The 57671-nt window shown below is 41.7% G+C and carries 57 protein-coding genes and 1 tRNA gene (1 of these 58 only partly in view); 27 read left to right on the forward strand and 31 right to left on the reverse strand.

From position 1 onward, the window contains the following. The 4 genes in view from HQK88_03955 to HQK88_03970 are tightly spaced (at most 43 nt apart) and all read right to left on the reverse strand, a layout consistent with a single transcriptional unit that may run on beyond the window. Positions 1-924 carry the 5' portion of a leucine-rich repeat domain-containing protein gene (locus tag HQK88_03955; GenBank protein MBF0615957.1) on the reverse strand. Its footprint begins 54 nt before the window's first position, so only the first 924 of its 978 coding nucleotides appear in the window; the start codon lies at positions 922-924; its stop codon lies beyond the left edge, outside the window. Between the two features lie 43 nt (positions 925-967). Further along, positions 968-1501, reverse strand: coding sequence for a CinA family protein (locus HQK88_03960; protein ID MBF0615958.1), 534 nt, complete (start codon positions 1499-1501; stop codon positions 968-970). Further along, positions 1498-3120 (reverse strand): tetratricopeptide repeat protein, encoded by a 1623-nt coding sequence (locus HQK88_03965; protein ID MBF0615959.1) that lies wholly within the window; start codon positions 3118-3120, stop codon positions 1498-1500. The genes HQK88_03960 and HQK88_03965 overlap by 4 nt, the downstream gene beginning before the upstream one ends. After that, complete coding sequence (locus HQK88_03970) at positions 3107-4726, reverse strand: glycosyltransferase family 39 protein (protein MBF0615960.1); 1620 nt, start codon at positions 4724-4726, stop codon at positions 3107-3109. The genes HQK88_03965 and HQK88_03970 overlap by 14 nt, the downstream gene beginning before the upstream one ends. 216 nt (positions 4727-4942) lie before the next feature. On the opposite strand from HQK88_03970, the gene napA reads away from it, so the two are divergent. From napA to HQK88_04010, 8 genes are all read left to right on the forward strand, one after another. After that, entirely contained in the window at positions 4943-7714 is a 2772-nt protein-coding gene (gene napA / locus HQK88_03975; GenBank protein ID MBF0615961.1) for a nitrate reductase catalytic subunit NapA, read from the forward strand. A gap of 24 nt (positions 7715-7738) precedes the next feature. Then, a complete protein-coding gene (napG, locus tag HQK88_03980; protein MBF0615962.1) occupies positions 7739-8488 on the forward strand; it encodes a ferredoxin-type protein NapG in 750 nt (249 codons plus the stop codon). A gap of 7 nt (positions 8489-8495) precedes the next feature. After that, positions 8496-9284 (forward strand): quinol dehydrogenase ferredoxin subunit NapH, encoded by a 789-nt coding sequence (gene napH / locus HQK88_03985; GenBank protein MBF0615963.1) that lies wholly within the window; start codon positions 8496-8498, stop codon positions 9282-9284. 12 nt (positions 9285-9296) lie between these two features. Further along, positions 9297-9824: a nitrate reductase cytochrome c-type subunit gene (locus HQK88_03990; protein ID MBF0615964.1), complete on the forward strand. Its 528-nt coding sequence runs from the start codon at positions 9297-9299 to the stop codon at positions 9822-9824. A gap of 1 nt (position 9825) precedes the next feature. After that, on the forward strand, positions 9826-10062 hold the full coding sequence (locus tag HQK88_03995) for a chaperone NapD (protein MBF0615965.1): 237 nt from the start codon (positions 9826-9828) through the stop codon (positions 10060-10062). A gap of 80 nt (positions 10063-10142) precedes the next feature. Further along, positions 10143-11453 carry a protein kinase gene (locus HQK88_04000; protein MBF0615966.1) on the forward strand — a complete coding sequence of 437 codons (1311 nt, stop codon included), beginning with the start codon at positions 10143-10145 and terminating at the stop codon, positions 11451-11453. A gap of 80 nt (positions 11454-11533) precedes the next feature. Next, positions 11534-11740: a hypothetical protein gene (locus tag HQK88_04005; GenBank protein ID MBF0615967.1), complete on the forward strand. Its 207-nt coding sequence runs from the start codon at positions 11534-11536 to the stop codon at positions 11738-11740. Then, positions 11727-12548, forward strand: coding sequence for a nucleotidyl transferase AbiEii/AbiGii toxin family protein (locus HQK88_04010; GenBank protein ID MBF0615968.1), 822 nt, complete (start codon positions 11727-11729; stop codon positions 12546-12548). The genes HQK88_04005 and HQK88_04010 overlap by 14 nt, the downstream gene beginning before the upstream one ends. A gap of 24 nt (positions 12549-12572) precedes the next feature. On the opposite strand, the gene HQK88_04015 is transcribed toward HQK88_04010, so the two are convergent. The 4 genes from HQK88_04015 to HQK88_04030 all read right to left on the reverse strand — a co-directional run bounded on the left by HQK88_04015 (position 12573) and on the right by HQK88_04030 (position 16346). Then, positions 12573-13469 (reverse strand): TraB/GumN family protein, encoded by an 897-nt coding sequence (locus tag HQK88_04015; GenBank protein MBF0615969.1) that lies wholly within the window; start codon positions 13467-13469, stop codon positions 12573-12575. A 19-nt stretch (positions 13470-13488) separates the two neighbouring features. Beyond that, positions 13489-14469, reverse strand: a complete 981-nt coding sequence (gene selD, locus HQK88_04020) for a selenide, water dikinase SelD (protein ID MBF0615970.1) — start codon at positions 14467-14469, stop codon at positions 13489-13491. 91 nt (positions 14470-14560) lie between these two features. After that, a complete protein-coding gene (locus HQK88_04025) occupies positions 14561-14944 on the reverse strand; it encodes a DsrE family protein (protein ID MBF0615971.1) in 384 nt (127 codons plus the stop codon). Between the two features lie 106 nt (positions 14945-15050). Beyond that, positions 15051-16346, reverse strand: coding sequence for a DUF3391 domain-containing protein (locus HQK88_04030; GenBank protein MBF0615972.1), 1296 nt, complete (start codon positions 16344-16346; stop codon positions 15051-15053). Between the two features lie 404 nt (positions 16347-16750). Between HQK88_04030 and HQK88_04035 the strand changes: the two genes are divergently transcribed. The 7 genes from HQK88_04035 to HQK88_04065 all read left to right on the forward strand — a co-directional run bounded on the left by HQK88_04035 (position 16751) and on the right by HQK88_04065 (position 21633). Next, complete coding sequence (locus HQK88_04035) at positions 16751-17206, forward strand: flavin reductase (protein ID MBF0615973.1); 456 nt, start codon at positions 16751-16753, stop codon at positions 17204-17206. A 30-nt stretch (positions 17207-17236) separates the two neighbouring features. Then, complete coding sequence (gene msrP / locus HQK88_04040; protein ID MBF0615974.1) at positions 17237-18184, forward strand: protein-methionine-sulfoxide reductase catalytic subunit MsrP; 948 nt, start codon at positions 17237-17239, stop codon at positions 18182-18184. A gap of 74 nt (positions 18185-18258) precedes the next feature. Continuing rightward, positions 18259-18783 carry a sulfoxide reductase heme-binding subunit YedZ gene (locus tag HQK88_04045; protein MBF0615975.1) on the forward strand — a complete coding sequence of 175 codons (525 nt, stop codon included), beginning with the start codon at positions 18259-18261 and terminating at the stop codon, positions 18781-18783. Beyond that, on the forward strand, positions 18780-19295 hold the full coding sequence (locus tag HQK88_04050; protein ID MBF0615976.1) for a methylated-DNA--[protein]-cysteine S-methyltransferase: 516 nt from the start codon (positions 18780-18782) through the stop codon (positions 19293-19295). Before HQK88_04045 ends, HQK88_04050 begins: the two co-directional genes overlap by 4 nt. Positions 19296-19417: 122 nt before the next feature. After that, complete coding sequence (locus HQK88_04055; protein MBF0615977.1) at positions 19418-20368, forward strand: NmrA family NAD(P)-binding protein; 951 nt, start codon at positions 19418-19420, stop codon at positions 20366-20368. 1 nt (position 20369) lies between these two features. Further along, positions 20370-21200 (forward strand): sugar phosphate isomerase/epimerase, encoded by an 831-nt coding sequence (locus HQK88_04060; protein ID MBF0615978.1) that lies wholly within the window; start codon positions 20370-20372, stop codon positions 21198-21200. Then, entirely contained in the window at positions 21187-21633 is a 447-nt protein-coding gene (locus HQK88_04065) for a Mov34/MPN/PAD-1 family protein (GenBank protein ID MBF0615979.1), read from the forward strand. The genes HQK88_04060 and HQK88_04065 overlap by 14 nt, the downstream gene beginning before the upstream one ends. 79 nt (positions 21634-21712) lie before the next feature. On the opposite strand, the gene HQK88_04070 is transcribed toward HQK88_04065, so the two are convergent. Beyond that, positions 21713-21919: a cold-shock protein gene (locus HQK88_04070; GenBank protein ID MBF0615980.1), complete on the reverse strand. Its 207-nt coding sequence runs from the start codon at positions 21917-21919 to the stop codon at positions 21713-21715. A gap of 139 nt (positions 21920-22058) precedes the next feature. After that, entirely contained in the window at positions 22059-22259 is a 201-nt protein-coding gene (locus HQK88_04075; GenBank protein MBF0615981.1) for a hypothetical protein, read from the reverse strand. Between the two features lie 163 nt (positions 22260-22422). Here HQK88_04075 and HQK88_04080 point away from each other — a divergent pair, with 163 nt between their 5' ends. Then, positions 22423-22869 (forward strand): hypothetical protein, encoded by a 447-nt coding sequence (locus tag HQK88_04080; GenBank protein ID MBF0615982.1) that lies wholly within the window; start codon positions 22423-22425, stop codon positions 22867-22869. Between the two features lie 89 nt (positions 22870-22958). On the opposite strand, the gene HQK88_04085 is transcribed toward HQK88_04080, so the two are convergent. From HQK88_04085 to HQK88_04095, 3 genes are read right to left on the reverse strand one after another with little or no spacing between them, the layout of a single operon-like run. Next, entirely contained in the window at positions 22959-23336 is a 378-nt protein-coding gene (locus HQK88_04085; protein ID MBF0615983.1) for a response regulator, read from the reverse strand. A 32-nt stretch (positions 23337-23368) separates the two neighbouring features. Beyond that, positions 23369-24193: a cytidylate kinase family protein gene (locus HQK88_04090; GenBank protein MBF0615984.1), complete on the reverse strand. Its 825-nt coding sequence runs from the start codon at positions 24191-24193 to the stop codon at positions 23369-23371. 34 nt (positions 24194-24227) lie between these two features. After that, the gene (locus HQK88_04095; protein ID MBF0615985.1) at positions 24228-26087 is read right to left on the reverse strand and encodes a SulP family inorganic anion transporter; all 1860 of its coding nucleotides are present in this window, start codon (positions 26085-26087) and stop codon (positions 24228-24230) included. A 247-nt stretch (positions 26088-26334) separates the two neighbouring features. Here HQK88_04095 and HQK88_04100 point away from each other — a divergent pair, with 247 nt between their 5' ends. Next, complete coding sequence (locus HQK88_04100) at positions 26335-27897, forward strand: sensor histidine kinase (GenBank protein ID MBF0615986.1); 1563 nt, start codon at positions 26335-26337, stop codon at positions 27895-27897. Positions 27898-27907: 10 nt separating this feature from the next. Beyond that, complete coding sequence (locus HQK88_04105) at positions 27908-28546, forward strand: response regulator transcription factor (GenBank protein MBF0615987.1); 639 nt, start codon at positions 27908-27910, stop codon at positions 28544-28546. A 327-nt stretch (positions 28547-28873) separates the two neighbouring features. On the opposite strand, the gene nifS is transcribed toward HQK88_04105, so the two are convergent. From nifS to HQK88_04135, 6 genes are all read right to left on the reverse strand, one after another. Continuing rightward, a complete protein-coding gene (gene nifS / locus HQK88_04110; protein ID MBF0615988.1) occupies positions 28874-30022 on the reverse strand; it encodes a cysteine desulfurase NifS in 1149 nt (382 codons plus the stop codon). Positions 30023-30032: 10 nt separating this feature from the next. Further along, positions 30033-30800, reverse strand: a complete 768-nt coding sequence (locus tag HQK88_04115) for a YeeE/YedE family protein (protein MBF0615989.1) — start codon at positions 30798-30800, stop codon at positions 30033-30035. A gap of 1 nt (position 30801) precedes the next feature. Further along, positions 30802-31563 carry a YeeE/YedE family protein gene (locus HQK88_04120; GenBank protein MBF0615990.1) on the reverse strand — a complete coding sequence of 254 codons (762 nt, stop codon included), beginning with the start codon at positions 31561-31563 and terminating at the stop codon, positions 30802-30804. 125 nt (positions 31564-31688) lie between these two features. Next, on the reverse strand, positions 31689-31925 hold the full coding sequence (locus HQK88_04125) for a TM2 domain-containing protein (GenBank protein ID MBF0615991.1): 237 nt from the start codon (positions 31923-31925) through the stop codon (positions 31689-31691). A gap of 55 nt (positions 31926-31980) precedes the next feature. Continuing rightward, positions 31981-32301 (reverse strand): hypothetical protein, encoded by a 321-nt coding sequence (locus tag HQK88_04130; GenBank protein ID MBF0615992.1) that lies wholly within the window; start codon positions 32299-32301, stop codon positions 31981-31983. Between the two features lie 230 nt (positions 32302-32531). Next, positions 32532-33281 (reverse strand): glycosyltransferase family 2 protein, encoded by a 750-nt coding sequence (locus HQK88_04135; protein ID MBF0615993.1) that lies wholly within the window; start codon positions 33279-33281, stop codon positions 32532-32534. 251 nt (positions 33282-33532) lie between these two features. Between HQK88_04135 and HQK88_04140 the strand changes: the two genes are divergently transcribed. From HQK88_04140 to HQK88_04150, 3 genes are read left to right on the forward strand one after another with little or no spacing between them, the layout of a single operon-like run. Next, positions 33533-34444, forward strand: a complete 912-nt coding sequence (locus tag HQK88_04140; protein ID MBF0615994.1) for a hypothetical protein — start codon at positions 33533-33535, stop codon at positions 34442-34444. 30 nt (positions 34445-34474) lie between these two features. Continuing rightward, the gene (locus HQK88_04145; protein ID MBF0615995.1) at positions 34475-36499 is read left to right on the forward strand and encodes a response regulator; all 2025 of its coding nucleotides are present in this window, start codon (positions 34475-34477) and stop codon (positions 36497-36499) included. Beyond that, the gene (locus HQK88_04150; protein ID MBF0615996.1) at positions 36486-37859 is read left to right on the forward strand and encodes a sigma-54-dependent Fis family transcriptional regulator; all 1374 of its coding nucleotides are present in this window, start codon (positions 36486-36488) and stop codon (positions 37857-37859) included. The genes HQK88_04145 and HQK88_04150 overlap by 14 nt, the downstream gene beginning before the upstream one ends. 211 nt (positions 37860-38070) lie before the next feature. Here the strand turns inward: HQK88_04150 and HQK88_04155 are convergent, their stop codons facing one another. The 7 genes from HQK88_04155 to HQK88_04185 form a co-directional block, all read right to left on the reverse strand. After that, positions 38071-38613, reverse strand: a complete 543-nt coding sequence (locus HQK88_04155) for a hypothetical protein (protein ID MBF0615997.1) — start codon at positions 38611-38613, stop codon at positions 38071-38073. Beyond that, positions 38606-39940: an HD domain-containing protein gene (locus HQK88_04160; GenBank protein ID MBF0615998.1), complete on the reverse strand. Its 1335-nt coding sequence runs from the start codon at positions 39938-39940 to the stop codon at positions 38606-38608. Before HQK88_04160 ends, HQK88_04155 begins: the two co-directional genes overlap by 8 nt. A 213-nt stretch (positions 39941-40153) precedes the next feature. Continuing rightward, positions 40154-41299 (reverse strand): M20/M25/M40 family metallo-hydrolase, encoded by a 1146-nt coding sequence (locus tag HQK88_04165; GenBank protein MBF0615999.1) that lies wholly within the window; start codon positions 41297-41299, stop codon positions 40154-40156. Between the two features lie 3 nt (positions 41300-41302). After that, the gene (locus tag HQK88_04170) at positions 41303-42010 is read right to left on the reverse strand and encodes a YggS family pyridoxal phosphate-dependent enzyme (protein MBF0616000.1); all 708 of its coding nucleotides are present in this window, start codon (positions 42008-42010) and stop codon (positions 41303-41305) included. Beyond that, complete coding sequence (locus HQK88_04175; protein MBF0616001.1) at positions 42007-43338, reverse strand: sensor histidine kinase; 1332 nt, start codon at positions 43336-43338, stop codon at positions 42007-42009. Before HQK88_04175 ends, HQK88_04170 begins: the two co-directional genes overlap by 4 nt. A 137-nt stretch (positions 43339-43475) precedes the next feature. Continuing rightward, on the reverse strand, positions 43476-44138 hold the full coding sequence (locus HQK88_04180) for a hypothetical protein (GenBank protein MBF0616002.1): 663 nt from the start codon (positions 44136-44138) through the stop codon (positions 43476-43478). A gap of 476 nt (positions 44139-44614) precedes the next feature. Continuing rightward, complete coding sequence (locus HQK88_04185) at positions 44615-46003, reverse strand: hypothetical protein (GenBank protein MBF0616003.1); 1389 nt, start codon at positions 46001-46003, stop codon at positions 44615-44617. Between the two features lie 263 nt (positions 46004-46266). On the opposite strand from HQK88_04185, the gene HQK88_04190 reads away from it, so the two are divergent. From HQK88_04190 to HQK88_04215, 6 genes are all read left to right on the forward strand, one after another. Continuing rightward, positions 46267-46343, forward strand: a tRNA-Met gene (locus HQK88_04190). A gap of 124 nt (positions 46344-46467) precedes the next feature. Next, on the forward strand, positions 46468-46665 hold the full coding sequence (locus HQK88_04195; protein MBF0616004.1) for a DUF1858 domain-containing protein: 198 nt from the start codon (positions 46468-46470) through the stop codon (positions 46663-46665). A gap of 284 nt (positions 46666-46949) precedes the next feature. Then, a complete protein-coding gene (locus tag HQK88_04200) occupies positions 46950-47876 on the forward strand; it encodes a cysteine synthase family protein (GenBank protein MBF0616005.1) in 927 nt (308 codons plus the stop codon). A gap of 9 nt (positions 47877-47885) precedes the next feature. Next, a complete protein-coding gene (locus HQK88_04205; GenBank protein MBF0616006.1) occupies positions 47886-49415 on the forward strand; it encodes an N-acetylneuraminate synthase family protein in 1530 nt (509 codons plus the stop codon). A gap of 15 nt (positions 49416-49430) precedes the next feature. Further along, on the forward strand, positions 49431-49991 hold the full coding sequence (locus HQK88_04210) for a hypothetical protein (GenBank protein ID MBF0616007.1): 561 nt from the start codon (positions 49431-49433) through the stop codon (positions 49989-49991). 20 nt (positions 49992-50011) lie between these two features. Further along, positions 50012-51814: a thiamine pyrophosphate-binding protein gene (locus HQK88_04215; protein ID MBF0616008.1), complete on the forward strand. Its 1803-nt coding sequence runs from the start codon at positions 50012-50014 to the stop codon at positions 51812-51814. Between the two features lie 113 nt (positions 51815-51927). On the opposite strand, the gene HQK88_04220 is transcribed toward HQK88_04215, so the two are convergent. The 5 genes from HQK88_04220 to HQK88_04240 form a co-directional block, all read right to left on the reverse strand. Further along, positions 51928-53127 (reverse strand): class I SAM-dependent methyltransferase, encoded by a 1200-nt coding sequence (locus HQK88_04220; protein MBF0616009.1) that lies wholly within the window; start codon positions 53125-53127, stop codon positions 51928-51930. A 154-nt stretch (positions 53128-53281) separates the two neighbouring features. After that, positions 53282-54250, reverse strand: a complete 969-nt coding sequence (locus HQK88_04225; GenBank protein ID MBF0616010.1) for an SPASM domain-containing protein — start codon at positions 54248-54250, stop codon at positions 53282-53284. Positions 54251-54343: 93 nt separating this feature from the next. Beyond that, positions 54344-55363, reverse strand: a complete 1020-nt coding sequence (locus HQK88_04230) for an SPASM domain-containing protein (protein MBF0616011.1) — start codon at positions 55361-55363, stop codon at positions 54344-54346. A 37-nt stretch (positions 55364-55400) separates the two neighbouring features. Further along, entirely contained in the window at positions 55401-56447 is a 1047-nt protein-coding gene (locus HQK88_04235) for an NAD-dependent epimerase/dehydratase family protein (GenBank protein ID MBF0616012.1), read from the reverse strand. 69 nt (positions 56448-56516) lie between these two features. Continuing rightward, on the reverse strand, positions 56517-57665 hold the full coding sequence (locus tag HQK88_04240; protein MBF0616013.1) for an FkbM family methyltransferase: 1149 nt from the start codon (positions 57663-57665) through the stop codon (positions 56517-56519). Between the last annotated feature and the right edge of the window lie 6 nt (positions 57666-57671).

Consider the following 57671-nt stretch of genomic DNA (forward strand, 5'->3'; position numbering starts at 1 on the left):
GGGCGGGGTTATAAGAGGGTTATCTTTGACGTTAAAATGTTTAAGGTTTTTAAGATTTCCAATCTCGGGGGGAAGCTGCGTTAGTTGGTTTCTACCAATATTAAGAATTTGCAAGTTAGTGAGGTTTCCAATTTCTGGAAAGAGCTGTCTTAGTTGGTTACTAGAAATAGAAAGCGTTTGCAAGTTAGTGAGGTTTCCAATTTCTGGAGAGAGTTGCCTTAGCTGGTTATTCTCTATCCAAAGTATTTTTAAGTTATTAAGATTTCCAATCTCGGTGGGCAGCTCATTTAGTTGGTTGTTATGAATATCAAGGTGTTGCAAGTTAGCGAGGTTTCCAATCTCAGGGGGAAGCTGCCTTAGTTGATTGTTATAAATATAAAGAAATTGCAAGTTAGTGAGGTTTCCAATTTCTGGAGAGAGTTGCCTTAGCTGGTTATTCTCTATCCAAAGTATTTTTAAGTTATTAAGATTTCCAATTTCGGGGGGCAGCTCATTTAGTTGGTTGTTATCAATATCAAGGTGTTGCAAGTTAGCGAGGTTTCCAATCTCAGGGGGAAGCTCATTTAGTTGGTTGTCAGAAATAGAAAGTGTTTGTAAGTTATTAAGATTTCCAATCTCAGGGGGAAGCTCATTTAGTTGGTTGTCAGATATAACAAGTGTTTGTAAGTTATTAAGATTTCCAAGCTCAGGGGAGAGCTGCGTTAGTTGGTTCTTAGATATAACAAGTGCTCGTAAGTTAATGAGTTTTCCTATCTCTAAGGGAAGCTGCTTTAGTCGGTTCTTAGAAATATCAAGAAATTGCAAGTTAATGAGTTTTCCTATCTCTGGTGGAAGGCTTGCGATTTCTTTATCTGATAAGTCTAACTCAGTTGCATTGTCTTCATATGCTTTATTGATTACTTCTAATAGTTCGTTTTCATTCATTTTTCCCAAGCCCCCTTAAATATAGTACTGTTATACCACGTTATTACGATCCAGACGTTGAGATGGTCTTTGACAGAATGCTCCTAAGCAGAAGTAGCGCTTTCTTTGCCGATTCAAATCGTACTCTTTCCCTGTCTCCCGGAAACTGGCAAGTCAGAACCTCCTCCTGTCCATTAGAACTTTTAACAGCAAAACATACCTGTCCGACCGGTTTTTCATTGCTGCCTCCGCCTGGACCGGCTACTCCAGTTACTGATACACTCAGGGATGCTCCCGTAAGCTCCATTACCCCTCTTACCATCTCAAGAGCGGTCTCAGAGCTTACTGCCCCGTGGTTTTTTAAAGTTTCGGATGAAACACCAAGCACCTTCTGCTTTAAGGCATTACTATAGGCAACAACTCCTCCCAAAAAAACCTGAGAGCTGCCGGATATGGCCGTTAAAAACCCTGCTATCATTCCTCCTGTGCATGACTCGGCTGTTGATATGGTGATTCCCTTTTTAAGCGCATCACTTATAATGTCGCTACAGAGCGCAATTACATTTTCTACCTCTTCTTTAGGTATGCCTGAAATCATTGTTTACCTCCAGATATTCTTCTCAGATTATTCATAGCTGATATATAATAAGGATCTATGGAAAGGGCTTTCTTAAAGTAAATCTCGGCACCTTTTATGTCTCCCTTTGACATAAGGATAACACCCAGTCCGTTATAAACGTAAGGGGAGTTGGGGCGCAAATTATCTGCAATGGTATAATTAAATATAGCTTCATCGAATTTTCCCATACGGACATACACATTGGCCAAATTTACGTATGCAGGAGGATAATTCCTCTCTATCAGGATTGATTTTGACAGCACTATTTCAGCCTCATCATACATTTTCCTTGTCATATAGGCTGCGCCAAGGTTACTGAGAGCTATGTAGTTATTGTGCGTCACCTCGATTGCGTGCTCAAAGAGCTTTATGTCAGTTTTCCAGAAACTAACCTGTTTGTGCGCTGTGAAGGTAAGAAATATGGTGATTCCTGCAAATACTGCTGCAACTATAATCTTTCGTACTTTGTCTGAAAATACAGGAACTGCCATAGCTGCCGCTAAAAAAAGTCCAACTGACGGGATATATGTGTATCTGTCAGCCATAGATTGCGATCCCACCTGCACAAGACCTATTACCGGCACAAGAGTACCTGCAAACCAAAACCAGCCTGTAAAAAATGCCGGCGCTTTTTTAGCATAAATTATAACTAATGCTGTCATAGTTACAAAAAATGAGATTGCTATTAAAGTCTTAACTATTGGCGCCGGACGCTCTATCGTGTATATGGCTGCCATGTTTGTTGGATACACCAGCTTTACGAAATATGACAAATACGCAATAAAGGCATTTTTTAGGCGATCATCAATCGGCAGGTATTCAAGCTTTGCCATAACTTCACCGGTGTTTTGAGCATAAAACGTCACAACGGAGAAAATGGCAGAAAGGACAAACATCGGAATTTTCTCGGTAACTAACGGTAAAAGCTGTTTAAACCCACGCTCAGATTGAAATCTCCGAAGAGGCCAATAATCAAGCAGCAACAGCGCAAATGGCAGCGTTACGGCCATAGGTTTTGACATCAGGGCAAACGCATACAGAGCCGTTGTAAGAACCAGAAACGCCCTCTTACGGCTCTGTGCATAATGGCTATAGGAAAGCATTGTCAGTATCCAGAAAAATCCGCAAAGCACGTCCTTTCGTTCAGCCACCCAGGCTACCGACTCAACGTGCATTGGGGTAACGGCAAACATCACAGAGACAAACGCTGCTCTCCACTGTGAAGCAAGGAGTTTGCTGAATAATATAAACAACAAAACGGCATTAAACAAGTGCAAGATCAGATTTGTGAAATGATGTCCTCCGGGTTTAAGTCCATACAGTTGCACATCAATCATATGCGTAATAAGGGTCAGCGGGAGCCAATTGTTGTCAACTATTGTGGTAAATGCCCACTTTATGTTTTCAACACTTAAGCCTTTCATTACATGGATATTCTGCGCCACGTACTTTGGGTCGTCATAGTTTATGAAATCAAAATCTTTTACCTGAATGTATATAAAAAGCGTAAGAGCAATTGTGGTTAGGACGATTATATCAGATACTTCAAGCGGAAACCACCTGTGTTTTGTTATTTGTACAGTTTCAGTGTTTTGCATTTTTGTTTCCCATTTCTTTTATTTTACTTTGTGCAGCCTCTAAATTTTCACGGGCTATGCTGAAATACGGATTTAAGTTAAGAGCCATTATAAAACTCCTCTTAGCATCCACTGCTTTTCCCTCTGCCATATAGGCCATACCCATCCCGTTTAACGCCGTATAAAGCAGCGGGTTTTTCTTTATCGCCTCGTTATAATAATAAATAGCGTCCGTAATATGGTTTTCGTTTAACAGTACGAATGCAAGGTTTATGTGAGATTGCACATAATCAGGGTTTATTCTTATAGCCTCACTGAGGTACTGTTTAGAAAGTGAAAAATTCCCCCTTAAAGCATAAGCTGTGCCAATGTTGTACAGTGCCACATAGTTACCCTGAGTAACCTGTGCAGCGTGTCCAAACAGTGTGAAATCATCTTTCCAGTAATGTACCTGTTTTTTAGAAACCACGCTAAAAATTATTACAACAAGGGTTATAGCTAAAAACAGCATAGCTGTTTGCCTGCTGGTTTTTGGTTTAGGGAGTGACATAGAGAGCATAATGAAAAGCCCAATGTACGGGATATAAGTGTATCTGTCTGCCATTGAATGAAGCCCTATCTGAACAACTCCTGCTACCGGAAACAGTGTGCCAAGATAAAATAACCAACCTGTCAAAAGCCACGGGGATTTTTTCACATTCTTTAGTGAAACTATAGTTACAATGGCTAATACTGCTACCGATAAAAGAACATGGCTGAGGGGAATGGCTTTTTGAAGCGGATACAGAGGTGAAAGGCCATGTGGGTAAAACATTATATAAACATATTTTACATACGTTACAATAGCATTTTTAAGCCTTAGGACAAGAGGGATCGCCTCAAAGGGTTCATCTGAGCCAATCTGAATCCTGTAGGTAATAAAACTCGATACAGCCGAGAAAATAAAAAATGGAATTTTCTCTGCAATAAGCCAAAATAACGATCTACCTTCATTAGCGGTGCTTGTGAAATTAAAGCGCCTGAGCGGCCAGAAATCAAACAGTAGAAGCACAAAAGGAAATGTGACAGCCATAGGTTTTGACATCAGTGACAGTACAAAAAAACACAGAGCACAAAGATATCTTTTAGTGTGGGGCTTTTTAGCATACAAAACATATGAAAGCAGGGCAAGCATCCAGAAAAGCGTACTCAGCACGTCCTTTCTTTCGGAAATCCATGCGACAGATTCCACATGCGCCGGGTGAACGGCAAACAGGGCTGCAGTAAAAGCGCTCGCAATTAAATTACCGGTCATTAGCTGCACAATTACAAAGAGAAGTATTGAGCTTGCTGTGTGGAGTATTATGTTTGTTATATGATGTCCGCCAATGTTGCTGCCATAGAGGGACACATCTGTCATGTGTGATATAAGAGTAAGCGGAAGCCAGTTGCTGTCAACAATTGCCGTAGCTACCCACATTAACGAATGGCGGTTCAAACCCGACAGAACAATACGGTTTTGGCTTACATAGAGGTTATCGTCATAGTCAACAAATCCAAAGTGCGTAGCCTCGGAATATATAATTAATATTGCCGTAATCAGAAAAAAGCAAACTGCTGTCTTAGTATAAACTGAGCGTTCCATCACTTATATTATCACTTTTCTAAGATCTATTAATTATACCAATTATTGGATACTTTCTTTTTTCGAAACCCTGACATTTTTAGATTAGCACTACAATAATAATAAAAAATTTTTAGATATTTTTTTTAGCTCAATTTATGATATTGTTTTTATGCAGGGGTTAGTAACTTAAGTCACGATGAAACGCCACAAAAAACAGCTATTGAAGGAGGTACAATAATGGCATTTTCAAGGAGAGAGTTTATAAAAAGAGCTGCTGCCGTGTTTGCTGCAACAACATGTGGTATAGCAGTGCCGGCTGAGCTTCTTGCTGAGGCAAAAAGCACGGAGGCTAAGTGGAAATGGGATAAAGCCGTGTGCCGCTTCTGTGGTACCGGATGCGGCATAATGGTAGCTGTAAGTAACGACAAGGTGGTAGCCGTCAAAGGTGATATCAATGCACCTGTTAACAAGGGATTAAACTGTATAAAGGGATACTTTAACGCAAAAATTATGTACGGAGCAGACAGGTTGTCGGAACCCCTTATGAGGATTAATGAAAAAGGACAGTTCGATAAAAAAGCCAATTTCAAACCGGTTACTTGGAAACGTGCCTTTGACGAAATGGAAACACAGTTTAAGAAGCACTACAACACGCTGGGGCCTGATGGTATCGCTATTTTTGGCTCCGGACAGTACACAATTATGGAGGGTGTGGCTGCGGTAAAACTGATTAAAGCAGGTTTCAGGAGTAATAACATAGACCCCAATGCACGCCACTGTATGGCATCAGCCGTGGTCGGCTTCATGCAGTCATTTGGAATTGACGAACCTGCCGGTAACTACGACGACATGCACCACGCTGATTCCATAGTCCTGTGGGGGGCAAACATGGCAGAAATGCACCCAATTTTATGGTCTAAAATAACCGATAGAAAATTAAGTGACAGAAAGAATATAAAGATTGTCAATCTCTCCACATATACAAACCGATGCTCAAATATTGCCGATCTGGAGATTATATTTAAGCCAAATACTGACCTTGCAATCTTAAACTATATAGCCAGAGAAATAGTGTACAACCACCCAGAGGCCATAGACCAGGAGTTTGTGAGTAATAACTGTGCTTTTGTAACCGGCCCGGTAGATATTGGCTATGGCATGAGAAACAACCCAAAGCATCCGTCGTTTGACCCTAAAGAGCAGGATACGGTTGCCAAAGAGGTATCCAAAGTAATTTCCGAAAATGAGGCGACAGCGCTTTCTGCTCTTGGTATAAAAGCAGGGGACACGATGGAGATGAAAAACACAAACAACGCTATGAAGCACTGGGTAATAAGTTTTGAGGATTTCAAAAAAGGCCTTGAACCATACACTCTCGACTATACGGCAAAACTTGCCAAGGGCAGGTCAGACGAATCACTGGAGGATTTTAAGAAAAAACTACAGGCATTGGTAAATATATATACGGAAAAAGGGGGAAAGGTCACAAGCTACTGGACGATGGGCTTTAACCAGCACATAAGGGGTTCATGGGTTAACGAGCAGATCTATACCGTACACCTGCTTTTAGGAAAGCAAGCGGCACCTGGTAACGGGGCATTTAGCCTTACCGGACAACCTAGCGCCTGCGGCACAGCCCGTGAGGTAGGCGTGTTCTGCCACAGGCTCCCTGCGGATATGGTTGTTGATAACCCAAAGCACAGGGAAAGAAGCGAAAAGCTTTGGAACATTCCCGATGGTACGCTTAATCCGGTAGTTGGATCACACTATACAAAAATAATGAGAGACCTCGAAGACGGTAAAATCAAATGGGCATGGGTTCAGGTAAATAACCCATGGCAAAATACCGCCAACGCAAACCACTGGATAAAGGCAGCCAGGGAGATGGATAACTTTATAGTGGTATCTGAGGCATATCCGGGCATATCGGCAAAGGTTGCCGACCTGATACTGCCCAGTGCCATGATTTTTGAAAAGTGGGGAGCCTATGGAAATGCAGAAAGAAGAACTCAGCATTGGAAGCAGCAGGTAACCCCTTACGGCAAATCCATGTCCGACACGTGGCAGTTAGTTGAGTTTTCAAAGAGGTTTAAGCTTGAAGATGTATGGAAAGAGCATAAGATAAATAAAGATGTGACACTTCCCGACGTTCTCTCAAAGGCCGCTGAGATGGGTTACAAAAAAACCGCCACTCTGTATGATGTGTTGTTTGCAAATAAGAAAGCCAGGCAGTTTAAGTGGCCTGACCCAGTAGGGAGAAACACTCTAAACTCCGAGGCTGCCGGAGATAAGAGAAACGTGGAAAACTTCAAAGGTTACGGGTTTTTCCTGCAGAAATACCTCTGGGAGGAGTACAGGTCCTTTGGCATAGGAGAGGGGCATGATCTGGCGGATTTCGACACATACCACAGGGTAAGAGGGCTTAAGTGGCCTGTTGTGGATGGAAAGGAAACGCAATGGAGATTTAATTCCGAGTATGATCCGTATGCCAAAAAGGCAAACAAGGGTAAGTTTGTATTTTACGGTAAAGCCTTTAAAAGCCTGCCATCGGGAGACCTTAAAGATGTTACATCGAAAGAGATGGTGGATTTAACAAATAAGGCTAAAATCTTCTTACGGTACTATATGGAGCCTCCGGAGATGCCCACTAAGGATTATCCTTTCTGGATGACCACAGGCAGAGTGCTTGAGCACTGGCACAGTGGAACCATGACCATGAGAGTACCAGAGCTGTATCGCGCTGTGCCGGAGGCCCTTTGCTTTATACATCAAAATGATGCAAAAAAAGTTGGTGTAAAAGACGGGGAGCTTCTGTGGATTGAATCCAGACGGGGCAAGGTTAAGGCACGGGTTGAAACCAGAGGCAGAAATAGTATGCCGGAGGGTATTGTGTTTGTGCCATGGTTTGACGAAAACGTGTTTATAAATAAGGTAACACTGGATGCCACATGCCCGCTTTCTAAGCAAACCGATTTTAAAAAGTGTGCGGTTAAACTATATAAAGCGTAAACGGTTAAAAAAGGAAATGTGGGAATGACAGGAAGACGTAAGTTTCTCGAAAGGGTTGGAATTATGGCCTCGGCAGGGTTTCTTTGGATAAACCACCTGTTTGAAGCCAAAGCGGAGAGTCTTATATTAAGGCCTCCGGGAGCACGTCCTGAGCATGAGTTTATGTCTCTGTGTATAAAGTGCGGCCAGTGTGTGGAGGCTTGCCCGTTTCACACTCTAGCGCTTGCCGATTTTGGTTCCGGTAAGCCCACAGGGACCCCATACTTCATCCCGCGTCAGATACCCTGTAAAATGTGTAAAGACATCCCCTGTGTTCCGGCCTGTCCTACAGGAGCGTTAAACGCAAAAACTGTAAGTACCCCTGATGGTAAATTAAGCATTAATCTAGCACGGATGGGACTTGCCGTTGTTGACCGCAACACGTGTGTTGCCTTCTGGGGGCTTCAGTGCGATGCCTGCTACAGGGTCTGCCCACTTATTGACAAGGCCATAACGCTTGATCTGCACAGAAATGAACGAACCGGTAAGCACGCATTTATTGCCCCTATTGTTCAAAGCGAGCACTGTACCGGCTGTGGAATGTGTGAGCGGGCATGTATTAACGAGAAAGCCTCTGTTTACGTCCTGCCGCGCCACATTGCATTGGGTAAGCCTAACAACAGATATTTAAGAGATTGGAAAGAGTCCGGGGAGGAGCCTCAGGCTTTACCAACGCCTGATGCAAGCCAAAGGAAAGCCAAAGATGCACTGGATTATTTAAACAGAGGGTTTTAGTATTACTATGCTCAGACAATACAGATACACGATATTAAGAAGACTCTCTCAACTGACCATACTGAGTTTTTTTATTATGGGCAGCATATATGGGCTAAAGGTGCTCAGAGGGAATTATTCCTCAGCCAGGGTGTTTGATGTTTTAACGCTGTCTGATCCTTTTGCAGTGCTTCAAAGCCTTGTAACCGGAAATATTGTCGGCAAGCTTGCCCTGACTGGAGCACTCATTGTTGCATTATTTTATGCAATAATCGGGGGCAGGGCCTTTTGCGGCTGGGTATGTCCTATGAGCCTCATCACGGGAATTGGGAATTCGATTCGGAGGGCGTTTGACATAACTTTTTCTTATAATGCTGACAACAATACCCGGTACTTGTTTCTTATTCTTGCTCTTATTGTGTCGGCAATAGCAAAGGTGGCGGCATTTGAGTGGATAAGTCCCATAGGGGTACTTCACCGCGGGGTTATATTCGGAATGAGTTACGGATGGATGTTGATAGCGTCTGTTTTGGTTTTTGATGTGTTATTGGTACGTAACGGGTTTTGCGGCCATTTGTGTCCTCTTGGCGCATTTTATGCGCTCATTGGCCGGGGCAATTTGATAAAACCGTACTACAATCTCAGCAAATGCACTTTGTGCATGAAATGCCTGAAAGCATGTCCGGAAAAGCAGGTGCTTAACATGGTTAGCCACAAAAGCTCTTTGGTAAAATCAGGCGAGTGCATACAGTGCGGACGATGTATAGAGGTTTGTGATGACAATGCAATAACGTTTAAAAGCAGATTTTCAAAATAATAAGGAGGAAATATGAAACCAAAAAACACACGGGCTTTTGTAAAGTTGATAGTGGGCTTTGTTATAGTGCTTATGGCATTACCGGTTTGTGCTGGACAAAACTCTGTCTCAGAAGACGAAATGGGTTTAAGAAAACATTCTCTATTTGATGAAAACAATGTTCAGAGTATAGAAGATAAGACGGTAAAACCTCCTCCCGGACAAAGCACAAGGTATGACCGTTCATTTGAAAACAGTCCTCCCCTTATACCTCACAACATAGAGGGATTGAATGTTATTACAACTGAACAAAATTTGTGCATGGGCTGCCATATGCCTGAAAACGCAAAAGCCGTTAACGCAACCCCTCTTCCAAAAACACACCTTCTTACCTCTGACAGCACCAAACTGGACGGTAATACTTATAACTGTGTCCAGTGCCACGTACCTCAATCCGATGCCAAACCTCTTATTGATAATGAATTCACACGGACTTTCAGAAACAAGAAATCCCGCACCAGTTCAAATCTCTCGGAAATCCGTAAAGAGGGGATAAATTAGAGTGGAAATTTCCAGTTTGGTAGTAAAGACTGCTCCTGAGCATCTCAATGAGGTGCTCAGGACACTGGAATCCTTTGGAGGGTGCGACATACATTTTAATGACGAAAGCGGAAAAATTGTAATCACTATCGAATCATCTTCAAATGATGAAATGATAAAGAAAATGCAAGAAATCATTGATATTAAACACGTTGTAACTGCGGACCTTGCTTATACTTATTCCGATGAGAATCAATAAACTTATAAGGAAAACTTCAAAACTTGTCAAACCAACGTAACTTTTGCTATCTTTAAAGCAGACCAAAAGGAGTAGTTGAGTTGGCAGATACGAAAATAGAAAAGCTGGGCAAGTATGAAGTAAAAGAGGAGATAGGGCGCGGCAGCATGGGCGTTGTCTATAGGGGGTTTGACCCGTTTTTAGACAGAGAGGTAGCCTTAAAAGTGGCTCTCTCTGATATGATGCAAGATAAGCACTTCTCACAAAGATACAGCAGGATGTTTTTTAACGAGGCCAGAGTTGCCGGTATGCTTGACCACCCTAACATAGTACACGTTTATGATGCCGGAATGGAGGGCAGTTACAGCTACCTTGTCATGGAGTATATAAAGAGTGGGAAAACCCTGCGGGATTTTTCCAGAGCGTCTAATCTTCTGCCTCAGGAAAAGGTACTTGCCATAATATTTAAGTGCTGTAAGGCTCTTGACTACGCACACACGCTCGGTGTTATTCACAGAGACATAAAGCCAGGAAACATCATGCTTACAATGGACATGGAGGTTAAACTAGGGGATTTCAGCGTGGCTCAGATAGTTAAAGGCGATGAGACCCAGGTGGCAGGCTTTCTCGGCTCTCCGCTTTACATGTCCCCGGAGCAGGTTAAAGAAGAGGAGCTAACAAACCGCACGGATTTATATTCGCTCGGAGTGGTCATGTTTGAGCTTTTAACCGGAACCCCTCCGTTTAGTGGCGAAAATGTATCGAGCCTCATTTATAAAATAATAACCGAGTCCCCTGTTAATATCAGACAGATTAAACCCGACATACCAGAAACAATTGAAAATATAATTAAAAAAGCGCTAAGCAGAAACCCTGACGACCGCTACCAAAGAGGACTTGACTTTGCCGCCGATATAAGCCATGCCTATAGAACCCTGAAACACTCCGGACAGGGAATCAAGGAGCAGGAGAAATTTGAAAAACTAAAGAAACTCGATTTCTTCAGGGATTTTTATAACTCCGAGCTGTGGGAGGTTATAAAGGCCTCCGACTGGGTGGAGTTTGACGAGGAGCAGCGGATAATAACCGAGGGGGAGATAGACGAATCTTTTTACATCTTAGTCACAGGCGAGGTGTATGTAAAGAAGGGGGATAATGTCTTAGTTAAGCTAAAACACGGGGACTGCTTTGGAGAGATGGGGTATTTGTCAAAATCCCGCAGAACCGCAGATATCATCTCCTTTACACAGGTGTCTTTGCTTAAGGTAAATGGCTCGTTGATTGATAAGGCATCGGTACACTGCCAACTGAGATTCAACAGGGTTTTTTTAAGGACACTGATAGAGCGCCTGGCAAGAACTAGCGAAAAACTCGCCAAAGACCGTCCGTCAAGCACATTAGATTCGCAGTAAGTAAGAAAAAAGTCCAGGCTCTGAGTTATGTGTACAACAAAACGTTTGCAAAACATCTCACCGAGTGATATTCTATAAATATGAGCGACCAACTAAAAGACATAGAGATGCTCTATCGCACTGCCTTTGAAAAATATGGAGCTATTGCCCTGTGGAGCAGCCGCCCCGTGCCAAATCCAACCCGTGCCGATGCAATGGCTATTACTCGGGCTCTCAGGACGCATGGCGGTATGAACGGGCGGAGGCTTGCCGAACAAATTGAAGAGGCCTGCAGTGCCACTCACTAAGTTGCAATCCCACGTCCTGCGGATATTGGCGATGCAGCGCAGTCCGGATAGTTATATTGCTGGGGGCATTGCTCTTAACCGTGAGGGCCCTCGATTTTCAAATGATATAGATATTTTTCAGGACTCCGAGGATCGTCTTGAAACGGCTGCCGAGGCAGATGTTGCTGCCCTTAGTAAGGCAGGCCTTACGCTGAGCACCCTGAAAATCAGAACAGGCAAGCGCGAAGTCCTCGTTGAAGGGCTAAACGAAAAGATGATGCTTGAGTGGGTGGCAGATAGTGATTTCCGTTTCTTCCCTACACAGACAGATGAACTTTTCGGATATGTACTTCATCCGGTTGACCTAGCAACGAACAAAGCATCTGCGGCAGCAGACAGGCGTGTCCCGCGCGACGTGGTTGACCTTGTTACGATACATGAAACCATACTGCCGCTTGGAGCTGTAATAAGTGCAGCAGTTGGAAAATTCCCGGGCATGACTCCTGAGGAGATGCTTTCAGAAATCACAAGCCACAGCCGTTTTACGGCTGAAGAGTTCCGCGTATTGGCAATGGAACGGCCAATTGATGTCCCTGGCCTGCACAAACGAATCCGACGTATGTTAGAGGATGCAGAGGAGTTTATCAGCGCTTTGCCAAGTTCTGACGTTGGCGTGGTTTTTCTTGACGGCGACAGAGCGGTACAACCTGATTTGAACGCATTGAGCCGTTATCAACGCAACGCCGGAGCGCGTCGGGGAGTGTGGCCTTCAAGTCCTGACATCTTAACTGCTATGCTGGAAAAGTACAATCTGCCAAAGCCGCTATAAGCCTTAATTGGCCAAAAGGTACCACTACTGTCTTATCACCTCAACCCCACGTTTTTTAAGCAGATTAACCAGACCATTGTCTCCGATTAGATGTCCTGTGCCGACAACGACAAGGTAGTTTTCCGTTCCTTGCAGGAAATTTTCTATCTGTGGCAGCCAGTTCCTATTTCTGTCAATGATGAGTTTTTTATAAAGCTCCGGATAATCCTTAAAACTACTTAAGAGGACATCTTTAAGTGTGTCGTCATCTCCTGTAAGCCATGAGTTAACGACAGTGGAGGCTTCTTTTTCTGTCATTTCTATCTCTTTAATCGTTTGAAGGAGCAGCATCTCCTGCGTTTTTTCAGGTAAAGTGTTAAAAAGACCCAATTGATACTCTGCTGTTTCAAGCTGCATTATCTTTTTACCCTCAGCCCTGCTGCGCATCATAAAGTAGTTATCCACCCCATATTCCGGAGAAAAACCATAGCTTTGTAGTTTGACGCTATAAATCATCAGCGCTAAAAACCATGGCTTTGCAGTATTATACTTAGCAATATCAAGCCCTGATGACTCCACTTGCGCTTTGGCAATTTTGTAAGCTCCCGTTGATAAAACACCTTTAAGAGTTTTGCCGTTATGGTAAAACCCCTGCTGTTTTGTCAGAGACGCTATCCTCTGTCCCTGACCGCTGGCGCCAGTGTCAGCCTCTACAACAAGGATTTTGGAATCATTATAAGCATTTTCATAGGGCTTGCCAAGCGGATAGTTCTCTACCTTTAAGAAATGGATAGAACCCAGTAAATACACCGTGTTGGTTTTCGACTTTACTTTCCACAAACAGTTTTTGTCGCTAACGTGTGACGGCTCTTCTGAGTTTGCTCCCTGAGCCAAAAATATAAAAAAAACAATTAACCACAAACTATGCCACTGTTTTCTCATCTGTTATACGTTACCCTTATTAATTGATTTTTAGAATTCCGGTGCCCTTAGTAACATATCCTATGGTTTTATAAAACACGCCAGAGTTTTCAAAGGCATTCATGTTGTGTTTTCCGATAGTGATGAGAAGTCCTCCGGAGGTCTGAGGATCGGAAAAAATGTATTTTAAATGCTCAGGAATGGATTCACTAAATTGCACCCTGTTTGAAAAAAAGTTAAGATTCTTTTTTGCTCCGCCCGGGAAAATCCCCTCCTTTGCCAGTTCTACTGCGGTATCCATTACAGGCACACAGCCGGAATCTATGACAAAGTTAACGGCAGCCTCCTTTAACATGTTGCAGGCATGGCCTGTAAAGCCAAAACCGGTAACATCCGTGCATGAAGTAGCATCCGCATTAAGGGCAGCCACGGAGGCGGCACAATTCAGAGTCAGCATCCACTTTACTGCCTCCTCTATTTGTGTGTTGTTAAGCAGCTTTCGTTTCAGAGCAGTAGTTATAATTCCAATGCCAAGGGGTTTTGTTAATACAATGATGTCACCCTCTTTTGCTCCTGATTTCAAAAGGATTTTGTTTTTATCTACAGTGCCCGTTACGGAAAGTCCAAACTTTAACTCCGTATCCTCGAGACTGTGGCCGCCTAAGAGTGCAACCCCTGCTGTATTAAGCACACTTTGGGCTCCGCGCAGAACCTCCTTTAACACGTCAGTTTTGTAATCGCACAGAGGGAACGCGGCCACTGCCAACGCAGTTATAGGAGTGCCGCCCATGGAGTAAACATCGCTTAACGAATTAGTGGCGCTCACTGCTCCAAACGTGTAGGGATCATTTACCGGAGGTGTTATAAAATCCACCGTCTCAACAAAAGCCGTATCTCCGATAAGATACACTCCGGCATCATCACCGGGGCCTACCAGCACCTTAACGCGCAAGCCGCTCTGGAGGCTGTCTCCCAGTGAGCCTATCAAATCCTCCAGGTCCGCCGGACCCAGCTTTGACACTCACCCGGCTGCTCTAACTTTTTCCGTTAACTTGTAGTCCATTTTTCTCTCTTTTGGTTTATCAAGTTACACTTTAGCTGTGAGAAAATTTCTAAAATGTAAGCCCCTGTCTGATAAGAAGCATCTCTCCCAGAAAACTCCCCGGTCGAATTTCGCTGTTTTTAATGAGTTGCGCCTTATCCAGTTCATAGTGCTTAACACATGAGGCACAAATGTAAAACTTTGCGTCAAAATCATCTGTCAGAGTTTTTATCAGGTCTGAAATTAGCGAAAACTGATCTTTGTGCTGCCAGATAAGTGTCTCGGCAAATCCCTCTTTTGCCAAAAGCACCGCTTTATCCATCAAAAAAAAATCTACCACCGTACCGTAAGCTCTCATATTGACAGCAAGTTGAAACGCCCCCGCTACCGCATCCACACTGTCGTGGGAGTGGGTCATTATAAATACAAACTTCTTATCTGCATTTTCACTCAAGGCAACCACCTCCGCTCTTATGATTTTACATAGCTTAGTTATTGTGCATCTTTACGAGGAAAATTTTCAAGCAGATTTGAGTGCCTTTAGTGGTTAATTCCCTGCATTAATTTCCCAGCATTTTTACGAAACTTAGAAAAATCTCCATATCGTAATCCTCAAGTTGGCTGCGAATTATAGAAAGGGCCTCAAAGGAACCAAACGCCTTCTTATACGGACGTGCGGTGGTCAGTGCATCATAAACATCCGCCATGGCTACCACCTTTCCGGCAAAATGGAGATCCTCTGCCGCAAGTCCATGCGGATAACCCTTGCCCGTCATCTTTTCATGATGTTCGGTTAACGAGTAAATTGTTTCCTTTGAGATGTCTGAATGAAAGCTTAAGAGTTTTTTACCAATAAGAACGTGTGACTTCATTACTCTGAATTCGTCATCTGTCAGCTTGGTCGGTTTGTTTAGTATTGAGTGTGGAATCTTACACTTGCCTATGTCGTGAAGCATACCCCCCATTGCAAGGGCAAATATTTCGGTCTGCTTATTCATACCAAGACTTATAGCAAGGCCAACTGCTATTACACTTACATTTACACAGTGTGTGTAGGTATAGTAGTCAGACTTATTTATCGTAAAAAGTCCGTTAGTCAATGAATTGTTTTCCTGCATCGAGCTTACAATAGCATCTATGTTTTGCTGGCAATCTTTTAATTTCGTACCGGAGCGTGGGTCGGCAAGCAGCTCCTCCATCAACAGCTTTGAGTTTTCCTTCACCACCCTGTTTCTGATTAGCTCGGATGAACCGTTTGATGACTTTAAACTCATTAGCTCGGTAAGGTATCCCTTATATTTGGCTTTGTCATCACTGTGTATCAGGAAATCGCCCTCAACGGCTAATATTTCATCTGTGATGGGGATATCTTTACCTTTGAACATAAATAACTTCAAGATGCGCAAATCCCTCTTTATATACATAGGAAAGTTAACATAAGTACCCACAAGTAAAGTTGTCTTATCTATATGACTATAATTGTTAAATTCGCTGTAAAACTTATCGAGGTCCTCTTTTGTATATGGCAAGCCATCGAGTTTGTCCTCTTCGGAGCCCTTCTTATATAACACGGCCTCATCCATTTCCACATGGCCTTCAACATCCAATATTTCTTCTTTTTTTATGAATTTTATCTTATCCAGTTCTTTTGAGACATCCGTTTTCTCCTCTAAAACCTTGCTCTTGTCCGGATCTATAAAAACATATGAAATTCCAGCGTTCTTTAGCTTACTTATTTGTTCATCAGACCTTATAAGGAGACGATCGGTCAAAAACGGCGTTTTCTCCCACGCGACATCCGTCCCGTCAAGAAACATCCCTACCCTCAAATCACTTACACTTATTTTCTGTCTCATTTAATTCCCCCCAATCGTATAAACAGACTATGTACAGCGCTCATAGTGTGGCTGCATGCACTCCCCCTTAGCAAAGTGCAAATAACCGCATTGTATTATAACTTATTATAAATAATATGTGACTGTTTAGGAAATAATTTTTAAATAAATTTTTCATGGCATTAAATATTTTTTAGCCGCATATGTTATACCAATTCGAGACCGTTGCGAAATCCTCAAGATGTAGAATGATTATTTGCCAATTAAGGATTTTTTCAATTTACTAGTCCCTTAACCGTATTCTATATTTTGGTAAAACAAAAACACGCCAAATTGCCTTATAAAGAAATTCGCCGACCTTGAACTTTGGTGTTGCTTTAGGCTAAACTTTAATTAACAAATAACCGCAAAAGAGGAGGGAAAGTATGCAAACTGTAGTAGCAAAGGGTATAACACACGGTGTCTATGTTATAACAGTAAACGCTGGCGGTAAGATTAACGGCATGACCGCAAGCTGGGTCTCACAGGTGTCTTTTAATCCTCTGATGTTAATGGTTTCGATAGCTCCGGGCAGGTATTCAAATGAATTGATAAAAGAGTCAGGGTATTTTGCAATAAATGTCTTATCTGCAAAGCAAGACGGGGAGGCCAGGCTTTTTGGTTTCAGTAGTGGCAGGGATGTTGACAAGTTTAAGAATACCGCTCATTTTAAAGCTCCAAACGGCTCACCTGTAATTGAAAGCGCTATGGCTTATTGTGAATGTAAGCTTGCTCACGTGTTTTCAGCAGGAGATCATGAGCTTTTTGTTGGAGACGTTGTTGCTGCAAAACTTCTGAAAGATGTTAACCCATTACTGTTTGCATGGGACAAATTCTTTTAACTCAGAGAGCGTTAAAGTGAGGATAACTGTATGCTTATAAAAAAAGCGGATGATATAAAGAGTTCTGAAATCACAGATGAGTCTTTGTACCTAAAACGGAGAAGTTTCCTTGTGACGGCCTTTAAGGCCTTAGCATTTGTCCTTGTGCCGTCTGTGGGTTTTTCAGAAGAGCTGCCTCAGGGAAAAAAGTTATCATTTACTCCTGATAAGAGTTACACAGTAGAGGATGACAAGACATCCTATGATAAAGCAGTAAGCTACAATAACTTTTACGAGTTTTCACTTAATAAAGAAGATGTTAAAGACTTAAGCCGCAACTTTAAGGTGCGCCCATGGACAGTAACCGTTGACGGATTAGTAAAAAAACCAACCGTCTATGACATTGACCACCTCATTAAAACATTTCCTCAAACTGAACGTACTTACCGTCACCGATGCGTTGAGGGCTGGTCTATGGTAATTCCATGGATAGGGTTTCAGCTATCTGACCTTATTAAGCAAGTGGAACCTGATTCCCGCGCAAGGTACGTTAAGTTTACATCACTTTATAACCCTGAGGTTATGATTGGCCAAAAAACGGGTACATTAAACTGGCCATATGTGGAGGGGCTGAGGCTTGATGAGGCTTTAAACCCTCTCACTCTTTTGGCAGTAGGGATGTATGGCCATGAAATGCCAAATCAAAACGGTGCACCGCTTAGGCTTGTAGTTCCGTGGAAATATGGATTTAAAGGTATTAAGTCAATAGTAAGGATTACTTTTACCGATACTATGCCTGTAACCTCATGGAATTTAGCAGGCCCAACTGAATATGGTTTCTATGCCAATGTTAATCCCAATGTTGATCATCCACGGTGGAGCCAGGGGACAGAAAGAAGGATTGGTAATTTTTTCAGACAAAAAACCTTGCTTTTTAACGGTTATCAGAAAGAGGTGGCAAGTCTTTATACCGGTATGGATTTAACTAAAAATTTTTGAGTAGCGAGGATAAAAGCCCTGGCGAAAGAGTCCATGTTTTAAGGGCTCTTATATTTATTCTTTGCCTGGGTCCGTTGCTATACTTAATACTCTTAGCGCTGACTGGTTCACTTGGGGCTAATCCAATTGAAAAACTTATCCGCATTACAGGAACCTTCACTTACCACTTTATCATACTGACACTTGCCGTAACTCCGGTCTATGACATCTTGAAAATAAATCACGTACAGCGATATAAAAAGACATTCGGGTTGTTTAGTTTTTTTTATGCGTCGCTTCATTTTATGCTATATGCCGGTGTCGATCATTTTTTTAATTTTATGGAAATATTTGAAGACATGATAAAACACAAAAGAATATATGCAGGGGTTGGGGCTTATTTAATTATGATTCCACTGGCTGTGACCTCAACACGTTGGGCTAAGAGAACTCTTGGCGGCAGGAGATGGAGGGGGTTGCACAGACTATTTTATCTCAGTGCCATTGCCGCCGCCGCACACTACCTGCTGGTTGTTAAAAGAGATCTGAGAGAGCCTGTAATATATTTTACAGTTGTGCTCCTGTTGTTATTATACCGCTTGAGGCACATAAAGGCATGAAAGAGGATACGTATTTTTTTGACTATCTGAGCACACAATTTGGCAGGTTCTTTCTGATTTTTTCAGACACTGATGTTAAGGGGACAACATTCAGGGCTCCGGAAAACGCAGAATATAAAAAGTGCAGCTTGACGCTGTTTTCAGAGCTTGATGAGTATTTTTGCGGTAAAAGAAGAGAATTTACGACGGGTTTGATAACTCTTTCTGATATAACCCCCTTTAGACGTTCTGTCTATGATGAGCTGTCAAGAGTGCCGTTTGGGGAGGTGGTAACGTATGGTGGTTTGGCACAAAGAGTTGGCAAACACGGTGGGGCAAGAGCAGTAGGGCAAGCAATGAGACTCAATCCCTTTCCTGTACTAATCCCTTGCCACAGAGTTATAAGCAGCAACGGCTCGCTGGGAGGGTACTCCGAGGGAATTGGTATTAAGAGCAAACTTCTGGAATTTGAAAAAAAGAACGCATATATTAACTTTGCAAAATCACATAAAAATTTCACTTCTCTTTTATAAAAAATTTTATTAAAAAATATAAAAAATTGGACACTTTAATATGTAATGTAGTAAATTATACGTGGTTGAGTTTAGATGGCTGAAGGCGGCCGATAAAAATGCGAACGCAAGAGGTGAGGTAGATGTCAACATCTGGCAGACCGGCTGGGCAAGGCAGTTTGTTGCTTGTTGGATCGCTTGGGTTTGTAGGCACGGAACTAGCTAATGAGTGTTTGTTCCAAGGCAAGCATTTGCGGATATTAGTACGTCCGGAGAGTTTGAGAGATGCCGATAAGCTTAAGAAGGTATCTTTACTAAAAGCAAAAGGCGCACATGTTGTAGAGGGCAGCCTTGAAGACATAGAATCCCTTAAAAAGGCTGTTGAGGGAGTAAAAATTGTCTTAAGCGCTGTCGGCATTAACAGTGTGGAAAGCCAGGGGGATCTCATACAGGTTTCTGCAGAAGCCGGCGTTGAGAGATTTATTCCGTCTGATTTCGGTCTGAACCCTTACTATGTTGGGGTTGGCATTAGTAATGTGCTTGACATGAAATTACGAGTACATGAAGCAGTGTGGGATAGCCGCATTGGTTATACTTTTATTTATGCCGGTTGTTTGATGGAGTGGTACGCAGTTAATCTGGGAATGTTTTCTTATCCGGAGCCTGCTCCTCCTTTGCCTCAAGTAACCGATGTTTACGGCTCTGGCGATAAACTTGCTGCCTTAACTCTGGCCCGGGACGCTGCAAAGGTCACAGTCAGAGCGCTCGATGACCCCGCAATGCTTTACAAACATGTACATATAATAGGCGAAGCTATTTCCCAAAATGAGATGATCCGGATATTTGAGTCATACTTTGACAGCCGGATTGAAAGAGTTCCTATAAGCTTTGAAGAGCTTCAGCAGACCATTTCTGATGCAAAAGAGGATAAGGATTTTTTCACATTAATAGTAGCCCAGCTTGCCGATGCTATATGGATGCGCGGCCGCAGCGCTGTTGTCCCCGACAATTGTGTAAACTCTGTTGTTGTTTACCCTGATATTAAAATGACCACATTTACAGACTTTATCAAAACTGTTAAATACAGCCGTTAAAGTGTGCCCAAAGCGTATCAGAATAGGCAATCAAACAGCATTCTCTGCTGAGTCTCCGGAAACCCCTTTCAATTATGCAATAGAACACTCCTTTGACTCTTTTGAATGGTTCCCGGACAAAAAAGATTATGGGCAGGGCTGGCTTGAGGGTGATATCAGCGATGTAAAGCGGTGTGAAATCCGCGCAAAAGCCCTGATGTACGATATAGCGCTTTCCGTTCATGCTCCGGTCACGTTTAACCCTTTAGGAGGCGGCAGCGTTGAGCATTTCACCGTCACTCTTGACTTCGCCCTCGATATAGGCGCCTCCCTTATCAACATACACTTGTTTACTGAGGAGGGAATTCCTGCATTTACCAGGGCTCTCATACCGCTTATTGAGTTAACAGCAAAGCACGGGTTGAAACTTTCAATTGAAAACACAACCACAACATCACCTGAGGACTTTAACGAATTGTTTGCGGTTTTAAAAACGTATAAATCTCTCAGCACGGACCATGTCGGAATCTGTCTGGATATAGGACATGCCAATGTATTTTACGGCACAAGAAACAATTTTCTTAGATACATGGATTTGCTTTTAGACACTGTACCTGTCATACATCTGCACATCCATGAAAACTATGGGGACATTGACAGCCACCTGACTATTTTTACAGGGCCATCGTCCACAAATCCGCTCGGTCTGAAGTGTTTTATCAAACGGCTCAAAAAAAGGAATTTTACCGGTATGATGGTTTTGGAGCAGTGGCCAGCTCCACCTTCTGTTCTTAACACAGGCAGAGACAAAATTCTTGAATTGATACGGAGCTATGAATATGAACAGACTTAAACTTAACAAAGAAACACTCCTGCAGATATTCAATCATGCCGTAAGTACGTATCCTGAGGAGTGCTGCGGGATTGTAACTAAAGATGGCCAAACTGAAAAAGTCCACTATTGCAAAAACATACAGAATGAACTTCATAAAAGCGATCCGGAAAGACATTGCCGCACAGCAGCGACCGCATACGCTATAGACAGGGACGAGGCACATAGGATATTTTCAGAGGCTAACGCCTCAGGGGGAACCGTTGCAGCATTCTACCACTCACACCCTGACCACGAGGCATACTTTTCCGAGGAGGATGTAGCAGCACAGACTGTGTTTGGCGAGCCGGAATTTCCGGACGCATTGCAGATTGTTGTATCAGTCAGGCTCGGAATTATAAACAACCATAAATGTTTTTACTGGAACGGCAAGGGCTTCGAAGAGCTAACCTGATCTCTTCAAAACACCACCTCGCCACCCGCCACAGCCTTAAAAGCTAATCTGATCTGGACATCGCCGCTCCATGTACTATTTAGTCCACTGGGGTTACTTCAGTTGCCTTTAACCCTTTATTGTCTTCAATAATTTCAAAAGAGACACGCTGCCCCTCTTCTAATGTTTTAAATCCGTTGCCTTGAATTGATGTGTAGTGCACAAACACATCCGGCCCCTCAGTTCTTGAAATAAAACCATAACCCTTGGTCTTGTTAAACCACTTCACTGTTCCTTCTAACGCCATACTTAAAAACTCCTTACTAAATATTTACTGCCATTAAAAACGGACACTTCAATTTAACCTTTTTACGGGGCTTCTTGTCAAGAGAAATGATTTGTTTTTTTATCACGGTTTGAATTCTTTAATTAGACAGTGAATTGCGTTATACCAGGTTGCGCTCAAAGATATAAATAAAAAACTGGATTCCTGCCTTCGCAGGAATGACAGAAAAGGGACAGACTGACAGAAAAGGAAGCCCAGCCTCCTTTTCATCCCGCACCACCCTTTTGTCATCCCGCACCACCCTTTTGTCATCCCGCACCACCCTTTTGTCATCCCGCACCACCCTTTTGTCATCCCGCACTTGTTCGGGATCCAGTCCTTTTTTAATTATATTAGCTTTTTGGCAGCAACTCGGTGTTAATCATGAGCTAAATCATAGACCCTCTGGCTACAATATATTAAAGTAGAGATAAGCTATACAAATGAAGCTAAAATAATTAATTAACGTAATGGAGGAAACAACAATGTCAGATGAATGTCCATCGTGCTCATCGGTGAGGCCGCATGAGCCTGAGAGCGCAAGCGACTACAGGTTAACCCACTGGCCTATACAGATAAACCTAATGGGAACAACAATACCGTTTTTAAATAATGCTGATTTGCTTGTTGCAGCTGATTGCACGGCGTTTGCCGCCTTAAATTTCCATGATAGATTTCTAAGAGACAATAAAGTGCTCATTGGCTGCCCAAAACTCGACAACGGACAGCACTATCTGGACAAGTTTACCGAAATATTTACCAACATGGCAATCAAGAAAGTAACCTGTCTGAGAATGGAGGTGCCGTGCTGTGGGGGTATGACCGCAATATTAAATGAAGCTATGAACCGCTCTGGTAAAGAGATTCCTCTTTATGAGACAATTATCGGTGTTAAGGGAGATTTGCTAAACGAAAGAAAACTAAGGGGATAGACTTGTATAGTGCAGCAGATGCTCTTCGTAACCATTAGAAACTATAGTTTAAGGCATCACTGCACGTTTCTATTCTATTATTTTTGATATTACAAACCAGCAGGTGCTAAGGCTTTCCCTATGGCTGCTCTCAGGTCGTTAGGCGTGAAGGGTTTTGCAAGAAAATCAAAAGCACCCTTCTCCATTGCGTGGCGAGCTAGCTCCATCATGGCAAATCCGGTTATCATTATCACTTTTGTCTTGCTTGATTTGTTTAAAGCCTGCTCCAACACATCGATTCCATCCACGTCGTCCATCCGGACATCTGTCACAACAACATCGAATTCTTTTTCACTGATTCGTTTCAGGGCCTCAGCCGGAACATCGAATGTCTCTACATTAAAGCCATCCTTTAAAAGAGCTGACCGCAACTGCCTCCCTACAATAGGCTCATCATCAACCACAAGCACATTATAACCGTTTCCCATTTATCCTCCGTTTATCTTTAGATTAACCTTGTTCACCTGTACGTTTCAGCATACTTCTGAAATATATCCTCAGTTACGATAACCTCCACTCTTGCTACGTCTCTTATGCGCTTTACCATATCACTAATAGAAGCTACGAGTTTTTGCCTTTTGCTTTCTGCTGCCCTGATATGAACAAACACTTTGCCGCTAGATGCCCTTACACTTACGTCCCTGTTTATTGCTATAAGGGCTGCACGCACTTTGAAGGACAGTTCAATGTTCTTCATGCAGTGAAGCGAATAGTTCGTTGCACGGTAACGCATTAACAGTGCCTGCTCAGAGATTATCTTTGTTGCGTCCTCCTCAGCAGTTTCACCAGTGTCAATTACCAAATCGCAGAGATTTTGCACATTACCGTTTGTATTGTGAAAAAAACTGTTTAACTTACTGTGTCCTTTATCCTCTTTAATTATTCTTTTTATAGCCTCGTTAACGCCCATAGTGTCTGTTTTTGCCTTAAGCTCTGCTCTGACATTAATGTCTGACTTCAAGTACACCTTAAGCACATGAGACACCCCCTGTATGAGCAAATGCCCGTATCGCCCGTAATAGACAACGTTGTCTTTGTAAAGAAGGCTTGCAAGCGCGGAATGATAACAGGATATAAGTTTTATCCTTGCAGTAAAAGACATCCCTAAAAACCTCGGTGAATCTTCAAGAGCACTAACAATATCCGGCTCAGGTATGCCAAACATATCTGACGCGGCGCTAAACACCTCATCCCCTATACACACATAACTCAGGTTGCGGGACACGCTCTCAGCAACCTCCTTGCCCTTACAATAAGGGTTCCCGCCTATCATCACGACTGCCATGTTAGTATTACCTCCATTTTGCAGCTAAGCTGTCTTACACTGCTTCATATACCGGTATGCAATGACCAACGTAATCTGTCCTTTCATCATCACTGTATATTTTCAATCCGATAGACTTGTTGATGTCGCATTCGGTAAATATCCTGCACTTACAGTTAATGCACTTTTTCATGTCAAGAAGCGGAACTATGTTTTTCAGTGAATTCTTCTTGTGATCGAATATATGGTCTGAGCCGATAATATCAATTACTCCGCTTACCTTTAAGATATCGTACACTTTCGGTTTTATGCCGCAAAAATAGATGTCTCCATTATTTCTGCGGTACTCGTTTATGATACTCTTAAACGATTCGCACCCTGCCGAGTCTATGTGGTTTATGTTAGATGCGACAACTATGAGCTTGTTCTGTTCCGGATGGAGTGCTCTTAGGTGCGAAATCTGCTCCTCGACATAAGATGTTGCGGCAAAGTACATATCCCCTTCTATAGCTACTATTCCAAGCTGTGGGCAAGCGGAAAGACTCTGGTTTGTAACGAACTTGCGTGTGATTGGCTCCGGTACTTTGGTGAGCACGGCGGGTTTGGCGGTTTTCTTCAGGTAGAGCCATATCGAAAGAAGTGTGCCAATGTAAATGGCAAACTCCAGTTCTAAAAAAAGGACAGATAGAAAGGTAACTGCCATAACTGAAGTATCTGAACGCGATACCTTAAATATATCGCCAATGTGGTGAAAGTTTACCAGCTTATAAGCTACAACTAAAATAACTGCTGCCATCGAGGGCATAGGCAAATACGCTACATATGGAGCTATAAGGAGTAAAATACCTCCGAGTAAAACTGCTGCAAAAACAGCAGCGGCAGCGGTTTTTGCTCCCGTTTGGTAGTTTATACCCGACCGTGTAAAAGACCCTGAACAGGCGTATGAGGAAAATAACGCCCCTACTATATTTGAAAGCCCCTGTCCTATAAACTCCTGATTTCCATCTATTCGCTGTCCCGAATGTAGCGCTATAGACCTGGCTATAGAGACGGCCTCCATAAGGCCAAGAATTGCAACGGCAAGTGCCGGAGTTGCAAGAAGTTTAATTGATTCCAATGAAAAATTCGGAATCTTAAAAGGTGGAAGTGAAGCTGGCAACGCCCCTACGACACGCACCCCATACCCGTTCCAACCAAGAGATGCCGTCAAAACGCTGCCTATAACCATCGCAATCAACATCCCGGGCCACCGTGGTTTTAACTTATGAATAACTATTACCGCTGTGAGAGTTACCGCAGCTACGGTTAGCGAACGGGGATTATACTGCCCGATATTTATGGCAAGTTGTTGTAGGTTTTCCACAAATTCCGGTTTGTTTTTAAATATAAGGCCAAACACGTGCTTTAACTGGCTTGCAGCGATAAGCAGTGCTGCTCCTGAGGTAAAACCGGTAACCACCGAATGGGAGACAAAATTAATCAGCCCCCCTAGTCTGGAAACCCCTAAGGCAAATTGAAATATTCCGGTTATAAACGTAAGAATCATGGCAAGCTCTATGTAATGAGCCGAGCCGGGCTCCGCCATGCCTACCAAAGTACCAAATATCACGATCGATATTGCCGTAGTAGGCCCTGAAATAAGATGCCTTGAAGAGCCATAAAGAGCTGCGACAATTGCCGGAATCATGGCAGAATATAACCCATACTGTGGCGGTAAGCCGGCAATCATGGCAAAAGCCACTCCCTGAGGTAAAACCAAAACCGCACCCGTTAATCCTGCAAAAAGGTCACTCCGCCATGTTGTCCGAACCTCCGGCAGCCACTTCAAAAATGGGAATAACGGCTTTAACCATCGTTTGTAATTGTCCCTCAATGCGTACAACCCGGCATGGCCGGCTGTCTGCACACCGGTCATAACTGATTCTCTTCCGTTCATAGTATTAGTCCCCGCTTCTGTTAAAAATTGTAATTAAGTTAACAAAGTTAAAATTCCTCTTTACCTATGCTACTAATTACAATTGGGCAGATTCAATCAGTAATGATTTGAATTTTATGCGTTATTTTTGCCTATAAAGTCATGTATTTTCCTTGGTGTTATAAGTAAATTACCTATTGTAATTATTTAAAAGGTTAGCTATTCTAAATGGAAAGAGAGGAAGTATTTGGAACACATATATTTAAAACACGACATGGACGTAATCTATTTTTTCTACGGATTGTCACTATTCATTATGGGCACAGGAATCATTGCCCAACACAAAATCAGCAGTAGTTTTAAAATAGGCAGAATAATCTGGCTGCTGGGCATATTCGGGATTCTTCACGGTATAACCGAGTGGATTCACATGTGGGAATTTGTTAAAGGCCCGTCCAGGTTATTTGACGTTGCCAGATGGACTTTTCTCATTTCATCCTATTTTTTCCTTCTTGATTTCGGCCTCAGGATGTGCCTGAACAATCTCAACACTCATCATATGTTAAGGAGCATTGATTCCCTTGATCTCTGGCTGACATCCTCAATATTACTAACAATAATCGCAATTTCCTCACAATCTTATAATTTCATGAAAACAAGCAACATCTTGTCAAGATATTTCATGGGATTCCCCGGCTCGCTTCTTACTGGATTGGGGGTTATCGCTTATTATTACACAGGGGAGGAAAAACTCATACACCACAAAGACATAAAGTACAAACTGTGGGCATTAGCAATATCCTTTTTTATATACGGCATACTGAGCGGTTTAATTGTACCTATTGGCCATTTTTTCCCAGCAAGCGTCTTCAATGTAGGGTGGTTCCAATCCTCTACGAATCTCTCAATCCGTCTTGTAAGGGGGTTAATCATCATAGTGTCCTCATGGAATGTTGCCAGAATTCTTTCTGTTTTTCAATTAGAAACGAACTATAACCTTAATCTGGCACTGACAAGGCGAAAAATCATCGAGGAGGAGTTAAGAGCTTCAAAACAACAGTTAAGCTCCTTTGCCACGCGGCTGCAGTCACATGTGGAAAACGAAAAGGCATCCATTGCCAGAGAGCTTCACGATGAGTTGGGACAGGCTCTCACATCGCTTAAAATGGACGTAAACGAATTGTCTTTAGAGTATGACACATCAGTTACTCCACGTGTACCAGTACGAATAGGTGAAATTGAAAGATACATAGACAGCATAATTGACCGTATGCACAACATAGCAACAGAATTGAGGCCGAGTATCCTTGACCAGCTTGGACTTCTTGCTGCCATGGAATGGCATGCCAGGAAATTTGAGCGTCGCACTGGTATTAATTGTACAGTAAGGTACAATGATAAAATAATGCCGTCGCTAAACTATCTCAGCCCTGACTCATCTATAACAATTTTTCGTTTGTACCAGGAGGCGTTAACCAATGTATATCGCCACGCAAAAGCACACAAAGCTAACGTGTATATTTACAGTAAAGAGGAAAAGCTGTTTATAAAAATAGTTGATGACGGCATAGGAATAGAAGAGAGCAAAATATTTGATTATAACTCGCTTGGGCTTTTAGGGATGAGGGAGCGTGTTTCATTGCTTGGCTGGCAACTGGAAATAAAACGCAGACTATCTCACGGAACTAATGTCAAGATAATTATTCCTGACACAAGCACAACTCCGGGTGAGCCGCAATTTCCTAACGAATTATCACTTTTCGATGAAACAGCCGAGAGAATATTTTCATCTGCTACCGCAATTAATTAAAGGAGGATAAATGATTAAGGTGTTGCTGGTTGATGACCACCCTATAGTAAGGGAGGGAGTTATCAAGATACTGCACAGACTGCCGGATTTAGAGTCTGTAGAGGAGGCTGAAACATCTCAGGATGGTATGGCACTATTAAAAAAATTCACGTTCACCATAGTTATACTGGACATATCACTGCCGGATAAGAGCGGACTTCTAATGTTGGATCAGATAAAGCAGTGTTATCCAACTTTACCGGTACTTATTTTAAGCATGTATCCTGAGGAGGAGTATGCCATACAGTCAATGAGAATCGGGGCCTCAGGCTACATCACTAAAAAAGCGCTTCCTGAGGAACTACTGAAATCTGTTAATAAAATTGTATCCGGAGGGAAATATATAACCGAAACTCTGGCTGAAAACCTTGCTAATGTGCTCGATATGAGAAGTGAAAAGCTCCACTTTAAGCACCTGACCAAAAGAGAATTCCACATAATGGATATGATTGTGGCAGGCAAGACTCCCATGGAGATTGCCAGTGTGTTAAATCTCAGCGTAAAGACCATTAACACTTACAGGATAAATATATTGAATAAACTGAAAATCAGGGGTAATGCCGAACTTGTAAGATATGCAATGGAAAACAACCTCATAGGAAAGTATTAGCAACTAGAGACCGTTGCATAATTCGATATTTTGAATTTTCACAATAAAAAAACTCTTATAGCGATATGCATAATTACGTTAATTATTTTTAAAGGCTGAGATTGCCACGTCGCTATCGCTCCTCGCAATGACGAATAAAAAACACAGTAAAAACTATTATTTATCGTCATTGCGAGCCCCCGCAGGGGGCGTGGCAATCTCATCCTTTTAAATAATCAATATGAATATCTTTTTGAATTTTGGTATATTTACAATTGTGTTTTTTGTAAAGTTTTGGCTGAAAAATGATTTTTGCAACGGTCTCTACTAGGATTAGGTGGTTACTATCTAAAACGGAGATATGGCTCTTAGCTTTCTGACCACGGATGTGACAGCCTCAGCGGCTTTGTCTATTTCAGATGTGGTGTTGTAGCGGCTAAGGGAAAGCCTCAGGGAACCGTGTATGGCAGTAGCGGGGACACTCATAGCACTAAGTATGCGGCTGGGCTCAGATGACCCGGAGGAGCAGGCAGAACCAGTTGAGACACAGATATTTTGCATGTCAAGCATCATAAGTATAGCCTCGCCGTCAACAAATTCAAAACTTATGTTGGTAGTGTTAGGGAGACGGTTTTTCTTATCCCCGTTAACTATGCTGCCTGGAAGGTTAGTTATAAGCGTATTTTCAATGTTATCGCGTAATTGTGCAAGGTAAGCCGCCTCTTTGAAAATCAGGCTTTCCGCCAGTTGGCAGGCTTTGCCAAGACCCACTATGGAGGCCGCGTTTTCCGTGCCGGCACGTCTGCCGTTTTCCTGGTGTCCTCCAATTATTAGCGGATGATATGGCAGTCCCTCCCTCACATAAAGAGCCCCTATTCCTTTTGGTGCATGAAGCTTATGCCCGGAAAGAGAAAGCATATCGACGTTTAGTTCCTTAACATTTATAGGGATTTTACCAACAGCTTGTACAGCATCAGTGTGAAAAATAATTCCGGTTCCTTTAAGAAGCTCTCCGATTTCTTTAATTGGAAAGACAACTCCGGTTTCATTATTAGCATACATAACGGACACAAGTGCCGTGTCAGGCAAAAGGGCGTTCTCTAAATCTTTCATACTTAACCTGCCGCTTGTGTCAACCGGTAAATATGACACTCTGTACCCGCGGCTTTCCATTAAGGCACAGTATTTATACACGGCAGGATGTTCTACGACTGTTGTAATTATATGTTTTTTCAAAGGGTTAGCGCTTAATGCGCACGCTATTGCTGTGTTATCGCTCTCAGTGCCACAGCTTGTAAAAATTATCTCCTCAGATTTAGCTCCGATTAAAGAGGCAACCTGTAAGCGAGCCTGCTCTATGGCTGATAAGACACGGCCTCCAAAAGAGTAGGCACTTGAGGGATTCCCGTAGTTTACGTCTAACCACGGTGACATGGCCTCCTTAACCTCCGGGGCCACCATCGTGGTTGCATTATTGTCCAGATATATAAACTCCAAACGAGCGGCTCTACTTAGAGAAGATATCCCTTATATTTTTCTTAAGATTACGAACTGTTTCGCTGACACTACTCTGTGATTGCTTAACCGCAGGTGGAACTTTTTCCTCAAGGGCATCAGTCAGATCCATGTACATATTAAACGTTCTCCTGATAAACACCAGCATCCAGTCAAACATAGTCATCATGATAAGAAACAAAGCTGCCATTAACAAAAATAACACAATCAGATACCAGTGATTTATTTTAAGCAGCTCGGCAAACGTATCAGCGCCAATGTCTCCCCAGGTAAGAAATGTCTTAGACCACTCATCGTGGAAAAACTCAGCATATATGGCTGCTCCCGCCATCAAGCCTGCAATGGCTGGAATAGCATCAAGAGAGCCCTCACCCAGAGCGCCTACTGCCGTCCCGGGACAAAAACCCATTATAGAAATAGCAGCGCCAAACATCAAACCACCCACTATCTGAGGGATTATGACAGTTTTAGGTACATGGAGCTCTATAATTCCCATATCGGTTAACATATACACCAGCAGCATGGAAACCATTAGAATAGGAGTGCCAAGACGAAACACTGTAAAGTCCTGAAGCCTGAAAAGCCCGCTCACTGTATCATATTTGCAGAGTCTTCCTTTTTGCAGCACCACGCCAAACAAAAGCCCGATAATTAATCCTCCGTAAAGACTCGACGCACCCCTTACAGCTTCAATCGTAGATGGGTCAAATATATCCGCTAATCTTTTTAGAAATTCATTTAAAGATACAAGCTCCAGCATGTTACTCCTTCTTTACCGCTACAATTCCGCCCCTGTAAAAGAGAAACGTTGTCAGCACTCCTCCAACCCACAGGGAGATCATAAATATAAACCCGGAGGGCACCAATTGAATTGCGCCGGAAATTAAAAGGCCGCTTACGCACCCGCCTGCAATCCTTGCCGCAAATCCCATCACTATTCCTGCTAAAAACACCCATACCCACCGTTTAAACACCGAGGGTCCCTTAGACTGCCTCCACATATCCGGCACTTTCATCCATTTAAATTCCCCTGAGTATCTTGCCGAGAGGAAACTCCCTAAAATCACTCCAAGAATCAGAGCCATAGTCCAGTCAATCTTCGGTTGGTAAATGCTCCAGTACTCTACGTTGTCAATGTGGGCAGGATTAATCAAATATTCCGTAATAGCAGACATAACGGTAAGACCGCGGGTAATCCCTATGGGTCTTTCTGATAAATAAAAGGAGAAAACCTCTACAAGGGCAAAAGCAATACCTGCGGGTATTGGCCACCATCGCTTAGGTTTCCCAACAACTGCAAAAACAACCGACCCAATAAGAGGCCAACCGCTTTTGAGAAATACCGTATAGGTAAAACCCATAATTATAACCAGCCACCAACTGGGTTTGTAAACGAAAATCGCCGTTACAGCCAAAAGCATCGGCCAGCCGTTACGAAACGCTATAGACAATACCACTGAAAGAAACAAAATAATCAGCGCCGGAATCAACTTCCTGACATCTCTGCTGCTATCTATACCCATAATTTACAGCCCCATCACACTTATTTTCTGACTCTGTACAGCTAAACTTAAATGTAAAAAACTCAGGGGTGGAACACCCACTAAAGCCACCCCCTATAGTTTATTACCAACATAACCTTTACAAACTACCACCTTGATATAGGAAGATTGTCCTTGTCTTTAAACGAGCCCAGAGAAATCATCACTATGTCAACAAAGTACCACAACCCGAATCCTCCCATAGTAAAGAGCATTATCAATCCGGTGCCGAGCTTGTTGCAGTAAAACCTGTGTCCACCAGCCCAACCCAGGAAAAAGCACAGTAACAATGCTATTAAACGGCTCTTTGGAGATTCGTTAGTTAAAGTTTTGTCATCAGACACAATATCACCTCCTTGATTCTGTCATGTATTTTAGAAAAATCTTACCGTAGAAATCCTATTCTCCGGCCACTATGGTGCACTGCCTTGTGTAAGTTCCGAAGATGTTCAGATTTGCTTTGTTTATTGTATATACAGTTTTAATTCCAGCAGCTTTCATAGCTGTTTCAATACTGGCATCTCCTATGGCCACAGCGCCAAAAAACGAGTGAATACAAGCCTGACCCGCCTTTGCACCGCTTTGAGCCGGCCCTATGGCAACTGGCACCTTATTGTCCGTATAGACCCATCCAAACGGTCCGTCAGCCACAAAACCGCAACTTGCTGTAAACAGCAAAAGCACCATAAGCCCTAAAATAACCACCCTTCTTTTCGCCAATTTATTTCCCTCCATAATTAATTAAAGTATTTAAACAAAAATTCAATAACATAATATAACAATTTTTTTTTTTTGTCAATACATTATTAATGTTATTTTCAGGCAGATAATATTTAAATTGTTACTGACTTAATGCAGGTTAGTGGAGGGAGTGTTTTACATGCAGAAAATATCTTTACATCAAAGACACTTGACGCCCGCACTTTGCTTTTACAGCCCGATGTGCTTTTTCAACGGTTATTCTTTTCAAATATTTTGTAATTCATGATTTTTTTCTGTTGAAAAAAATACTGCAGCGATGTTCCCATAACCCCAAGACCGTATGTTACGCTTCGGGAGAAATTAATAGAGGACGCCTCTTCAAAATACTTGGTAGGACAGCTTATCTCTCCGATTTTAAACCCATAGTGAAGTGCCTGGACTATCATCTGATTATCAAAAATAAAATCGTCCGAATTATTTTCAAACGGAATGGTCTCAAGCACAGTTCTACTGAAAGCCCTGAAACCTGTGTGGTATTCTGATAGTTTAATGCCGAGAAAAAGGTTTTCAAAAAATGTCAGAAACCTGTTGGATACATACTTGTAGGAGGGCATTCCGCCCTTAAGTGCATCTCCGCCAAGAATTCTTGAGCCAAGCGCAACATCATAATGGCCGGAGATAACCATAGCGGCAAGAGCTGTGACAAGTTTTGGCGAATACTGATAGTCCGGGTGCAGCATCACAATTACATCAGCGCCGCCAACAAGTGCATTTTTGTAACACGTCTTTTGATTACCGCCATAACCGCGGTTCTTTTCGTGAACTATAACCTTAAGGCCAAGCTTTTTAGCCACCTCCGGAGTGCTGTCTTTTGAGGCGTCATCAACAACAATTATCTCATCAACATACTCATGAGGTATCTCATCATAAGTTTGTTGCAGAGTCTTTTCGGCATTATAAGCCGGCATGACAACAGCTATTTTTTTCCCTAAAATCATAAGTTTTTCATTTTATAACATAACTGAGCCTGCATTTACAAGATTTGTCATTAATCATGTAGAAAATAAACATTTTAAATTTTTGCTTGACAAAATATATTTTTTATATTACCTTAAATTGTGGACGGTGTGCCCGGAGAGTTGCTCTCAGGCAGACTGCTGGCATGAACAGGCTTGGGACGCTATGAAGCAGCGAACATTTAATTGCTCAAAATGGCATAGCGCGGCCTTAGAAAGCAGGGGGAGTGGATTTGAAACGCTTGGGATGTTTCCTTATAGTGCTGATGTTGTGTATTTCGATTAGCCGTTCTTTGTTTGCAGAAAATGTAGTAGTAATTGAGGGCTCATCTGTTAAACCATTTGAAGAGGCGCTGCAGGGGTTTGAGCGTAGTTGCGGGTGTAATGTAAAAGGAGTGCTGGCTCTGGATATGAAAGGCGCTGATTCTATGGCTTTCATAGAAAAGTTCAAGCCTGATAAGGTCGTAACCATTGGCGAGGAGGCTCTTAAAAGTGTTAAAAACTTAACAAATACGCCGGTTATTTACATGATGGCCCTAAATCCTTTGCTCTATACGGCAGGGAAAAATAATTTTACAGGGATCAGCATGATTATCCCTCCGGTTAAACAGTTAAGGGCGATAAGGAGCGTGTTTCCTAACGTTGACCGTCTTGGGGTACTGTATAATCCTGAAAACTCAGAAAATATAATCCGCGCTGCCCGAAGTGTTGCCGCAAGTCTGGGTTTTGAGATTATAATCCATGAGGTACACTCCGCCAAGGACATACCTGGCGCTCTAAACGCTATTAAAGACAAGATTGAAGCCCTGTGGCTTATTCCGGATGTGACCGTGGCACCGCCTGAGATGATAGAGCTATATGAGCTTTTTTCTGCCCGGTACAATAAGCCGTTATTTACTTTTGCAGATAAACACTTAGAGCGCGGCGCCTCTTTGTCTGTCTCAGTATCGCCGGTTGATATTGGAAAGCAGGCTGGTGAAATCTTAAAAGGCAGCTTGTTTGCCAATAAAAATAACCTTTATGACGTGACTGTCGCAAAGGTATCTGTTAATCCAGTAGTAGCTACCAAGATGGTTTTGGTTATAAATGAGCCATTCAGGAAAGAAAACTCTGTTATCATAGATCTCACCCAACTTAAACGCTAACCGGATAGTTGTGCTCAATTTTTTATTAAAATGAATTTGGGAATATTTAGAAGATTCAGAGAGAATTTCGCTGCTAAAGTCTATGCCGTTGTCACTATCTTTATCATATCAGTATCTGTTGTTTTTGTCACCATAATAGTGCGCGGACAGTACAAACAACTAATGGAAAAGAGCATAACGGAGGGAACTCTGCTTGCTAAATTACTGGCATATAACTGCCGTCTCGGGGTGTTTTCAGAAAGTGAAACTATCCTGGCAGACGCTGTAGATGCGATAAAAAGGCAGCAAGATGTGGTTTATGTGTCAATTTTTAATAATGACGCTAAACTTCTTTCAAGGTATGAAAAACATAAATTACATAAAGACAATTCAGATAACCATGATGAATTAAATAAAATAATAGAACAGCTACAAAGAGATAGAACCCCCTTTTTCACAAAGGGTAAAAACGTAATATGTTTTTGGGCGCCAGTACTGTCCGATTATGCAGGGGATGATTACATGCAGGCAGGGGATGCCAATAAATCAAAACTGTTTGGTTTTGTCGAAATCTGTCTGACTACGAAAACTCTTAAAGCGCAGGTTACCGGACTTTTTTTTAAAAGCATAATTATGAGTGTCTTTTTTCTCATAACCGCCCTGTGGATTACATTTGTTGTACTTAGAAAAATTATACAACCAGTCATAGACTTAACCCGCTGCATGAGGGAATTTGGTGAAATTGGCAGTATAAAAGGTGGGCTTCCCGTAAATGCGCAAGATGAAATCGGCCAATTATCAATTGCTTTTACTAAAATGATTGCAGATCTTCATGAAAGGGAAAGTGAAAAGCGTAAAATGGAGGAGCATCTTATAAACTCACAAAAAATGGAGGCTATAGGCACACTTGCCGGAGGTATTGCGCACAATTTTAACAACGTGCTGACCGTGTTTGCATCAAAGCTTGCAGTGGCTAAAAACCACCTTCCTAAAACTCATGGTGCCTATGCAAAACTGATACAGGCTGAGGAAACAATAGACAAGGCAAAATATTTGTCTAACCAACTTTTTACTTTTGCCCGCGGCGGGTCCCCAATTAAGGAGTCATCCTCACTGGGCGCTCTTATAAAAGAAACAGTGCCGCTTATTATGGCAGGCTCTCAGTTAAACTATGAACTGGATATAGCAGAGGATCTGTGTTTAGTGATGATTGACAAGGACCAGATAAGGCAGGTAATCAATAATCTGCTTTCCAATTCCAAAGAAGCAGTAAAAGACAACGGCTCTATTACAGTCAGAGCACACAATGCTAAACTGACAGACCATAGCTCAGTGTCTTCAAACGGTAAGTTTATTAAGATTGATTTTATAGACACCGGCACAGGGATAGAAAAAGAGAATATAAGCAAAGTATTTGCCCCGTTTTTTACTACAAAATACAATGGGCGCGGCCTTGGATTAACAATTGCACATTCTATCGTAAGAAAGCATGGCGGAGATGTTATACTTACATCAGAGCCTGGCAAGGGGACTCACTGTGAGGTCTATATCCCTGCTGAGTGTGAGCTGGATGCTGCAGTGGTAACAGAAGAGAGAAAACCGGTAAAGTTCTGTGATTTCTCTGTAAGTGAACCAGCCAAAGGTGTGCAAACGTCCGTTTACCCGGCTGCGGCGCAAAATGGTAAAAAACGGGTGCTCCTGCTTGAAGACAATGATGAGATAAGAATATGGGTTGGGTTAATAATGCGTGAAAGCGGCTACAGAGTGTCTATGGCAAGGGACGGAGTGGAGGCCCTGTATCTGTATAATGAGGGTAAATTACATGGGCAACCGTTTGACGTAGTGATAGTGGATTTGGTGATAGAGGGTGGTATGGGAGGCAAGGAGGCCATGGAGGAACTTCTAAAAACTGACCCTGATGTTAAGGCGATAGTGGCAAGTGGTTATTCCGATGACCCAGTGATGGCTGAGTATAAAAGGTATGGCTTTAAAGCGCGTGTATCAAAACCCTACGGAATGGATCAACTGTTGGATGCTATAGAGTTTGCGGCAGGCTCAGGCAATGGCGGTGGCTAAGGCAGCTATGAGCACAGAGCAGATACTCATAATAGACGATGATGCAACGCTTGTGGAAAGTATCGGGGATGTGGTGAGCTCAGTCGGCTACGGGGTATTGAGTGCGCCAAACGGTAATGACGGGATAGAGTTATTTAAGCGGGGCGGTGTGTCTGCGGTTCTTTTGGACTTAGTGATGGATGGCATGGGAGGAATGGAGACACTGCAGGAATTAAAAAAGATTGACACTGACGTCCCGGTAATAATAGTGACCGGCTATGCAGACATTCAATCCGCTGTAGAGGCAACGAAACTGGGGGCGTATGATTTCGTGGTGAAGCCGCCCGATTTTGACAAGTTGATAATAACGTTAGGACGCGCAATACAGCAGTTGCAGTTAAAGCAGGAGACGAGGGCATTAAAATATGCAGTGGATACGTCTTTAGAGAGCCAGTTAGGCAAAAGCCATGCTATGAGTAAACTTATATCCGATATTCAACAGGTAGCGGCAAGCAACTTTTCAATAATTCTGCAAGGTGAGACAGGCACCGGGAAATCGTACATCGCCAGAATAATCCACAACCTGAGCGTAAGGGCAGATAAGCCGTTTGTGAAAGTTGACATAGGGAGCTTAGCGGAAAGCGTAATGGAAAGTGAGCTATTTGGCCATGAGAAGGGCGCATTTACGGGAGCTGACAGAAGAACGAGGGGATTTTTCGAGGCTGCCAATGGCGGCACTATATTTATAGATGAGATACAGAACATGTCGCCAAACATTCAGGCAAAGCTCTTATCTGTGGTTGAGGACAAGCTGATTTATCCGGTAGGAGGCAGAACACATGTTGACATTGATGTAAGAATAATAACCGCAACTAACAGAAACGTAAATCATCTGCTGGAGACAAAAAATCTGCGGAGCGATTTGTATTTCCGCCTTGGGGAGTTTATAATGACAGTGCCTCCGCTAAGGAGCAGGCGTGAGGACATAGGGTTTTTTGTCAACAAGTTTATAGCCGAGGCATCGGATGAGTTGGATAAACCAATCAGAGATGTAAGTGATGAGGCGATGGCTCTTTTGGAGAACAATCCGTGGGTAGGTAACATTCGGGAATTGAAAAATGTAATACGTCGGGCAGTGCTTTTTAGTGATGACGGCACGATACGTTACGAGCACATAAAGATGCTGCTGGATGTCAAAGCAGGCGTGGCAGTGGATAATAAGACGTTTATGTCGTTAAAGGAAACGTTGAAAACCGAGGAGACAAAGGTTATCAGAAAAGCGCTGGAACTATCAGATGGTAACAGAACCAAAGCAGCAGCCATACTTAAGATTTCCTACCGCGGCCTCCTCGCTAAAATGAAAGAGTATGATATTGACTGAGAAAATACACAAACACTTTCAATCCTCGATAAGGATACCACTACGGAGGGTTCGCAACCTCAGAATGTACTTTCGGATATTTCCGCTAAGTTTTGGTTGAGGCTTCTTTTGGAGGTGTCTGCTTCTTTTTTTACTCACTCATTATACCAGAAGCCTTATCTTTAGTATGTTTTATCTATATGAAAATCGGTGCTAAGCTATAATTGTACTATTATAAATTCTTTGTTTCCTCGATCATCTGATCGACCTTTTCAATAGCATCACGAGCATTATCAGGTAAAATGTGTGGTTTAATGCGCACCAACTCTTTGGCTCTTTCATCTACAGAGTTATTTGGGCTTTTCCGTTTTGAGATATATAAAGCTGTTGCTAATTGCTCTAATTCTGTTACACCTTTATCGCCAAGTTTCTTACCTACAAATTCAAGTTGTTTCTCATATTCCTTGAGCGTCTTAGGAAATGATTCCTTAACACTTGCAGATCGTTTTGATAAGACGATTTTAGGACCATAAGGAGGCGACTGAGGTTCCAATTTGAGTAATTCATCTGCTCTTAATGCTGTTAACTCATCACGAAGGTCAAACGAAAATGGTCCGTGTTTATAAATGATAAAGTCCATTTGTAAAGGTACTCCGAGAAGGTCCTCAAGAAAATAAACCGATTTTTGCAAGTGAGTTTCTCCGCACCAACTGCCATTTTCCCTTAACTTTTCAACTAGAGTAATAAGAATTGCAGCCTTTTTCAATCTATCCATCTTTTTTCTCCTCTATTTTCATTTGTATGATTTCATCTTTTTTTACCTTAAGCCATTTCATGGCTTTAGGTAAAATTTCCCTGTCAGCAAAAACATAATCTATTGAAACAACCGGCATATTGCTCAAGGTAGATGGGATTGCAAGGGAAGATACAATCTGTTCGTCCGGCATTTTTACAGGGAATTCAGGAGCACCACTTTTTTGATGAGAATAGTCATGTTTGACAAAATCATCTCCAAACTTATCCTTTGCCGATTCATAAATGGCTTGCCCAGCTTCAAGGTTAATATCCTTATCTGTTGGTGTTGCTTGATATAATAATTTAAAATGCTTACGAAATGCTAATAGTCTTGCCTTATTATACAGCTCATCATTTGAGTTTATAGATGCTTTATAAATACCGGCTGTAACTTCGTTATCCGTAATTTTAAGATGTTCGTTCAAATCGGTTGAAAAAAAGTTGTCTGGAAGCCACTTTTTAAGAAAATCTTTTAGGTGTATGTCATAAATTCTACGCACTGGATGAAAATAGACCTGAGAGTACATAAAGTACCTTGCGAGAATTAACGCCTCTGCAGATTGAAACCCACCAAATTCCACTCCTAAAGCAGGCTCACTGTTTTCTTCATTTTTACCGGAAGGTGCAGAAGGTAAAATTCTTAATGTGTCAATAAGGCGATAATGATCAAACTTTCCATAAGCTACACCTATATGATGAGAGTCTCTTAGAAGATAATCCATCCGATCAACGCCAAAGGCATCACCAACTATAATCTCGGACAAAATCGTTTCCCATGTAGAAAAATCTAAATCCTGTGCCTTCTTGGGACCAATAGCCAGTTTAACAATATATTCCGGCCTTAGAGGTGGAGTCATTTTACTCCAGATTTCTTTCATAGTGTCACTAAGAATGATTTCTTTTGTTAATTGCTCGTGGTCCCAACCCTTCGGAAGCAAATCTTTCTCTGCAGCATGAGAGAAAGGCAAATGCCCAATGTCATGGCAAAGTGCGGCCATTGGGATTATCCTACGCCAATAACGCCGTTTCTCATCATTATTGACTTCAGGTAGTTCATCTTTTATTTTGTCTGTTACATTATCTGGATGAGATACAATGTCGTAAACCCGGCTTGCCAATTCCATTACTTCAAGTGAATGCTCAAAGCGTTTATGAGTCGCACCAGGATAAACAAGGTATGTCAACGCTAACTGGTGTATATGTCGCAGCCGTTGAAAATGAGGTGAGTCTAAAACCTCTCGTTCATCATTGTCAAGCCTAACAAAAACGTGTATTGGATCACGTACTTCATGAAAATTCTTTCGCATACTAAATACACTCATATGCTAACATATCAACCACCTCGTAGAGATTAATATTTTAATTGAGAAAACGCATAAAATAATGTATGATACACATCATGCTTCTAATGATAACATGATCTCACTCGCCATTTATGTTAATTTATATAAGTTAAGAAGTCAATACTGTAATTACAATAAAAACTGTAGCCTTTAGTGGGTGGCAAAGCTTTCCCCCCACTATCCCACCCTAAAATCCCTAAACGCAACAATCGTCTCAAGGATGGCAAGGGCTCCGGAGGTTAAGTCATTGACGTATATGTGTTCCTCAGTGGTGTGAGGCTGCTGCATTCCGGTTGAGAGCACAAGTGACTTAATCCCACGTTCGTTAAACACGTTAGCATCCGAGCCGCCGCCATAGACAAGGTGTTCAGGAAGGGTACCGCTTTTGTGTAACGCCACGTCAATGAGTCTTACAAATGGATCATCATCAGCTATTTTAAATCCTACATAATGCCGCTTATCTTCTATGTGGATTTTTACCTGATGTTTCCTTGCTAATTTAGTTGCCATCTCAAACATACTTTCTTTCAGCCGCTCTATGGTCTCAAGGGTGTGGCTTCTCATCTCTCCCTCTATGACCACCTCGCGCGGCACCACGTTTGTGGCTGAACCACCCCAAATTGTGCCTATGTTTGCTGTTGTAACTGGATCGATTCTGCCATCGGGAAGCTCTGAGATTATTTTTGCCGCAGCTGTTATTGCATTTATCCCTTTTTCAGGCTCAATGCCTGCATGGGCAGAGCGTCCGCTTATCCTCATAGTGTAAGCATCATGAGTGGGCGCTGAAACTACTACCCTGCCAACACTCCCGCTGCTGTCTAACACTAACGCATGTTTGCTTTGTAACAAAGTATAATCAAAATTCTTTGCCCCATGCAGTCCCCTTTCCTCTGCCGATGTAAACAGCACCTCTATGTCTCCAACAGAAAGCCCCATGTCCTCTATTACACGCAAAGCCTCAAGTATCTCCACTATCCCGCTTTTGTCATCTGCTCCCAACACGGTTTTCCCGTCTGTCTTAATCACTCCGTTTTCCCTGATTACCCTTATTCCCCCCGTTGACTCTACCGTGTCCATGTGGCTGCTTAACATAAGCGGCATTGCCCCTGTGGCGTTGCCCTTCTTATATCCTACAAGGTTAAATGAATCCCCATAAGACTGGATACTCACACTAAACCCCAGTCCAATTAACTTGCCAGCTAAAACCTCTCCGATTACCTGTTCCTGAAACGACATCGAGTCTATACTGATAAGCTCAAGGAAATTATTAATAAGCCTGTCTGTATTTATACTATCACGAAGCATCTGCCCTGTTGTTTTCAATGTCTAATTCCTCTGTCCAAACAGGGCGCTCCCCACTCTGACCATTGTAGCACCCTCTTCTATCGCCACTCTGAAATCATCAGACATCCCCATAGACAAATGTACCGCATCTGTATGGCCACGTGCTATTGCTTCATCCCTGATTGTGCGTAACCTTTGGAAATACGGTCGGCTGGCCTCAGGATTATCTAAATTTGGAGGGATTGCCATAAAACCCACAAGCTGCACATTTTTCATGTTTGCAATGCAGGTTGTTAACTCAGGCAGAAGATCAATCTCTATACCAGTTTTTGTATCCTCATCGGAGAGTTTTGGCTGAATCAGCACTTTCTGTATCATCCCAAGTTTTTTGGCTTCTTTATCTATAATCTCAACCAACTCCACAGAGTCAACCGAGTGAATATAGTCAAAAAGTCCGACAGCTTTTTTCACCTTGTTTTTTTGCAGATGCCCAAGCAGATGCCATCTCACACATGGAAACGATTCATGCGCTGTTAGTGTCTGGATTTTCTCAAGCCCCTCTTTAACGTAACTCTCTCCAAAATCTCTGACACCGGCCTCCATTGCAATACAAACTAACTCTGCAGGATAATACTTAGACACAGCTATTAATGCCACTTCATCGGGGTTTCTGTCTGCTTTAGCAGAGGAGTTACAGATTGCCTTATGGATGTCAGAAATACGGCGGACAAGCTCCTGTGTGTCAATCATAAAGGAAGAACAAAATAAAAACTGTTTCCCTTAGGCATAGGGTCATAACCAAAGACACCGCCGTGAATTTCCACTGCGTTTTTAATAAACGTAAGTCCATGCCCGGTTCCCGGACGTGACCCAATGTTTGACCCCCTAAAGCCCTCCTCAAATATCTTGTCCCTTTCCTCTGACCTGATGTTTTGGCCAGTAGTGAATACGCTGTACTTTACTCCGTTTTTATTAGCTCCGAAATAGCCGGGTAGTATCTCTCTGCAGTAGCGCATTAGCTTATATTTTTTACCGTGCTCATCTACGGCATAATCGGTATATTTTAAGGCATTAGAAAAGAGATTGGCAAAAACCTGCGCTATAAGGCCAAGGTCAACTACCGTTATTATCTCATCTGCCTCATTGCTGCAACAGTCCTCTACGGTTATATTCATCTCTTTGAATCGGTCAATAAAACGGTCTATCTGATGCAGGATTATATCCTTGTGCATGTTGCACGGCTTTGTTCTGAGAGTTAAGTGTCCTTTGTCAAAGTGGCTCTTTCTGAACAGGGTTTCAAGAAACAGGGATGTGTTATGGTAGTGTTTATCTATGTTTTGAAACTCCTCTATAAGACCCAGGTTTACCTCCGTGAGTTCTGCCAAAAGGTGCTCTATACACACCTCGTCACACTCAGCATCATGCGTGTATTTATTGAGAAACTTTTCAATCTCCATGTTTTTTGTGATTTTACCTTTCATCCGGCGCAAAAACAGTTTAAATATCATATTGGGCACAATGATGTTATGTTCAATATCGGCTACAAGATTGCGGATAAACCTCAGGTGCTCTATGTTTTTATTAAGCAGCAACCGGTTATGGATGTTAAAACCGATTCTGTTTGCATACTTTTCTAAAAAAAACTCATCCGCCTCTGAAAGATTAGTGTTGGGATAAACTACGAGAGTGCCAAGAATGTTATTTTTATGCGTATTTGGCAACTGTTCGCTTAGGATCCTTTTCCCCTTTATTGTTATTATGAGATTGTTGCCTGCGCGGTATGTGCTGTCTGCGGGGCTGATGTCATCAGGGGGCGGCTTATAAAGGCCATTTTCAGGATTTTCCGTTTTTGCCACTAAAGAAAGCTCAAGTGAACGTGAATCGTAGAGGTAGAGCATGGCATCGAGTTTCAGAAACACTTTTGGCACTGCCACGCACAGAAAATAGAGCTCCTCTATTTCATTAAACTCCTGAGCAAGGTCATAAAAAGTCTTAAGTGCATCGGCCTGCTCTTGCGTAAAATCGTATTGTCTGTAAGTATTACGCTTACTTTCAGCATACTCCAGTATCTGGCTCATTACGGCCACGTGTTTTACCTCTTTACGCCTCTTAATTTAAGCAACATCAGACGTTCTAAAGTCTAACAAAAGCTTTTTTCTGCTGTCAACTCTAAAACCCCGGGTTTATGTTTTTGATTGCTCTGCCAGGCCCATGTTTAATGAAACAAATCAAAATTATTCTTTATAAAACTCACAGCAGACACGTAATCTTTAAACTGCCTCTCTAACTCTTTAAATTCCCTGAAGTGCACTTTGCATCTGTTTTTTTCTCTTCTAACGCCGACACTGATGTGCAGCATTTCGTGATAAATAATATATTCTATAATATACCTCGGTATAAGTGGTTTATCAAGTACCGGATTTATGGTAATAATTCCGAGTTCGGAGTTGTAAGCGCCAAGCCTGCGTCTTTTTGCAAATCCCTTAGACGGACGTTTTGCCCACGTTATTACACAACTGATGCTCCCCCCAAAGTACGCACAGTTAACGGCGTCAAACATTTCCCTGAGGTCGTGGAATTTTCCCCGTGTGATGACAGTTCTTTTGCGGTTGGCTGGAGGGGTCTTAATGGAATCAGCATTGTCTTTAATATATTTCTTTAAAACTGAGCCACTTGTTTTTCTGTTTGAGGCAATCATGGCTATTTCTTTCATAACACCATACGGAGCCGTAAGAAACATTTTATGAGCCCTTATGATAAGTTTTTTATCTTTGGTGCTTATCGTAAGAAGGCTTGAGGAATTGTCGGTTATGGTTAGGTTAACAGATAAGCGTGCGGTCTCTTCAATATAGCTTTTTAACCTGTTAAAATCATTCACATTCCCTGCACCGAAGTCAGACATAATAGATATTTTAAAACAAACTAACTATCAGTGTAAAATTTTGATGTTCAGACTGTGTGTCCACTGACTTATACCGAGTTGCAGACAGAAGCATAACGCGGCGGCAAGGAGAAAGCGACGTAGGCGTACTTTTAGTACGTTGAGGAGCTTTTGACGATGCCAACAAAGTTAGGCGATAGAATGCAACTCGAGACCGTTGCAAAATTCCCAAAATGGGGGAAAAGTATTTCCCAATTAATACCGAGTAGCAGCCTAAAATATAATAATGATGAGATTACCACGTCGCTATCGCTCCTCGTAATGACGGATAGGTACGCCCACGCACAGCCCACGCCGTCATTGCGAACCCCCGCAGGGGGTGTGGCAATCTCATCCTTTTTCTATAACATTTTGTTATATTTTTGAACTCAACTTTGGTGTTATAATATTTTTGCAACGGTCTCAACTCGGTATTACTTGTTGCTGATTTCCTCAATATAACACGGTGTGTCAGAGACATATAAGTCAATTGACCCGTTAGTTACGCTGTAGTATGAAACATTGAAGTTACCGCTTTCATCTGCCGGTGTACTTTGTGTTACTAAAGCGCCTGTGACAGTTGTGCCTGAAAGAGGAAATGTTATTATCTTGTCTGAGGCAGCCCATACCACATGTACTGGTTTACCGGCTACCTCAAATCTATAGGCATACGTGGAGGTATCATGATTAAGCGGTATAGTTGTAACTGATGTGAAGGAATCAATTTTTTTTATTAAATTCTTAAGTGTAAAGTAAGCTGGTTTTTTTCTGCCTCCCCGGGGGTCAATCAAGCCAGCATCTGACATTTTATAATACACATAAAAGATTTTTTCTGCTCCTGCAGCAAAAGCTCTGACATAACCTTTCACTATGTTCTTAGCCTGAGATAATTCATCCGGCGAGTTGTTAGCGCCTGTATCCGGATGGTTTGTGCTAAACACCATGTACTCTGTGTTCCAGAGTCTGTTAATATTTTTATGGCTAAAGACATCGTGCCAAACGCTTGTTGCAAGATCCCCAACATCATCACGCTGTGGCAGATAGTGCCAATTACCTACATCAAAAGGTGAAAAGTCCAGCGAATCTAACACATACTGCCAGTATGACGTGTTACCGCCCGTTGCTCCGCCGTTTAATATCTTTGCCTGTGGGTAAACCTCTTTAATCGCCGTCGTTGTGACCTTGACCAGCTCTACATAATCGCGCGCTGTTCCCTTATAAAATATCATCGGCGAGCCGGCGGTAAGGCTGGATTCAGGTTCGTTTAATATTTCCCAGTAATTGACAGGATAGAGAAGCCCGGGCATGTCATTGACGCCGTCTCCGTTATAGCGGTCAACCAAAGCCTTCACAAAGTTACTGTAAGCTTCAATATCATACGGATTGTACCTGCTTGCTGGCAAATCGGCAAGCCATCCTGTTGAGGTCTCCCAACCTGGTAATCCCTCCCAGTGCTCCTGGTCCCAGTCTACAAAGGGCCAAATTGTTGCTATTATTGAAATCCCGTGCTCTTCAGCCGCTCTTACGTATGCATCCGGTATCGTAAAATCATAGACTCCCCTTTCGTGCTCGATTATGTTACGGTTAAAGGGGCCGGGATGGGGCCTGTCCCACTTAAATCCAAGATCATCGTACGGTGTAAAATACGAATATGAAGCAAATGCAGTACTCCACGGCATTGCCACTGACGAGCTGCCAACTAACCCAAAGGCATTTCCGAGATAACCAAACCGGTGTGTGTTACTATCTGCACACAGCACTTCACCCAGAGAAAGAAACGCCCCAAAAAGCGCTAAAAGCAATATAGAAAAAATCTTTGACATAAAATCCACCCGCTAAAATAGCTATTGTTGATTTGTCATCAAAGACTACACAACTTAATCTATCATTTTTGGACAAAGTTGTCAATAAGTCCTTTTATCACAGTAAATAGCACGGTTAGAAAAAAAAACATTAAAATACCAAAAAAGACTGAATAAGGCATTTGACATTTCAATATCGTTATGTTACAGTATTCTGAGTGGGTAGTTTTAAGGCAGCACAGATACGGTGTAGTCAGTAGAGAGTTAGTATATAGTAAATTTGACGCGGGGTGGAGCAGTCCGGTAGCTCGTCGGGCTCATAACCCGAAGGTCGGTGGTTCAAATCCGCCCCCCGCCACCAAATTCCTCCTTAGTTTGTTAAATAACCCAAAAAATCTTAACTTTATGACATAGCTCATATATATAAAAGCCGATTTTGTTAGATAATTATGTAAGATGTTAATAACTCTATTAGGAGGAAGGCTATGGCTGAGAAAATAACAAAGGACTCTGTGATTGGGCAGGTTATAAAGGATGTGCCGGGGGCAAAGGATGTTATAGAGAAGTACTTCGGTAACGGCTGTTTTACTTGTCCAGGAATTAATATGGAATCAATATCGTTTGGTTCTATGATGCACAATATGGATCCGCAGAAAATTGTGGACGAAATAAACTCATTATAAGGGGGACAAAACCATTATGGAATGTAAATGTTTTGTATGCGGCACCCAGAGCAAAGACAGGGTGTATTTAGAGTGTTATCATGAGGGTGAGAAAAAGATGGTTTGTGTGCGGTGCCTTCCGCCTCTCATTCACGGCGCCCACTAAATTTTAATAGTATTGAACACAGATAAACGCAGATAGATTAAATAATCCTAATCTCTGTGCTAATCTGTGTTTTATTTGGTTTTTGTTAATTTGCTTTTTTGATTGCTTATTGTTATAATTTTCTACAGAGTTAGAAAATATGGAAAATAAGCACTCAAAAGGCGTAATATCGGCAATAGGCAATACCCCGCTTGTTACTCTTAAAAACATAAACCCTGTCAGTGGGGTTGAAATTCTTGCTAAATTAGAGGGTAACAACCCTGGCGGTTCCGTTAAGGACAGAATAGCGTGGTATATGGTCAAAGACGCTGAGGACAGGGGACTTCTTACAAAAGATAAAATAATCCTTGAACCAACAAGCGGCAACACCGGCATTGGTTTGGCTATGGTGGGGGCGGCAAGGGGTTACAGGGTTAAGCTTGTAATGCCCGAGTGTGTTAGTATGGAAAGAAGAATGACTCTTGAGGCATTTGGCGCAGAATTAATCCTGAGTCCCGGCTGTGAGGGCACAGACGGTGCAATTCGCATGGCTCACAGAATATATGATGACAACAGACAAGTATATTTTATGCCGGATCAGTTTAATAATCCTGCCAACATCAGAGCCCACTACGAAACAACAGGTGTTGAGATTTATGAGCAAACCAAAGGAGAGGTAAGCGTTTTTGTAGCCGGCATGGGAACAACCGGAACTCTGATGGGTACAGGTAAGAGACTTAAGGAGTATGATGCCTCAATAAAAATAGTCGGCGTAGAGCCGCTTCTGGGACATAAGATTCAGGGACTTAAAAACATGGCTGAATCCATAGTGCCGGGCATATGGGACTTATCAAAAATAGATGAGAAACTTAATGTCGAGGATGATGACGCATTTACAATGGCTCGGAGTTTGGCAGTAAAAGAGGGACTCTTTGTTGGTATGAGCAGCGGAGCTGCGGTGCATGCCGCAGTTGAAATGGCTAAGAGCATTAAAAGTGGTATGATTGTTGTGATATTACCCGACAGAGGGGACAGATACCTGAGCACAACCCTGTTTAAATCAATATGTGCTGACTGCCCGCCCTAAGATACCGTGATGGAGAGCAAAAATTTGTTTTCAAACCTGTTCATATTTGAGATGGCAAATAACCACATGGGTGATGTGCAACATGGGTTGCGTGTTATCAGGGAGTTCCACAACGTATGCAGCGGTTTTAAGGAATTTAACTTTGCTTTTAAATTTCAATACAGAGACATAGAGACCTTTATTCACAATGATTATAAAAACAGAACAGATATAAAATACGTTAAGAGATTTTTGGAAACAAACATCTCTGCCTCTGAAAAAAAACTCTTAAAAACTGAGGCTGAAAAGCTGGGCTTCATAACCATCTGTACCCCGTTTGACGAAAACTCTGTTGATTTAATAGAGGACCATGGATTTTCAATCATAAAAATCGCAAGCTGCTCATTTACAGACTGGCCACTTCTTGAAAAAATCGCAAAAAAAGATAAACCAATTATTGCCTCCACTGCCAGCGCATCGCTTGAGGATATAGACCAGGTTGTACTGTTTTTTGAACACAGGGAAAAAACACTTTGTCTCATGCACTGTGTGGGCGAGTACCCGACGGCTGAGAGCAACTTACAGTTGAACCAAATTGATTTGTTAAAGAGAAGATATCCTGACCTGACCGTTGGATTTTCAACTCACGAATCCCCCGACAACACCGACTCAATAAAAATCGCAATAGCTAAAGGAGCGAAGGTTTTTGAAAGACATGTTGCCCTTAAGACCGAAAAATATGATATAAACGCATATTCCTCTACTCCTGAGCAAATACAAGCGTGGCTTAAATCGGCAAGCAGTGCGTTTGCCATGTGCGGGGGTGTAAGTGTGGAGAGGTTTGCTGGTTCTGACAAAGAAAAAGCAGACTTAAGGGGATTACAAAGGGGAGTTTTTGCTAAAACCACAATTGAGGCAGGACAATGCATTGACACTTCAAACACCTTTTATGCAATCCCTAATCTTGAAAATCAAATAGTAGCAAATGATATGTCAAAATACATCGAGTTTATCGCCATAAAAAATATTAAAGCCGGTGAACCGGTTACGTTACCTGATGTCTCCACAAAAAACTTCAGAGCTGACGTGCTGGCAATCATTAATAAACTAAAACCACTACTGACGGAAAGTAAGATAGCACTCAGTGACAAGCTGGAAATGGAACTGTCTCACCACTACGGAATAGAGCGGTTCAGTGAGTGGGGCGCTGCTATTATAAACTGTATAAACAGAGAGTACTGTAAGAAGATAATTATCCTGCTTCCCGGACAAAAGCACCCAGTTCATTTCCATAAAAAGAAAGAAGAGACCTTTCATGTCCTCTATGGCAGCGTAACGGTTAACCTTGGCGGCATAGAAAAGACATACAAGTGTGGGGACATTGTGGTTGTTGAGCGGGAGGTAAAACACAATTTCAGCTCAGAAGACGGCGCAATTTTTGAGGAGATTTCAACCACTCATTACAAGGACGATTCGTTTTATGACGATGAAAAGATTGCAAAAAACAGAAAAACCGCTATGACTTTCTGGGCCGATTGGCTTTATAAGCCTATATTTTAGAGGCTGCTGACATATTTGAAAACAATCGTGTGGGACAATGATGACGTGTTAAATGACCTGATGCGCCAGTGGTTTAACTTAAAGTGGCTTGCGGAAAATCATAACTGCCCGGTTTGTTATGAGGAGCTTACTGAAAATCCTCCGCACCGGATTCTTGGCGTTACTTTAACACAATACCTACAGTCTCTGGATGAGTTCAGGGTTTCACAAAAGTATGAGGATATGGAGCCCGTGCGAGAGGTAATGGAGTGGTTTAAGCGTCATGGCGAAAGTTTCAGACACATTGCACTCACTGCAACATCCTTTGCTTGTGCCCACATTTCAGCCTCATGGGTTATTAAGCACTATGGAAAGTGGATACGCACTTTTCACTTTATACCGGCTATGAGACCAAATGAGGGCTATCCGGTGTATGACACGGATAAAGCCTCCTTTCTAAAGTGGCTTGACAAGGACTGCACTATTGTTGATGACAGTATAACAAACATAGCAGACAGCAACGGTGTTTTATTTCCACGTCCCTGGAATGGAGCCACAACGACTATAACTGAAGCACTTGATGCTCTTTTACAGTAATGATGGGAGGGTAAGCGCTGATAACAAAACTTTCAGACTATGTGATTGACCTGATTAAAGGCTTCGGAGTCAATCATGTCTTTATGCTGCCCGGTGGCGGCTGTATGCACCTGGTTGATTCTGTGGGCAGAAAAATTAACCACACCGGATTTCTTCACGAACAGGCGGCTATCATTGCCGCCGATGGCTTTGCCCAGTACAACAATGATGTAGCCGTTGCTCTTGTTACAACAGGCCCCGGAGGCACTAACGCTATAACCGGAGTCACTGCTTCATGGATAGATTCAACACCGCTTGTGGTGCTATCGGGGCAAGTTAAACGTAAGGATTTGCTTTTTGGCAGGGGACTGAGACAGATGGGTGTTCAGGAGGCAGACATTGTCTCTATGGTAAAACCCATTACAAAGTATGCTGTCACCGTTATGGAACCTGATGAGATTCGTTATCATATAGAGAAGGCCTTCTATCTTGCAAAGACCGGTCGCCCTGGTCCGGTTTGGATTGACATCCCGCTTGATGTTCAGGGAGCTGGCATCAATACTGAAAATCTCAAAGGTTTCGAGCCTGACTCAGAAAGGTATAAGGTAGAAAAAACAGTGCTAAACTCTATGCTTGAAAAAACTATAGAGCTACTAAATAACTCAAAGCGGCCTGTAATTTTGGCAGGAAGGGGTATCAGGTTTGCTGAGGCTCAGGGGGAATTTCTATCGCTTGCAGAGTTTCTTAAAATTCCTGTCCTTGCCACATGGCGGCTTATGGATATACTGCCTGAGGATAGCGATTTGTATTTTGGACGTCCCGGCTCTATTGCCTCACGCGGGGCAAATTTTATCCTCCAAAATTCCGATTTTCTGCTAACTATTGGCGCCCGGCTTGACCTTCCGCAGGTTGGATACAATTATCGCGACTTTGCCCGCAGCGCTAAAAAAGTTATCGTAGATATAGATGAGGCTGAAATCAGAAAAATTGATACAGAAATTGCAATCCCAATAGTAACAGATGCAAAGGAGTTTCTAAACAAGTTCATACATAAATTACACCTAATAAAACACACGGAGCGCTCAAATTGGCAGCTTATGTGTAAAAAATGGAAAGAGGCGTATCCGGTAGTGCTGCCAGAGTATCTATCACAATCAGAATACGTCAATACATATGCCTTGATAAATACGCTATCAGATCTTCTTACGGAAAATGATGTGATTGTACCCGGATCTTCAGGCAGTTGCGCAGAAATAACCTGTCAGAGCTTTAGGGTTAAGAGGGGCCAGCGGGTTATTAACTCCCCGGGGCTGGGCTCGATGGGGTTTGGACTTCCTCAAAGCATAGGGGTAGCTATAGCAAGCAGCAGACGCTCAATTTGTATAGTGGGAGACGGCGGCCTTCAGCACAACATCCAGGAACTCCAAACCATGAAACGCCTCAATCTGCCCGTAAAACTGTTTGTGCTAAACAATAATGGATATGCTGCTATCAGAAACACTCATAACAGGTTTTTTGAAGGCCGGCTTGTTTGCTGTGATCCCTCAAGCGCTCTGACGCTGCCCGATACGTGTAAAGTTGCCCGGGCTTACGGACTGCCCGCTGTAAGAATATCCGATCAGAGAATCCTAAAACACGAGGTCACTAAGGTTCTCGACACAGATGGCCCTGCGGTGTGTGAGGTGATGGTTGACCCTGATTTACAAACCGCGCCCAGACTGTCCTCTATGGCAATGCCGGATGGCACTATGGTCTCTAAACCGCTTGAGGATTTGTGGCCTTTCTTAGACAGGGATGAGTTTCTTGCTAATATGAGTGTAACTTCTAACGGAGACTCAGGATAGCAAATTTAATGCAAGCTTTATTCTATTGCAGGCAGACCAAATTGATTAACGTAGTCTCTCTTAGATGACTATATCTTAATACCACTTAAAAGTGGTATTGACAAATGGATTCTCTAAAACATACCTTCACTGTATATTGTTATTATTTCATTATTTAATTTCAGAAATTCTTTAATTTGATGGACGATTTCATCCTGACAGGAATATGTTGATATTAATATTGGAGATTCATCTTTAATATCGCAGGGTAACTTTATTTCTATTCCTTTTACTTTCTTGCCTGCATATCTTGTATTTGAATCAACAAAATACAGTACTTTTGAGAGATCCAAACCTGACGCAATAAGTCTTTGGGTATGAGTGCCTACTCCCCATACAATTATTTTATTTTTATTTAATAATTTGTTTTTGATTATTGATTTTACTTCTAAATCAATAATGGAACATTTAGTTATATAATCTCTTATCTTTAATTCACTAATATTATCTCTAATCATTGTAAAGTTATTTTCATCTGTTTTTTGTGATAGCATATGAATGTCAGGATGTATCGTACGATTTAATTTGCATTCGTTCTGTTGCATTTTAAGTATTTTAAAATGGAAAATAGATAAAAGATTTTTTATAGAATATTGTGAAAAATAATTGATATGTTCGATGCTAAATTGCTGAAAAGGCGCTGAAATGTATAAATCAAATCTTTCTGCGTCAGGCACTTCTATAAATAATAATCCATGGTCTTTTAATAAAGAATAAATCTTCTGCATTGAATTGTTGCAATCAACCAGATGTTCTAAAACAGACGATAAAATAATTAAATCAAACTTTTCATCAGTATCGAAGCTATAAATACTATTGACAGTTGCTTCTATATTATATAATTCTTTTATAGTTTTTACACAAGAAGATGAGGGATCGAGTCCTAACAGATTTAGGTACCCATTTAACTTAAATAAGGATAATAAGCAACCTGTTGAACACCCTATATCTAATATTCTTGCATTTTTATCGTTCAAATGCGGAATTAAGAAATTAACAATCTTTGTAAACATAACAACGTACTCATCTGAAACAATGCCATCGCTATAATTAAACTCATACTTAGACATTTGTGCGTAATAATTGTTAAAATCGGCCTGCGAAGGAATTCCCTCCGCATATACAAAGCCACAATGATTACAAACAACAACATCATAACTTTCTGATAAAGAAAGTACCTCATTACCAAACATCTGAGTATAAAGATGAGATTTCTCAGGAAAGGAACAAATAGGACAAATCCTCTCATGCAACGCTGTTTTTAAATTTAACATTTAGCCTCCATTTTAGCAGAACAAGCTATTTTTTGAATTTACTAAGAATCATAGAAATATTGTATAATCTCTTGCGGACTCCTTTATCAAAGCTGCTTCATCTTGAGTTTCTGAAGCCGGACAGCCATGCTTAAATTTCCTGAAGAAAGTATTTTTATGATAACAAAGATACGGTATCTATATCATCTTCTTTGGGACATCTGAATAACGTTTCGCAATTTTTACAACTGCTGTTTAGATGTCTCATGCCTTTAAGATGGAGTTCCTGAAATATTTTCAATCGTTCTCCGAGCCATATACTTTTTAAGGATTGCTCTTTTACATTTCCGACTTTCGTCTGTTTGTTCCAGTCAACGCAGCAGCATACGACATCACCATCAGAGGTTATAGCCATAGTATAAAACGGATAAGGGCATGTTTTTCGTAAATTTCTGGTAATTTTTATTTTAAGATCAGGCTTGTCTGAATATAAATTATTTAATAAAGGATGTTCCTCGAAACCATTCCAATTCATCGGTTCTTCAACAACAGCCTCATCTGCTACGTTTCTGTAATAATTTATGAAATCCTGATTTTCGTCACTAAAAGTGTCTATCATTTTTGCATATATAAATAAATTATTTGCCTTTTGAGAATCACGTATTTTCCGGAGGTTCAAAACATTGTCTCTGATTCTTGTTACCGGAATTTGTGATTTTGTTAATTCAAAATGCTTTTTCTGAAAAATAGAGGAAACTGAAACACGGAGATAGAGTGCACCAGAATAATTTTTACTGACATGAACTAATTTCTCTGAAATATCCGGATAGAGCATTGTGCCATTTGTTGTAATTTCTATTCGCTCGCTGATGTTAAAGTTGATCGCCTTTTCAAGCATATTGAGAAAATTTGGGTTTAAGAAAGGTTCACCGATATAATAGAACTTCAAACTCTTTATCTGACCCCAGGTCTTCAGCTCATCTGCGATTTTGTCGAATAGATCCATATCCATATGGCATAATTTACCGGCGTGTTTCATGAAATCCGGCAAATGTCTGGCGCAAAATACACATTTATAATTACAATAATTAGTTGGATCAATATTAAGTGTAAAGGGCATCTTTAATGGTATGATATCTTTCAAATATTTCCTATTGTAATTCTGTAATTGAGAATATGGCACTATATTTAGATTCATAGGATCACCTCGGTATTTACGCTCAGATAATATAAGTATTCAAATATCGTATAATATCTTAAGTCTATCTGCATCATTACTCAAAATATCCTCAGAAGACATTCTAAATTTGAATATATTGCAATTTGCACAAAACTCACCTGCATTCTCAATTCCATCAAGCATCCGACGTCTAAACTTTTTAAATTGCTTACCGTTCCATATTTCACGTACTGATTTCGTATTGCAATCATCTATAATTATTGGGTAAGGAATAGCACAGCAAGGTGCAACTTTCCCATCAGGCATAATTTGCATCTGGAAAAAAGGTTTTGGACAAAATCTAACTACAGAAACCGGTAAGCCAAACTGAGTAACTGATGAATCTGTAACACCTGATAATTTTCCATAGTCCACGCCAGGAACTATAGGAACGGTATGTTCAACTGCAATGGTATCGCAAATATCCCCAAACATCTTGTAAAACCTTTCCTCATCCTCCTTGTCCTCAAGCGCAGTATCCACAACCTTGATATATAAGTGTGCTTTTTTTTTGTTATTATAAAAATAGCGTATATTATCAACATGTTTCTCGAAATCAATGACTACACCGCTTACATCCTTATATTTTTTTTTTGTAGTTCCCTGTATTGATAAGAGCAATCTTGAGAGCCCGGCCTCAGTAAGCGCATCTGTCATTGCAGGGGTTAAAAGAGATGCATTTGTCGCGATTTCAACTGTATTTGCTACATTTTTTAAAACCGCATATTCAACCATCTCTACGATATTATTGTGTAAAAGCGGCTCGCCCATTCCTGCAATACGCAATATCTTCAACTTATTTGGAAATAAGGCTGCATCGTCTATACATTTCTTATATAAATTAATGTCCAAACTGGTTTTATCGCAAACAAAACCACGATTCGCTTTCTCTACAGAAAACAGGCAATAGTTACATTTAAAATTACATGCATGTATTGGAAATATGAGCAATAAAAAGGGGGTGTCTAAAGGCAGGACCTCTGCAAGTGCCACTCGTTTACCACCCGGCGTTTGCCCGCTGACGTTTCTTGCTTTCAATATTACCCCCTCTCGATTATTAACTTGTGCACTTATATTAAAAACTTCTTATAGTTCTTAAAAAACCCTCTTTTACACTGAACGATGGCCTCCATCCAATCCCGATTATTTTGGCGATATCCATATTTCCTCTTATTATTTTGCTTTTTATGTAGTTAGAATCTTTTGGAAGTTCCTTTTGTATAACCCTGAGATTCTTTTCCGGGAACAGGCTTACAAGCATTTGAGCTAGTTCCATAATACTTGTTTCCTCACCAGTCCCGATATTATATGCATCCCCATTTTCCCCTTTAAATAATACAGTAAAAAAACCTGCTACAGCGTCTGCCAAATAACAAAACGATCTTATAGCTGTTCCATCACTATACAAAGTAATGTCCCTGTCATTAACGATATCTGCAACAAAATCACTAAACACCCGTCCATCGTCAAGCTTCATCCCAGGACCATATGTATGAGTAGGTCTTATGATTTTTACACAAATATCGTACTGATGATGCCAGCTTATACACATATTCTCTCCCATCCGTTTGCTTTCAGCATAGCAAGAACGCACCTGCAAGGGATCCAAAGGTCCAAAATAATTTTCTCTTGCAGGAATCATATCTGAGGGAAGGTCACCATAAACGTCACCGCTGCTAAAAAAAAGAAATGCCTCTACACCTTTGCGCCTGGCATATTCAAGGAGGTGATATGTGCCTATAACATTAGGACATAGCGTTCCTACAGGGTCATTACCATAATACTTTGGGCTTGCATTACTGGCAGCATGAATGATATAGTCAATTTTTTCTGTTATATTTAACGGATTACATACATCCTGGATTAAAAAACTCAGATCAGGCCTGCCAATATAATGCTCGAATCTTTTTATCGCATATTCTTTGTTTCTTGCTAACACAATAACCCTGCTTTTTAAATCAGAAGGTAGTTTCTCGTTTATGAATAATATAGTTTCTATCATATAAGCAGGCAGAAAACCGTTTCCACCTGTAACCAGAATGGTTTTGCCTCTAAAACACTCCCACTCAAGTTTCACAGATGAAATAAAGTGTAAGTCCTCTTCAATAATAGGATGTCTCATCAGTTGTCTACCCTTATTTAAACCAAAGTTAACCGCATTTTACAAGAGCCGGGTGTGTATATAGTGGTTTCATATTGTTGAATAAAGCACAGTATCCGTGATAAACGATGTGTAGTTACGCAAAAATAAATTATAACCCAGCTTTAAGCTTTCAACAAAGAGAGGAATGTCCCAAATGTGGTTTGGCAGGTGGTAAACGCTTATGGCAAGGTCGGGTTTGCTTTCTCTTATGAGTGCCTCAGCGCCTTGTAGCGCTTCTAACTCTGCCCCCTCCACGTCCATATTGATAAGGGTTGGATTAAACCCGGGTATTACCTTATCTAATGCAACACACTGAATGACCGATTCCCCTTCTTCTGAGATTACACTGATAGTCCCGTTACCCCCCGCAAAACGAAATTGAGTATTATGGCTAAAGACACCGCACGGAAAGGCAACAACACTTCGTGCCAGTTGAATGTGGTTGAGGCACAGGTATTGAGTTAGAACGTCAAAATTTTTCGGGTCGGGTTCAAAGCAGACGATTGCCTCTGTTTTACCATGCAGGTTATTAAGCAGCCTAACCGTATCGCCGTCATATGCCCCGCAATTTATAAAGCGTGAAACTCCTTTATTCAATTTAATATCAGGCGAAAAATATTGTGATTCAGGAACATCGGCAGGGATTCTAACCGGTTTTCTCTGCATATGTGTTTGAATAAAGCGAACATATATTTCACGGCTCAGCTCATCCTTAAAAAGATCAAAGGAGGCAACAATTTTATCTTTGTTAACTACATAATAATCAAACCCATCCTTTCCAATTCCTGTCAGTGCATCATGACACAGATGATACTCATATATATCAGTTGCCGTTATTATATTTTTAAATCCCAACTGGAGCAGGCAGTTGAATATCTCTTCATGATATTGCGTCTTTCCTACGGTTACTACCACTACTGCATTTTCCTTTTCATCATTGGTTGGTGAAAAATCAAATGGTGAAAACGCAGGCACACCGCAACAAGCATCACCGGATTTAAATTTGATGTCTATCACAGCATGTACTTTAAGCTTATATCGTTTTAAAATAAAAACTGAGAACCCTATAAAACCTCTGCCTCCACCGTAAAGTATTATTTTTTTATTACCAAGCAAATTATGTACACAGTTTGTTGGATTATTAAATAAAGAGGGATGGTCAAACAATTGAAGGAGTCTTTCTCTATGGTCTTGCATATCTTT

The sequence above is a fragment of the Nitrospirota bacterium genome (assembly GCA_015233895.1).
Lineage (GTDB): Bacteria > Nitrospirota > Thermodesulfovibrionia > Thermodesulfovibrionales > Magnetobacteriaceae > Magnetomonas.

Bases quoted from the DNA above. Each gene is read 5' to 3' on its own strand.
- napG (MBF0615962.1), top strand. From the start codon at position 7,739: ATGACAGGAAGACGTAAGTTTCTCGAAAGGGTTGGAATTATGGCCTCG.
- HQK88_04105 (MBF0615987.1), top strand. From the start codon at position 27,908: ATGATTAAGGTGTTGCTGGTTGATGACCACCCTATAGTAAGGGAGGGA.
- HQK88_03990 (MBF0615964.1), top strand. From the start codon at position 9,297: ATGAAACCAAAAAACACACGGGCTTTTGTAAAGTTGATAGTGGGCTTT.
- napA (MBF0615961.1), top strand. From the start codon at position 4,943: ATGGCATTTTCAAGGAGAGAGTTTATAAAAAGAGCTGCTGCCGTGTTT.
- HQK88_04135 (MBF0615993.1), bottom strand. From the start codon at position 33,281: ATGATTTTAGGGAAAAAAATAGCTGTTGTCATGCCGGCTTATAATGCC.
- HQK88_03960 (MBF0615958.1), bottom strand. From the start codon at position 1,501: ATGATTTCAGGCATACCTAAAGAAGAGGTAGAAAATGTAATTGCGCTC.
- HQK88_04095 (MBF0615985.1), bottom strand. From the start codon at position 26,087: ATGACCGGTGTGCAGACAGCCGGCCATGCCGGGTTGTACGCATTGAGG.
- HQK88_04195 (MBF0616004.1), top strand. From the start codon at position 46,468: ATGGCTGAGAAAATAACAAAGGACTCTGTGATTGGGCAGGTTATAAAG.
- napH (MBF0615963.1), top strand. From the start codon at position 8,496: ATGCTCAGACAATACAGATACACGATATTAAGAAGACTCTCTCAACTG.
- HQK88_04200 (MBF0616005.1), top strand. From the start codon at position 46,950: ATGGAAAATAAGCACTCAAAAGGCGTAATATCGGCAATAGGCAATACC.
- HQK88_04085 (MBF0615983.1), bottom strand. From the start codon at position 23,336: ATGGGAAACGGTTATAATGTGCTTGTGGTTGATGATGAGCCTATTGTA.
- HQK88_04050 (MBF0615976.1), top strand. From the start codon at position 18,780: ATGAAAGAGGATACGTATTTTTTTGACTATCTGAGCACACAATTTGGC.
- HQK88_04005 (MBF0615967.1), top strand. From the start codon at position 11,534: ATGAGCGACCAACTAAAAGACATAGAGATGCTCTATCGCACTGCCTTT.
- HQK88_04115 (MBF0615989.1), bottom strand. From the start codon at position 30,800: ATGCTGGAGCTTGTATCTTTAAATGAATTTCTAAAAAGATTAGCGGAT.
- HQK88_04240 (MBF0616013.1), bottom strand. From the start codon at position 57,665: ATGCAAGACCATAGAGAAAGACTCCTTCAATTGTTTGACCATCCCTCT.
- HQK88_04185 (MBF0616003.1), bottom strand. From the start codon at position 46,003: ATGTCAAAGATTTTTTCTATATTGCTTTTAGCGCTTTTTGGGGCGTTT.
- HQK88_04120 (MBF0615990.1), bottom strand. From the start codon at position 31,563: ATGGGTATAGATAGCAGCAGAGATGTCAGGAAGTTGATTCCGGCGCTG.
- HQK88_04205 (MBF0616006.1), top strand. From the start codon at position 47,886: ATGGAGAGCAAAAATTTGTTTTCAAACCTGTTCATATTTGAGATGGCA.
- HQK88_04175 (MBF0616001.1), bottom strand. From the start codon at position 43,338: ATGAGCCAGATACTGGAGTATGCTGAAAGTAAGCGTAATACTTACAGA.
- HQK88_04090 (MBF0615984.1), bottom strand. From the start codon at position 24,193: ATGGCAGTCGTGATGATAGGCGGGAACCCTTATTGTAAGGGCAAGGAG.
- HQK88_04070 (MBF0615980.1), bottom strand. From the start codon at position 21,919: ATGGCGTTAGAAGGAACAGTGAAGTGGTTTAACAAGACCAAGGGTTAT.
- HQK88_04170 (MBF0616000.1), bottom strand. From the start codon at position 42,010: ATGATTGACACACAGGAGCTTGTCCGCCGTATTTCTGACATCCATAAG.
- HQK88_04145 (MBF0615995.1), top strand. From the start codon at position 34,475: ATGAATTTGGGAATATTTAGAAGATTCAGAGAGAATTTCGCTGCTAAA.
- HQK88_04055 (MBF0615977.1), top strand. From the start codon at position 19,418: ATGTCAACATCTGGCAGACCGGCTGGGCAAGGCAGTTTGTTGCTTGTT.
- HQK88_04220 (MBF0616009.1), bottom strand. From the start codon at position 53,127: ATGTTAAATTTAAAAACAGCGTTGCATGAGAGGATTTGTCCTATTTGT.
- HQK88_04235 (MBF0616012.1), bottom strand. From the start codon at position 56,447: ATGAGACATCCTATTATTGAAGAGGACTTACACTTTATTTCATCTGTG.
- HQK88_04015 (MBF0615969.1), bottom strand. From the start codon at position 13,469: ATGAGAAAACAGTGGCATAGTTTGTGGTTAATTGTTTTTTTTATATTT.
- msrP (MBF0615974.1), top strand. From the start codon at position 17,237: ATGCTTATAAAAAAAGCGGATGATATAAAGAGTTCTGAAATCACAGAT.
- HQK88_04030 (MBF0615972.1), bottom strand. From the start codon at position 16,346: ATGAGACAGAAAATAAGTGTAAGTGATTTGAGGGTAGGGATGTTTCTT.
- HQK88_04160 (MBF0615998.1), bottom strand. From the start codon at position 39,940: ATGCGAAAGAATTTTCATGAAGTACGTGATCCAATACACGTTTTTGTT.
- HQK88_04080 (MBF0615982.1), top strand. From the start codon at position 22,423: ATGTCAGATGAATGTCCATCGTGCTCATCGGTGAGGCCGCATGAGCCT.
- HQK88_04065 (MBF0615979.1), top strand. From the start codon at position 21,187: ATGAACAGACTTAAACTTAACAAAGAAACACTCCTGCAGATATTCAAT.
- HQK88_04035 (MBF0615973.1), top strand. From the start codon at position 16,751: ATGCAAACTGTAGTAGCAAAGGGTATAACACACGGTGTCTATGTTATA.
- HQK88_04155 (MBF0615997.1), bottom strand. From the start codon at position 38,613: ATGGATAGATTGAAAAAGGCTGCAATTCTTATTACTCTAGTTGAAAAG.
- HQK88_04150 (MBF0615996.1), top strand. From the start codon at position 36,486: ATGGCGGTGGCTAAGGCAGCTATGAGCACAGAGCAGATACTCATAATA.
- HQK88_03965 (MBF0615959.1), bottom strand. From the start codon at position 3,120: ATGCAAAACACTGAAACTGTACAAATAACAAAACACAGGTGGTTTCCG.